Source organism: Bacillus sp. FSL R10-2201 (assembly GCF_038008665.1).
Taxonomy (GTDB): Bacteria; Bacillota; Bacilli; order Bacillales; family Bacillaceae_G; genus Bacillus_A; species Bacillus_A mycoides.
The window spans coordinates 4,314,097-4,371,767 of sequence record NZ_JBBOZP010000001.1; the positions used below are offsets into that span (position 1 = coordinate 4,314,097).

Consider the following 57,671-nt stretch of genomic DNA (forward strand, 5'->3'; position numbering starts at 1 on the left):
TGCATCAATTAACATTGCTGCTGTCGGTACAATTGCCTTTTTAGGTCTTGTTGCACCTCACTTAGCACGAATCGTCGTTGGTATGAATCATCAAAGACTATTCGTTTGTTCAGCACTGTTTGGAGCAATCCTTCTTTCCCTTGCTGATTTACTCGGACGAACGATTGCATATCCGAAAGAAATCCCCTCTGGTCTTGTCGTTGCTGTACTTGGAGCACCTTATTTCTTATGGTTGATGAGGAAGAGTGGGAAGAAGGTTGGTTAAAAAAAGAGGCTTCTTAATATGAGAAGCCTCTTTTTTATTCGTTCTGATAGGTTAAAAGGAAACTATCTTTTTTTCACGAATGTAACCTATGAACATAACTAGGAGGGATAAATATGTACCAAACTATTGAAGGTTTTCTACAATCATGGACATACGAGGCTGAGTCTACTCAGAAGATGCTCGATGCATTAACCGATGAATCTTTATCACAAGAAATTGCACCTGGGCACTGGACGTTAGGCAGAGTTGCTTGGCATATCGTGACTGCAATTCCTGTTATGCTATCTGGAACAGGACTTCAGTTTGAAGGAGAAACGAAAGATTATCCTGTACCAACTTCAGCAAAAACAATTGCAGATGGGTATCGCAAAGTGAATACGGCTTTTATTGAAGCACTTCAAAGTGAGTGGACTGATAAAGACTTAGCTACTATTAATAACTTCTTTGGTCGTCCTATGCCGAATTCTATATTTTTAATGACACTCATCAATCATCAAAATCACCACCGCGGACAGATGACTGTTTTAATGCGTCAAGCTGGCTTAACAGTCCCTGGCGTTTATGGTCCTGCAAAAGAAGAATGGGCTGCTACTGGAATGGAAGCTCCCCAAATGTAACGACAGAAAAAGACAAGGTGTTTTTGCACCTTGTCTTTTTCTGTAACTTGTTTCATGTGAAACTATTTTCTACCAAATGGTATTTTATGAGAAAATACGTTAAGATAAATTCATATTAATTGGAGGGAACTAAATTGAATACAAAAAACAAAAAAATAACAATAAGAACTCTCTTACTAACTTCTATCATTGGAGTTATCAGTGTATCTCTTTATTTCACAAGTTATGGTACCCCTTGGGGAAAACAAACAGCAGTTACGGAATCAAAAGAATATATTACAAAATACTTTGATCTAGATGCAGAAGTCAAAAATACTTCTTACGATGCTAAAATGAATAGCTATGCAATCGCCTTTGAAACAATTGAAGATGGAGAGTTTACTATCGAATATAAAGGTCCTAATAACTTTAACATTTCTCCAGGAGTGCAAGAGTATTTAAGCAAACACTATAAATTTACAGAGTAGTAACGAAGCATACATATACAAAAAAGAGTTGGTATAACGCCAACTCTTTTTTACGTATTCTTGTCATACTGTTATATCTTCCTTCTCTATATTTTTAATTCCGTAATATGCAATCGCAACTCCAATCGCTGCAAATGTGAATTGAAGAGGAAGAAACGTCGCTATAGGAAATATGGACGGGTTATTCATTGCGATTAATACAACGATAATAGAAGAAACGATTGTAGCTGGCACAGAACGTTTACGCATCCCGAAATATAGAGGAATTAAGCTTATTCCTGCCGTGGCAATGGCTAAAGGAATAAGATTTATCCCTTCTTGAATCAATTGATCTACTGTGAATGAATTAGGAAGAATTGAAAAATAACTATCTATCCCAAAGAAAATTCCTACTACTAAAATGTTCGATAAAATAACTGTTATAAATGTTAATGTCGCTGTAATAGCCAACTTACTAGCCATCATTTTCTTTCGGTTAATTGGATAAGAAAACATGAGTAGTATTGTTTTATTTTTATATTCACTAATTATTAACCTTGCGATTAACACACTACCAAAAATAATAAATGTTGCTCTTACTAATGTACTAACCGCTAACAAAATCATCTGCGGATCTCTTATTTCTGGATCTCCTTCTATTTGAGAAACGATGCTCATAGAGGTCAATAATGCCAGTATAGCGATATTTGCAATAATTACTCCCCTTACATACCATCCAAGCTTAAACTTCTTCATTTCTAGCTTCATAAGACGTAGCATGATAGTCCTCCTTTCATTTAAATTTTAATCGATATAAATTACCCCTGTTTCACTTAAAATCTCCACTTTGTTTTTTGCATCACCAATAGTTCCTTCTTTTATCTTTTCTGTATTTTTATCTTTCTTAAGTCCGTTTACATTCACCATTATGTCAGCCGAATTACTTTTAGCCGTAAGTTTCAATGAAGCCGGAACACCTTTATACCTTACGCCAATATCTCCTGATTTTGTTTCTACAAATAATGATTTTCCTTCTTTCATATCTTTCAGTAATACTTCCCCAGATGTTGAAGTGATGTTCATATTTGAGTTACTTACATTTGTTATATAGTTATCACCAGTCGTAGACTTTATATTTAACTCTTGTACTGAACTATCTTTTAGAACTAACTCTCCACTTTGCGATATGAATTCACCTTTCTCTGCGGATAGTCCTACAATCATTTCATCTCCAGACTTGCTTTTTGTGACGATATGTTTCACTGCTATATCGCTTATTTTCACATCACCAGATTTATTATTTAATACAATTTTATCTATTTCTTTCTTCGGAATAAATATAGAAATGATATTCTTCTTCCTAAACGTAAAACCATTAACGAATCCGTTCATCTTCTGTTCTTGCTTAATCATCATTTTATTTCCGTCATTTTCTATTTTAACGGGATCTATCTCTTTATCTAATCGTTGACCTTGAGCGGAAATTACTATTTTATTAGAGTCTGTACTTTTAAATTCAATATCCCAGTTTTCATTGTCCACTTCTATTTCTTTTATATTATTTATCTCAAAAGAATTTTCTTTCTTAAAATCTTTCCTATGAAATGTCTTAAAACCAAAAACCATACTAGCAATTGTAATCAATAAAATTGCAATTACTATTATTTTTTTCACTATTCATACCCCAGTTCGTTATTGTTTTAAGCTTGCTTTACTACGCCACATCAATCTTGTCGATTTTACGATACGAAAGATAACTAATGAAAATTCCTAATAAACAAAACACCATTGGGATAGCTATGAAATTAAACATACTTACTTGACCGTTTCCAGTACCAACGTTACCGTTAATTATCATCGCGATTATTACTGCAGAAGTAATCGTTGTCGGTGCCGATTTCTTTCTCATACCAAAAAATAAAGGAATTAAACTTATACCAGATATCATAAATGCATTTATAAAAGTAGCCGGAACAGTAGATATTATTTCGCCCATCGTAACAGGTGTTTCAAGTAGGCCCATCATTGGATTCATACAGAATAGAAGCAAACTAATAATGAAAGTAGCGATAATCGTGCTCACAAAGCAAAAACTAAAAACAATTGCTAATTTCGCTCCCATTACCACTTTTCTTTGCAGTGGGTACATAAACAATAATTGCATTGTTTTATTCTTGTACTCATCAATTACTAAACGTGATAAAATGACCGAACTAAAAATAATGAATGTTATCCTAATAATAAGATTTGCTAAAATCATATATTTTGTGAAGTCAGTGATTGCCGCGTCTCCTTCACCTTTCATTCCCAATGCCATAAGGCTCACCGCAGCAAAAATTGCTATAATGCAAATGGCTACCCCTTTAAAGTAACTAGATAATTTATGTTTCTTCCATTCAAGTTTCATTAATTTAAACATATAAACCACGCCTCCATTACTGACATAACTTCCTCTATGCTACTAACATTCTAATTCCAGCCGTAACTACGCTTACTATCCCTATCACTAGTAAAATTAAACTCCACTTTCGTTCTGGCTTTTTATAATATAAAATTCCACTTATGAGCATTACGATAAATCCCGCTATAAGGTTCACTATTAATGCATTCATCATCATATCCCCCTCGCTGAAATTACATTAAGCGTGAATGCCTTCCCCATCCATTACATTTAAGAAATACTCCTCTAAAGAGCTATGTTTCTTATTAATACTTTCAATTTCTACATCGTTCATAATAAGTGCTTTTGAAATGGCTTGCTGAGACGCTACCGTATCATACACACGAATCATATTTCCGCTCATTATTTTGTAATTTTTTATACCGAGTTTATCTTCTAAAATATAAGCTGCACGCTTCACATCAGGAACAGTGATTTCAATGTACTCTGTTTGTTTCCCATTAATACTCTTCATTGAAACTTCTTTTATTAGTTTTCCGTTTTGAATCACACCAATTGTATCTGCCATTTGTTCCATCTCGCCTAAAATATGACTAGAAACTAATAAAGTAATTCCATATTCCTTACACAGCATTTTAAATAAGTCTCTTAATTCTTTAATACCAATTGGATCTAAACCATTAATCGGTTCATCTAAAATGAGTAGTTCTGGCTTTGTCATGATCGCCCTTGCAATACCAAGTCGTTGCTTCATCCCTAATGAAAAATCTTTTACTTTTTTATCATCTATACCGTGCAGTTTTACTAAATTTAAAGCATGATCAATTGCGTTTTTATCGTAATATCCCATATATTCACAATGTAATTCTAAGTTTTCCTTCGCCGTTAATTTATCATAAAAGATTGGATATTCAATAATTGTCCCCATTCTTTTTAATACTTCATAAGATGTGTCTGTTAACTTCTCACCGAAAATTTCAATATCACCGCTCGTCGGTTTTATTAAATTTGTAATCATTTTCATAATCGTTGTTTTACCTGCACCATTCGGCCCTAAGAAACCGTATATCTCTCCTTTTTTCACATGCATGTTAACGCTAGAAATAACTTCTTTCCCTTTAAACACTTTCGTTAACTGATTCGTTTTTAATATATATGTCATGTCACTGTCTCCTTTCGCACTACTTTATATTTCTATAATAGACAACGGAAATCTCTTTTTTCTTACCCGTTCCTTACAAATTCCTTACGCTGAAAAAAAAGCTTGTAGAATCTACTTCTCTACAAGCTAAAACAGCATCTTTGTTAATACAACTGTAAAAATTGTTTTTTCATACGGCTTACTAGAAAGATGTATTTCTCCGTCCATCGCTTCCACAAGCCTTTTCGTAATCGTTAACCCTAAACCGCTTCCTTGGTACAATCTATTTCTGGAATCTTCAAGCGTGTACATACGCTCAAACACTTTATCAATATGAGATTCATCAATTCCTTTTCCTGTATCCCATACATCTATATACACACTCGTTTCATCATCTCTTAACGTCATACCAAGTGTCTTTCCATCGTCACCATATGTAATCGCATTTGATATTAAATTATTCAATACTCTACCTAATACTTCTACATTTCCAAGTGCATATATATTTCTTTCTGGTATATCAATATGAACTTGAAACCCTTTCGTCGTCACTAAATCATAAAAAGATAAAATCTTCTCGCGACAAACTTCATTCATATTTACTTTTGTCATCTCGATTGCTTTGTCACCGGATTCTAATTTTGCTAAATCAAAAAACTTATGAATCAGTTCCATCACTTCTAGTGTTTTTACATGCACCTTTTCGAGTAATATTTGCTGCTCTTCCTCACTTATCGTTTTATCCTTATTTAACATTTCGGTATATCCCAGAATAACTGTTAGTGGTGTTTTCAAATCATGTGAAATATTTGAAAGCATTTTTCTCATCGAAATTTCCACTTTCGCATGATCTGCATTCGTTTTCTGTTTTGCATCTAATAAATGATTAATTGCCACTAATAACTTTTGCAATTCTAGATCATCTGTCATAACGAGTAACTTCTCACCTGTTTTTTCATTTACAATACCTTCTAATTTTTCATATGTGTACCGTAAATTTTTGCTGCTAGTTTTTCTCATTTTATACTGTATGTAAATGACACATAACAATATAAAAATAATACCAATTAACAGATTGACCATATTACATCCCTTCCAACTTATAGCCGATGCCCCATAACGTTTTAATGTATTCTGGATTAGATGGATCACTTTCAATTTTCTCACGTAATCTTCTCATATGAACATTTATAACGTTATCGTCACCGTAATACTCTTCATTCCAAACTAACGTATATATTTGCGCTTTTGTAAATACACGATTTTGATTCTTTACGAACAGTTTTAAAATCTCAAATTCTTTTAAAGTAAGTTTGAGCGACTTTCCGTTTTTTTCTACAGTGAAATTAATTGGATCGATTGTTAAATCACCAATCTGGATCATCTTTTCTGTTGTTTCTGTAACCGAATATTTCGTAGACCTCCGAATACCTGCTTTTACACGTGCTGCCAATTCAATCATAGAAAATGGCTTACAAATGTAATCATCTGCTCCAAGGCCTAATCCAACCGCTTTATCAACATCTGTATCTTTCGCTGACATCATTAAAATCGGAACTGCACTTTTTTCTCGAATGATTCTAACGACCTCTAACCCATCTAACTTCGGCATCATAATATCGAGAATTATCAAATCAAATGAACCTTTTAAATATGTGTTCACGCCTTCTTCTCCGTCAGATGCGATTGTAACTTGAAAACCTTCTTTTACTAAATATGTTTCAACCATCTCTTGAATTGAGATGTCATCTTCAACTAATAAAATATGATGTGACATATTTCTATCCCCTTTTTTTAACAAACATTAACAATTCAATTGTATCGTAACTGCAAATTAGTTGGTACAATTATATGAATTTTCAAACCAACTTCCCTTCCTTCCTTAACAATGATATGATGAAATTCACTACGATTGTTCATAATTAACTTTATATAAAGGAGACTTATCATGTCAGAAAACAAAAAAGTAAGCTTAGCTGATTTAATGCGCGAACAACTTGCGAAGAAAAAGCAAGGAAATGGAAACGGCTCAAATAATGGAAATCAAAGTCAAGAAACGAAAAAATTACAAAACCAACAAACGAAGAAAACAAACAACCAACGTAGACGTACAGGTGTATAAATGAACGGGCAAAAACGATCTAACATTTCATCAGGTCTTGAAGTTGATATTGTATTAAAACAAGATCAACGTACAGGCAAGCTAACAAGAGGAATTGTAAAAGATATTTTAACTAACTCACCCTCTCATCCGCACGGCATTAAAGTACGATTGCAGGACGGACAAGTTGGCAGAGTCCAAAATATCATTCAATAAGAAAAGGAGCTCATTTAAACTTGAGCTCCTTTTCTTATTTTCATTAACCTTTAATTTTTTCGATGAAAACTACTTTTAAATAGTCTCCCTCTTTAAATTGATCAATTGTACGGAAATCTTCTGGTAAAGAATGTTCTTCTAATATTTTATATTTACCGTTCATTTCTTTAAATGCTGTATCGATAAAGCCATTAAACTTTTTCATATCGAATGCGCTACAATTTGTAGAAGCAACGATAATACCGTTATTTTCTGTAATGGCAATTGTTTCTTTTAATAAGTTTTTATAATCTTTCGCCGCACTGAACGTATATTTTTTCGAGCGTGCAAAGCTTGGGGGATCAAGTACAACCATATCAAATTTCATCTTTTTCTTAGCTGCATATTTGAAATACAGAAATACATCTTCTACAATAATATCTTGTGCTTCATAATCAATTTCATTTACACTAAACTGCTCAATCGTTTTACTTAAACTACGATTTGCAAGGTCCACACTTGTTGTTTTACTTGCACCGCCAAGCGCTGCAAATACAGAGAAAGCCCCAGTATAAGAGAACATATTTAAAACCGTTCTTCCTTTTGCATATTTATCACGAATTTGTTTTCGAACGTTACGCTGATCTAAAAACACACCAACCATCGCCCCGTCATTTAAATATACAGCAAAGTTTACACCGTTCTCTTTTACGATAAGTGGGAACTCACCGCGCTCTCCTGCGACGAAATCATCACCTTCAATGTATTTCCCTTTCGTATCAAAACGCTTTTTCTCATAAATCCCTTTGAAATTTGCTACTTTTTGAAGTGCTGCTATAATCTCATCGCGGAAAGTATAAACCCCTTCACTATACCAACTTATTACGTAATAGCCGTCATAATAATCGATGATTAAACCACCAAGGCCATCGCCCTCACCATTCAGGGCACGGAATGCTGTTGTATCATTTGATTTATAAAAATGTTTTCGTTTATGTAAAGCAGATTTGATTTTACTTTCAAAGAAAGATTGATTCACTTCCTCCTTCTCTTTTCTCGTTAAAATCCAACCATACCCTTTATTTTGTTTTCCATAATAGCCTTTTCCAATGAATTGGTTCTTCTCATCCACTACGTTGATGATTGTCCCTTCTTCACGTACATCATTTAAATTTTGAATTGCATCTTTTAAAATAAGTGGATATCCACCTTTAATTTCTTTTATAAACTTCGGTTTTATTTTTATAGTTACTTCAGATCGCATGTAATGTCTTCCTTTCCATTTGAATGCTTTCTATTAGTAGGAAGCATTTAAAAAACGAGACTGAAAAAAGCCTCGTTTCACTATACCATATTATTGCTTTGCTAGTACAACTAGCTCATCCTCTCGCTTAATCGAAAAAAAACTTATATATTTTATCATTATCATTGACAACGATAATGATTTTCATTATCATTTAATACATATGAAACGATGAACATAATGATAGATTTATAGGAGGAATAAAGAAATGATTATTGTTACAAATACATCTAAAATTACGAAGGGTGACGCACATAAATTAATTGAGCGCTTTAATAAAGTAGGTAAAGTTGAAACGATGCCCGGTTTCTTAGGATTAGAAGTTCTTCTAACTGAAAATACAGTTGATTATGACGAAGTGACGATCAGCACTCGTTGGAATGCAAAAGAAGATTTCCAAGGTTGGACGAAGAGCACTGCCTTTAAAGATGCGCATTCACACCGCGGTGGATTACCAGACTTTATTATCGATAATAAAATCTCATTCTATGACGTTAAAATTGTTCGTATGCCAATAGCTGCGGCTCAATAACTTCGGTTTTAATAATTGGTATAGAAGTATGAGAAGTGATACATCTTCTCTACTTCTATACCTTTTCTTTTTTCAATTTCTTTTCACCAATTTCGCATGCACGACTAGTCTACCAGCCTCTGAATCCAGTGCATAATCACACGTTGAAAGTGTTACAATTTGATCATCCGCTGTCACTTTTGTATCTGTTTTATAGAGTGACCTTCCCTTAATTTTTTCTAGAAAAGATACATAGTCCTCATCGCTTCCAAAATCCGTTTCAATATAATAGAAATCAGTTGTCGTTGTATATACTGAAAATACTTCTACATCGTATCCTTCAAACAAAGTATCGTAATACAATTTGCGATGAGACATAAAGAAATCTTCTTCTAACATTTTTTTTAGACTCCCAAACATAGAACCGTCTTTCATACGATGTCCGTATAGAATCGTATTTCGATTTTGAGATTTCACATCGTTACGATGATCCATAAAGATACTTCCTGCTCTCATATCCTCGCCTTTATAATTACGATACAAATAGTAATCATTATCTTTCGCTTGAACAATCGGATAATTAATTTGCGTATCATCCATCGTAATCCAACCAACTATTTCTGGATTAATTTTTTGTAAGGCTTGGAACTGTGCACGTACTGCTCCATCTGATGATTTTTCTTCCATCGGACTCCTTTGATAAATATCTTGTGCTTCAGCCATTACTTTGCGATTTTCATAGTAATCTATGAACATCCCGCCTAATTCATACACAGAGTAGAAAAAGATGCCTAAAAAAACAACTGTAAGTATTCTTTGAAAAAAGGAATTCTTTTTCTTTTCTTTCTTGCTGCTCAAAATATCACCTCAAAACGAATTGCCAAAGGGATTTAGCCGCCTGTCAAATCCCCATTGGTACCATATACAATCCTGTATCTTCATCGTGTTTCACAACGACCTCTACGCCATATATGCTCTTAATCATATCTTCTGTTACAACATCATGTGGCGTACCTTTCATAACTATTTCTCCATCCTTCATCACGATAATATGATCGCTATAACGGATTGCTTGATTAATGTCATGTAATACCATAACAATCGTTAAACCATGTACTTCATTTAACTCTTTCACTAACTCTAATATTTCAAGCTGATAGTAAATATCTAAATACGTCGTTGGTTCGTCTAAAAACAGCATGGGCGTATTTTGCGCTAAAGTCATCGCAATCCAAACACGTTGCCTTTCTCCACCAGATAATGCGTGTATTGGCTTATCACGCTTATCTTGTAGTCTCGTACACGTCAATGCTCTTTCGATTGCTTCGCTATCCTCATCCGTTTGTGTAGAAAAAATATTTTTATATGGCATACGCCCAAAACTCGTCAATTTTTCAACTGTAATATCTGCTGGCGCCTCATTTTGCTGATGAACGACCGCTAGCTTTCTAGCAAACTCTTTCGGCTTATACTGACTAATAGCTTTACCATCTAGCATTACTTCTCCACTACGGGGATCATGATTTCGCGACATAACACCTAGTAATGTTGATTTCCCACAACCGTTTGGACCAATAATTGTTGTAATTTTACCAATTTCTATTTCACTACTAACCGACTTTAATCGATCCGTTACATTATCATACGAAAAGGTTACATTTTTAATTTCCATGAACTTTATCACTCTTTCTAAGCAAGAATATTAAGAATGGGCCACCAATCACTGCCATAATCGTCGCTGCTGGAATTTCGTTAGGTGGCACAATTAACCTTCCGATCGTATCCGCCGTCAAAATTAATAACGCTCCTGCAAGAGCAGAAAATGGAATTAATACTTTATGATCCGAACCGACTAGTTGTCTTGAAATGTGCGGAACGAGTAATCCTACGAAAGCAATAACACCTGCAATCGCTGTTGATACTGCTGCTAAAAGTACTGCAATAGCAGAAATAATAAGACGAACTCTCGTCACGTGCAAACCTAAGTTTTTCGCAGTCTTATCTTGTAGCGATAATAAGTTACACCAAGCTCCTACAAACAGAGCAAGAATAAGACCAATTGTTCCATATGTAACCATTATTTCTACATCGCCCCACGTCTTCATCGTTATGTTAGAAGTCGTCGTTTGCTTAATACTCTTAATGAAGTATCCGCAAATCGTAATGAACGATTCATTTAATCCAGTGAACATTGCATTAATAGCTATACCAACTAAAATAATGCGAAGCGGACTTAACCCTGACTTCCATGAAAATGCATAAACGAGATAACATGCAAACGCACCACCTAAAAAGGCGAATACTGGTGTCCAGAAAAAGAATTGCGGGAATAACGTAATAATAACAAGTGTCATAAAACTTGCTCCTGAAGATATCCCGATTACCCCAGCATCAGCGAGTGGGTTTTTCATAACAGCTTGAAAAAGCACACCCGAAACAGCAAGAGCTGCTCCAGTAAATAGTGCAATAATAATACGTGGGAAACGTAAATCTTTAATCACTTCAACATCTTCATTTCCCCCTGTAAATATCCCTTGTACAAGCTCAACAATACCTACTTCTAAACTCCCTTTCGTTGCTGACAATGATGTCATAACAATAAGCAATACAGTAACAATGAAGAAACTCCAAAATTTTTTATTCATGCTAATCTTCCTTTATATTAAAATGCATCACGGATACATCATTTTTTTCAATTCATCTAGCGCTTCAGTCGCTGCTAAATTTCCTGTCGTTCCAAATAAACGCTCTTCTAAATCGTAAACACGATTATTTTTAACTGCAGCGAAGTGTTTCCAAATATCATTTGTTTTAAATTCTTTATCAAACATTTTTACAACTTCATCAGGCATACCATGTGCCGCTCGTAAAATAATGTCTGGATCAGCTTTTTTTAAATACTCTGTATTAGAAGCTAAATACTCTACTTGTTCACCTTGTACAATGTTTTTACCACCTAATTGTTTCACTAAATCTCCAATATAAGAATGCTCTGTTGCTACTAAATAACTCCCCGGTACACCTAATAAAATAAGCACTGTCGGTTCTTTCTTTCCCTTTACTGCTTTTTGAATCTCTGCAACCTTGTTATCTAACTTAGTTACAACTGCTTCAGCCTGCTTTTCACGTCCATATTGCTTACCTAAATTACTAATGGAATTTTGCATATTTTTTAAACTTGTTAGATCTAAAAAGTTTGCTTTCATACCTACACCATCAAAAACTGGCTTTAATTCGTATTCAAGTGTTGTCACGGATAATACTTCTGACGGCTTTAATGATTTTACCTTTTCCATATCAGGACTCATTGGATTCCCAACTTCAGGTAAACCTTTATATCTCTTTGGTAAATCTTTAGTACTTGTTGGTACACCAATTAAATCTACTTCTAACGCATCCATAATTTCAGTAACAGCAACTGTCGTTGCGACAATCCTCTCTTTACCCTCACTCTTTACCTGCTTCGCTGTTTCTTTTTTGGGCGCCTGGCATCCAGCTATACTCACTAATAAAATGATAGCCATTAGTACACTTGCAATTTTCTTCACTCTTAATCACCACTCCTTTCCAAACAATATGAAACAAGTCTTGATGCATGCAAACATGCATCAAGACTCCAAAAATTACAATCTACCTGCTCTATATTTGCGAACTAGTAAAGCAAGTGAACCGAGCAGTAGCACCATGTATAAACCAAGTTGTGCTGTATCTGCTGTTTTTGAGTTTTTCTCTTTTTTCGGATCATTCTTTGTATCTTCTTTTTTCTTCTTATCATCTGCATTTCGGTTAAAATCAGGAGTACCTACTGTTTTTACATTATCTACTTTCGGTGTAGTCACTGGATTTTTCGGATCATTTTTTGGATCCTCTTTAATAGTTCCTACCGCGCCGATATTATTTGTATCAAATTGAATTTGTACATCGTAGAAGTGGTGGTAGTTCATCTCATCAATGTCTACTTTCACTTTTGCATTTAATTTTTTAAATAAATCTTCTACTTCAAATTGTACTACTCGCGTATTTGCATTTTTATCTTCACTTACTACTTTTGCATCAGCAAAAAGACTATTGCTTTCAGTTTGGAATTTCGTAATCCACGCACTATTTTTCAACGTCATTTCAATGTACTTTTTACCATCTTTTACGATCAATTTCGCTGGATTTACAGTATAGTCATGCATCTTCGAAAGCTCATCTGTCTTGTCTTTTAACACTTTAAATGTAATGTCATATTGACCATCTATTAAATTTTTTGGATCAATTATTACTCTCGGTTTGTTAGTTCCCTCTTTGTTATCATTTCCGCCTTGGTTATTGTTTCCACCTTGGTTATCGTTTCCGCCTTGGTTATCGTTTTCGCCTTGGTTATCGTTTCCGCCTTGGTTATCGTTTCCGCCTTGGTTACCTAAAGCTTTAATACTATCTTGATCAAATACAAATTGAACATCGTAGAGATGGTGATAATTCATTGAATCAATATCTACTTTTACTTTTGCATTTAATTTTTTCGATAAATCGTTTACTTCTACTTCTACTACTCTTGTATTTTGCTCTTTATTTTCACTTAATACTTTTGCATTAACGAACGAGCCATTCTTCTCAAAATCAAACTTTGTAATCCATGTACTATTTGTTAATGTAAACGATACATATTTCTTACCATCTTTTACTTTCAATACACCTGGGCTTTTTGTGTATGTATTCATCATTGATATTTCATCTGTTTGATCTTTTAATACTTTAAAGCCAATGCTGTATTCACCGTCTTTAAGAGTGTTTGGATCAATTGTTGTATTATTGCCTTGGTTGTCATTTCCGCCTTGGTTGTTGTTTCCACCTTGGTTGTTGTTTCCGCCTTGGTTGTTGTTTCCGCCTTGGTTGTTGTTTCCACCTTGGTTGTTGTTTCCACCTTGGTTGTTATTTCCGCCTTGGTTATCATTTCCACCTTGGTTGTTGTTTCCGCCTTGGTTATCTAACGGTTTAATGCTATCTTTATCAAAGGCAAATTGAATGTCGTAGAAATGGTGATAATTCATTGAATCGATATCTACTTTTACTTTTGCATTTAATTTTTTCGATAAATCTGCCACTTCTACTTCTACTACTCGTGTGTCAGCTTTCGTATCTTCACTTAATACATTCGCATCAACAAACGAACCATTTTTATCAACTTCAAACTTTGTAATCCATGCACTATTCGTTAATGTAAATGATACATATTTCTTGCCATCTTTTACTTTTAACACACCTGGACTTTTCGTATATGTGTTCATCATTGAAAGTTCATCTGTTTGATCTTTTAAAGCTTTGAAATTGATGCTGTATTCACCATCTTTAATTGTTTCAGCATCTGGATTTTTGTTTCCATCTGGTTTTTCTACTTCCGGTTTCTCTACTTCTGGTTGTTTCTCTTCGTTTTTAATTTGTTCAAGCTTATCTTGTTCAAATAAAAGTTGCACATCATGTGTTTGCTTATAGTTTCTTGATGCCATTTCGATAAATACTTTTGTATTTAGTTTTTTAGATAAATCGTTTACTTCAAACTCTACTACTCTTGTATCTTTTTCTTTATCTTCACTTACGACTTTTGCATCAACAAATGCACCATCTTTTTCCGTTTGGAAATTTTTAATTAATGAGCTACTTTTTAGTGTTACAATTGCTTTTTTCTTACCATTTTCTACTTTTAATACTCCTGGATTTACCATGTAAGTATTCATCTTAGATTCTTCATCTGTTTGATCTTTTAACACTTTAAATGGAATGCTGTACTCTCCATCTTTAATTGTTTCAGCATCTGGTTTTTCTACTTCCGGCTTTTTATCTTCATCCGGTTGTTTCTCTTCATTTTTAATTTGTTCAAGTTTATCTTGCTCAAATAAAAGTTGTACATTATGTGTTTGCTTGTAACCTTGTGATGCCACTTCAATAAATACTTTTGTATTTAGTTTTTTAGATAAATCGTTTACTTCAAACTCTACTACTCTTGTATCTTTTTCTTTATCTTCACTCACTACTTTTGCATCAACAAATGTACCATCTTTTTCCGTTTGGAAATTTTTAATTAATGAGCTATTTTTTAACGTTACAATTGCTTTTTTCTTACCATTTTCTACTTTTAATACTCCTGGATTTACCATGTAAGTATTCATCTTAGATTCTTCATCTGTTTGATCTTTTAACACTTTAAATGGAATGCTGTACTCTCCATCTTTAATTGTGTTAGAATTTGGTTGTTGATCTGGGTCAGGCTTTTGGTCGGGCTTCTGACTCGGATCCGGATTTTCATTTGGATCTGGCTTATTAGCTGGGTCCTCTTTTTCATTTGGTTGTTCTACATGAATCGGTGTAATACTATTTTGAACAAATGCAATACGCACATCATAGTCATGATGATAATTTAAAGAGTCAATGTCTACTTTTACTTTCGCATTTAATACATTCTCTACATCGTCCACATCAAATTCTACGACTCTTGTATCTTTTTCTTTATCTTCACTAATTACATTTGTCGCAACAAACTGACCACTTTTTTCGGTTTCAAACTTTGTAATCCATGAACTATGTTCTAACGTAAAGGATACTTTCTTTTTCCCATTCTTCACTTTTAAAGTTCCTGGACTTACAGAGTATTGATTCATCATAGATTCTTCATCTGATGTGTCTTTAAGAACTTTGAAACCGATTGAGTATTCACCGTCAGCTAGTTGACTAGCAGCTTGAACTGCAAGTGGTTGTAGCGTTGATACGAATGTGAAAATCGTTAGAAACATTGCAACAACAATTTTAAAATACCTGTTCAATAGAATGACTCTCCTTTTTTAAAAATTTCCAATTATTTAATGCTGTTCCCATCAAATACAAAACGAATATCATATGAAGCGTTATAATTAATAATTGGGATATTAATTTTCACCTTGCCATTTAGTTTTTTTGACAAGTCAGCAACTTCAAATTCTACAACTCTAGTATTCTCTTTTGTATTTTCACTTAACACAGTAGCTTCTACGAATTGACCATTTTTTTCTACTTGTAAACTTTTAATAGAAGTACTATCTTTCACTTTGAATGAAACATATTGTTTTCCATCTTTAACTGTTAATGTTGCCGGACTTTCAAAATAACTATTCATTCTAGATGATTCATCTTTATCGCCTTTCCATACAGTAAAAGCAATATTATATTTTCCATCAGCTAGTTGTGTAGCAGCTTTTGCATCTTGTAACCCTAGTGTTGCTATAAACGTAAATAAGACAGCAAATACGGCAATAATCATTTTAAATTGTTTAAACATATATTCATCGCCCTTCCAAAGATTTATTTACCTAACTTCACTTTACGAACTAAGAAAACACCTGAAATAAGAAGTAATGCTGCAAATAATCCGATACGTGCTTCATCACTTGTTTTTGGGTTATCTGTTTTTTCAGCTTTCCCACTTTCATTTGTTCCTTTATTTACATCTTTGTTTGTTTCTTTGCTTGTTTCTTTGTTTGTTTCTTTGTTTGTTTCTTTGCTCTCTTCTTTCTTCACTTCTTCTTTTACTTGTGTATTTTTTTGAGTTTGATCTTCATTTTTTGTTGCAGCAGTTTCCTTATTCTCTCCACCTACTGCTTTTACATTTGCATCAAACGCAAAGCGAATTGTGTAGTTATGGTCATAATTTACGTTCGGTACAACAACATGAATTTTTACAGCTGCTGGTTTAGATAAGTCGTCTATTTTAAACTCTACAGTTCTTTTATCTGCAGATTCATCTTTACTAACAACTTTTGCATCAACAAAGTTTCCGTTCTCTGGTGCTTTAAATTCTGTAATCCAAGCACTATGATTCATAGGAATTTGTACTCTCATCTCACCATTTTTTACAATTAACTTAGCTGGTTTTTCAAAATAATCATTTGCCATTGAAGCTGAATCATTTTCTGCTTTTTGTATGACATAGTTAATATCGTAAGTACCGTCAGCTACATTTGCCGAAGCTTGTCCGAATGGCACTACGAGAAAAGCTAGCATACATACGAATGTCATAATAAAAGCGGGTAATACCGAAAACTTTCTCATTTACCTTACTGCCTCCTTGTTTTTCTTTTTTTGAAAATGATAATTATTCTCAATATATAAGAAAAAAAATAATCTTTCTATCTCTATTTTATAACGAGTAACACTATGTAGTTAGAAATATATTGATTATCATTCTCATTGATAGATAAAAAAATAATCCCACCAATTTTTCCTATAAGAATAAACATAAAACTCTTTCATCATTTTATTGATTATCATTCTCAACGAATTTCAAAAAAAATAAACCGCCTAATTCTATCGTTCTATCACCTCTTCTTACAAAAATGATATAGTCATAGAAAACCTCTTGCCTTCCAATATTTCCACAACTAAGTCAATCTTAGCCTACTGGTAATTTTTTTGTCAACTATATTACGTATAAAATTTTTAATATCTGAATTCTTCTATATATAATTTTTCTACAAAAAAAGAGGCTTTCTTTTAAAGAAAGCCTCTTTCCCTTATTTTTCTACAGCAATTTCTTGCTTTTGAAATAAAGAAACTACATATCCAATTGCAATTCCAATGATACCCGGAACTAGCCAACCAATCCCTACACTATATAATGGAATTTTATCTAAGATAGGAGCAAGGGCCGCTACTTGAAGATTTGCATTATGCAATCCATCAAAGAAGCTAATTGCAAATGCGCCTACAATACCGCCTACATACATAGCTAATGGAAGACGAATATAGTTTTCAACAAGTGATAATACGATCAGTACGATACCAATTGGGTAAATTGCAATTAAAATCGGCAATGCTAATGCGTTTAACTGAGTTAAACCAAGATTTGCTACCATAAATGCTAATACAGAGAAAATAAAAATGACTTTTTGATAAGAAAGCTTTGGTAATAACGAAGAAAAATATTCTCCACAAGCTGCTACAATACCGACAGAAGTTGTTAAGCATGCTGCTGTAATTGCGATACCTAGTAATAATGTTCCGTAGCTACCAAATAAATGATTCACGACGTTTGTTAAAATAATTCCGCCGTTTGCTCCCATTCCAAGTGAAACACTTGAAGCTCCAAGGTAAGCAAGTGCTAAATAAACAAGAAGTAAGCCAAGTGCTGCAATAAATCCTGCAAAGATTGTTACTTTCGCAATACTGTTCTTATTTGTAATGCCTTTTGCTTTTAAAGCATTGATCACAACATTTCCGAAAACAAGTGCTGCAAGTCCATCTAAAGTTAAATATCCATCAATAAAACCTTTAAAGAGCGGGGCACTATACGCTTCTGTAGGGGCACCAAACTCTCCCATTGGAGTCATAATTGCTTTCGCTACAATAATTGCAATAACAGCTAATAAAATTGGAGTTAACACTTTACCAATGCGCCCCACTAATTTCGATGGGTTTAATGCTAAATAGAAAGTTACTGCAAAGAAAATAAATGTAAAGATAACAAGTGGATAGGATTGACCAGCTATCTCACTTGGTAAAAACGGTGCAACACTCATTTCATAAGCAACAGTCCCTGTACGTGGCACACTAACAAATACGCCTAAACATAAATAAATTGCAGTAATGAAAATTAGCGCGAATACAGGATGTACACGTCTTGCTAATTCATTAATATCTCCCTTTAGAGCTATAACAATAACTCCTAATAAAGGCAGTCCTACACCTGTTACGATAAAGCCAAATAACGCGATCCATACATCTGTTCCAGCACCTTGCCCTAACGCTGGTGGGAAAATCATATTACCGGCACCGAAAAACAGTGCAAATAACATTAAGCTTATTGCAAACATCTCAGAAAACTTTAAAGATGACTTCATTTCTACTACCTCCTAATTATTTTATTGACAAAATATTCTGAATTAAAATCCGTCACATATCCTCTTTCAAGCATACTTCCCCGTAAAAGAACGCAAAAAACACCCGTCCCTAACAAAGGGACGAGTGTTGAAATCGTGGTTCCACCCTTATTCTAATAAAATGAATTTATAACGAAATAAGCTCATTTTATAGCTCGTGTAAATTGATAACGGTTTTATCCGCCAAGAATTACAATGCATCTGCAGTTCACTCTTGAAGTTTAGAGGTGGTAAGTTTGTCTTTCCGTATTAGGAAGCTCACAGCCTAAGGCTTCCCTCTCTGAGAATCGTCAAAAACAACTCATGTCCTCATCATTACTTTTATAAAATATGTTGTCGAAACTTGTTGTTTTTTATTATATGGGCTATTTTTTAAAAAATCAATAGTTTTATTTTTTCTGACAAAAAAATATAGGGAGAAAACTTTCCTCCCTATAACTGCCCTATTAATATTTCTAATTCCTTAGGTGTAATGTCTCGCCATTTTCCAGCTTCAAGCTCATTTAGCTCTATATTCATAATGCGTACTCGCTTTAGCTTTGTTACAGTAAATCCGAAAGCACGACTCATTCTACGAATTTGCCTATTCATTCCTTGCGTTAAAACGATGCGGAATGTAGACTGATTAACTCTCGTCACTTTACATGGCTTCGTCATTCCATCTTTAATCTTTACACCGCTGGACATCTCATCAATAAACCAATCTGTAAACGGCTTATCAACAGTGACAACATATTCTTTCTCATGCTCATGATCACCGTGCAAAATTTGATTCGCAATCGCACCGTCATTCGTTAATAAGATGAGTCCTTCCGATGCTTTATCTAATCGTCCAACAGGAAAGATTCGTTCTGGATAATCGATATAATCAATAATATTATCTTCAATATGTTCAGCTGCTGTACAAGTAATTCCGACTGGTTTATGGAAGGCAATATACACCTTTTCTTTCTCTTCTTTTACAATAACTTGCCCATCAATCGTTACAATATCACCTTCATTAACGAGTGCACCGTGCGTACATACTTCACCGTTAATACAGGCACGTCCTGCTTTAATGAGACGGTCTGTTTCACGTCTTGAGCAGGATTTTGCTTCGCTTATGTATTGGTTGATTTTCATGTTTTGTTCCTTTTCTTATAGATTAAAAGCGTCAATCCATGGCGATATCATTATGCCAAGATTGACGCTCCTTTACTTCGCAAAAACAACTAAATAAATAACCCCAATTACCAAAAATATTCCGCAACAAGCTAACAATACTTTTGCAAGTTTGTCCATAAACATATAATGGTTTCCCCTTTTGTTTGGTTGTTTGCTATTTTAATTCGACAACTGTTACGCCTAGGCCTCCCTCGCCCATGTCACCGTAGCGGTAGGTTTTCACACCGCGATGTTTCTTCAAGTAATCTTGTACACCTTGGCGAAGCGCTCCTGTTCCTTTGCCGTGAATAATTGATACACGAGGATAGCTTGCAAGCTGTGCATCGTCTAAATATTTTTCAACGCGCATCATTGCATCTTCATAACGTTCGCCGCGAAGGTCTAGCTCTAACGACACGTGATAATCTCTACCCTTCACACTTGCGACTGCTTTTTTCTCAGTTTGCTTCGGTGTATTAATGTATTCCATATTGGATTCTTTCACTTTCATCTTCAGAATACCAATTTGTACGCTCCACTCTGTATCACTTACTTTTTTAAGCAATTGACCTTTTTGACCGAACGTTAACACTTTTACTTCATCACCTGCGCGTAATTGTTGTTTTGGCGCTGTGTTTTTCACGTTTACTTTTTGTTTCTTCACAAGCTCTGGCGCCGCACCTTCTAGACGGCTCTTCGCTTCAATAAGCTCATGGTCTTTCACGTTTATAAGCTGTGCTTTACGCAATTGACGAAGTTCTTGAATAATGCCTTCTGCTTCTTGCTTTGCAGCTTCGACTTTTTCTTCCCCTTCTTTTTGCGCTTTTAATAATTTTTCATCGCGCTCATCGTTAAATTCAATAATTTGACGTTGTAATTCACGATGAAGTTTTTCAGATTGCTTACGATGCTCTTCCGCTTCTTTTCGTTCGCGCTCTGCATTTTTTTGGCTTTCTTCTAGCTTTGCAATCATATTTTCGATTTTGTTCGTATCTGTACTAATATGGTTACGAGCGCGATCAATAACGCGATCAGACAAACCAAGACGCTTCGAAATTTCAAAGGCGTTACTACGTCCTGGTACACCGATTAATAATTTGTACGTTGGGCTTAATGTATTCACATCGAACTCAACGCTCGCATTAATAACTTGCTCACGATTGTATCCATATGCTTTTAATTCTGGGTAATGCGTCGTTGCAACAACGCGAGCACCACGGTTACATACTTCATCTAAAATAGAAATCGCTAGTGCAGCCCCTTCTTGCGGATCTGTCCCAGCACCTAATTCATCAAATAGGACTAAACTTTCAAAATCAGCTTTTTCTAAAATATCTACAATGTTTACCATATGAGAAGAGAATGTACTTAAATTTTGTTCAATCGATTGCTCATCACCGATATCAGCAAAGATGTTTTTAAATACACATATCTCTGATTCATCCATTACTGGAATATGAAGACCAGATTGCGCCATTAAGACACAAATACCGACTGTTTTCAGTGTAACTGTTTTACCACCTGTATTCGGTCCTGTAATAACGATTGTTGTAAAGTCTTTACCAAGCATAATGTTATTTGGCACGATAATTTCCGGATCAATAAGCGGATGGCGTGCTTGTTTTAAATCCATGTAGCGTTCATTATTTACGATTGGCTTCGTCGCTTTAATTCGCTTCGCATAAAGAGCTTTCGCAAAAATAAAATCAAGATTTGCAACTACTTCTACGTTTGATAAAACAATATCAGCTTCCACTGCCACTTCTTCCGTTAACATCATTAAAATGCGTTCTACTTCTTGTTTTTCTTTCACACGTGCTTCTTGAAGTGCGTTATTTAATTCCACGATTACTTGCGGTTCGATAAATAATGTTTGTCCAGAAGCAGATTGATCGTGAACAATACCACCATATACGCCGCGGTATTCTTGTTTTACCGGGATTACGTAGCGTTCGTTACGAATCGTTACAATTGCATCTGATAACATTTTTTGCGCGTTTGAAGAACGCGTCATGTTTTCTAATTTCTCACGAATACGGCTTTCCGCAGTACGAATTTGATTACGAATACCACGCAATTTGTCACTTGCGCTATCGACTACTTCACCGCCGTCACCAATACAATTTGTAATCTTCTTTTCTAAATCATATAAAGACACAATTTGCGCGACATGTGTTTCTAAAATTGGAAGCTCAACACCGTTGTCAATCATATCGTCAATGAAACGTTTCATTTGGCGACTACCGTACATCGTACTTGCGATTTCAATTAATTCATAAGGACTTAACATACTTCCAATTTTCGCACGCTTAATATTTGAACGAATATCAGAAATCCCTCCAAGTGGTACATGTCCTTTTAAACGGATGACTTTCGCTGCCTCATCCGTTGTTTCTTGCAATTCCACAATTTCTTCAAAATCTGTACTTGGCACTAAATTCTTCACTTTATCACGACCAAGTGAAGATGCTGTATGTTCAAGTAATTGTTCTTTTACTTTATTGTATTCTAATACACGCAACGTTCGTTCTAACATGTTGCAGGTCCCCCCTGTATTACTTATTACGTTTAATATAGTCTAATAAACGTTCAATATCCCATGTGTTAATCACGTTATCTTTTTGAATCCAACCTTTACGCGCTGCTGCTACACCTGTTTCCATATCTTCTAACATTTCAAGTGTATGGGCATCCGTATTAATCGCTACTTTTACACCAGCATCTTGTGCTTGTTTTAATAATTTCGCGCTTAAATCTAGACGGTTTGGATTTGCATTTAATTCTAAAACTGTATTTGTTTCTTTTGCGAGCTGGATTAATAAATCTGTATCTACATCGTAACCCTCACGGCGCCCAAGAAGACGTCCTGTCGGATGGGCAATCATTGTGACATGCTTATTCTCAAGTGCAGTGCGAAGACGCTTCATAATCGTTTCACGGTCTTGTGAGAAGCTTGAGTGAATAGCTCCAATGACATAATCTAGTTCTGCTAATACTTCATCGTCAAAATCAAGTGTCGCATCTGGTAAAATGTCCATTTCAATCCCGCGCAAAATTGTAATGTCTGGATACTTTTCATTCATACGTTCAATTTCTTTCGCTTGTTCACGAAGACGCTCTTTCGTTAAACCGTTCGCTACTTTCAAGTATTGCGAGTGATCAGTAATTGCCATAAATTTATATCCATGAGCGCGGCACGCTTGTACCATTTCTTCAATTGAAAAAGCACCGTCACTCCACGTTGTATGCATATGTAAATCACCCTGTATATCAGAGAACTGAATTAAGTTCGGATACTCTTTAATTAATTCAATTTCTTTTCCATCTTCACGCACTTCTGGTGGGATGAATGGAAGGCCAAAGTGGGCGAAGAATGCTTCTTCTGTTTCGAATGTTTTCACTTCACCTGTGTCTAAGATTTCCACACCGTATTCACTAATTTTCTCGCCTCTATCTTTCGCAATTTGGCGCATTTTTACGTTATGGTCTTTTGATCCGGTGAAATGGTGAAGAGTTGTAATAAATTCTTCTGGTTTTACTAAGCGGAAGTCAATTGAAATATCATATTCATATTGAAGACGAACAGATACTTTCGTATCTCCACTTGCAATCACTTCAATCATATTATCAAATTGTAGTAAATGTTCACGCACTACTGCTGGCTCTGTCGTTGCAATGATGAAATCTAAGTCCTTCACTGTCTCACGAACACGGCGTAAACTACCAGCGCGTGAGAAGCGAATTATTTCAGCAACATTCGACAATTTCTCCTCTATTTCCCCGGCAATAGGCAATACCATCGCAATTGGTAAACGCTCTGGACGAGAGCCTACTTGATCAATTGCTTCTAATATTTTCTCTTCTGTTTTCTTACCGAATCCAGCTAAAGCTTGTACTTTATTTTCTTCACAAACAGCTTTTAACGTTTCCATATCAACAACACCAAGTTCTTTGTATAACTTGGCCACCTTCTTACCACCAAGGCCTGGTAGTTTTAATAGTGGTAATAAACTGCTTGGTACTTCTTTTTCAAGTTCTTGTAGTACTTCAGATGTTCCCGATTCTATATATTCTTGAATAACTGCTGCCGTTCCTTTTCCGATACCTGGAATCTTTGTGAAATCTTCAATTTCAGAAAGACTACGGTCATCACTTTCTAGTGCTGCCGCCGCTTTACGGAATGCAGATATTTTAAATGGATTCGCGCCCTTTAGTTCCATAAATAGGCCGATTGTCTCTAGTAATTTGATAACTTGTTTTTTATTCACTTTCATCATTGCCCCGCCTTTCTTTCATAGAAAAAAACTTCTCTTTCCGAAAAAAGAGAAGTTACACTCTGCTACCTGTCTGCCATAGTTCCTTCACCTTTTCAGAAAGAATCGGTGTATCGTCTACAATTATTTTGCTAATTGATGATTTTTGTAATGGTGTTTGTATTTGTTCAATTGGAAGAATTGTTCCAACAATAATTAAGACAAACAGAATGATATACACTTCTAAAAAGCCAAGAAGTGCCCCAGCAACCGCATTGACTTGCTTTAAAACTGGGATTTCTGCAAACATATTCAGTAAATTACCAAGTAGTGAAAGTGCGATTTTTGTAATAATAAATAATACGATAAACGCAATTGCTTGATAGAAGACACCCTCAATATTATTCGCATCTATCCATTCTGGAACAGAAACATTCTTATCAAATGGATACGGAATAATTTTCGCAAGTGCTGGCGCTAAATCTTTACAATACCAGTATGCAACGAGGTATGCGATAATAAAGCTTGTTAACTTTACAAGTTGCAAAATAAATCCTCTGCGTAAACCGAGGAAGAATCCCATAACAAGCAATAAAATGATAATAATATCAATCATGTTTATTCAATTCCTTTTTGTGTCATACTTTCTTTCAATTTCTCATGTTCTTCTTTTAATTTTATGTAATCGTGTATGACGTTTACCGCCGTCAATACCGCTAGTCTACTCGTATCAAGCGAAGGATTCTTGGCATTGAGTTCGCGCATTTTATCATCCACAATCGCTGCTACCATGCGGATATGACTTGTACTTTCATCGCCAACAACTGAATACTGTTGGCCATATATTTCTACATTAATTCGACTTTTATTTCCCTTTTGTTGTGACAACTCACCGGCCTCCAATCACGTACAGAATCCTAAAGTTTATCATACCATGAACCATCATAATATGGAAACAGAAAGAACAATCCGATATGATAAAAATAACAACATAAAAAAGGAGCGACCATTTTGTCAAATTCTATCGTAATACAAACAAGTTCTACAGTAATTGAAGACATGAAACAACAATACAAACAAGCACTTAGCCCCAAAATTCCGCAAGGCGGTATCTTTATGGCAAAAGTTCAATCTTGCACAATTACAGCTTATAAATCAGGAAAAGTGATGTTTCAGGGTGGACGTGCTGAAGCAGAAGCTTCTCGTTGGCAAACTGTCTCTCAAACACCAAAATCAGCTGTAAAAAAATCGGTCAATTCACATCGTTATGCGCCGCCCGCTTCCATCGGCACAATGTCTATTCTAGGATCAGACGAAGTAGGTACTGGTGATTACTTCGGACCGATGACAGTAGTTGCTGTATATGTGGATGCAAAGCAAATTCCACTTTTAAAAGAACTTGGTGTAAAAGACTCCAAAAACTTAAATGATGCTCAAATTGCTGAGATTGCAAAACAACTCCTTCACGTTGTTCCTTACAGCTCCCTCGTTCTTCATAATGAAAAATATAACGAGCTATTTGATAAAGGAAACAACCAAGGTAAACTAAAAGCTTTACTGCATAACAAAGCCATCACAAACTTATTGGCTAAAATTGCACCTACAACACCTGAGGGTATCTTAATCGACCAATTTACACAGCCTGATACATACTATAAATATTTAGCGAAACAAAAACAGGTACAGCGTGAAAATGTTTACTTCGCTACAAAAGGTGAAAGTGTCCATTTAGCAGTAGCCGCCGCTTCCATTTTAGCTCGTTACTCATTCGTAAAACAATTTGACGAACTAAGCAAAAAAGCTGGTATGCAACTTCCGAAAGGTGCTGGTAAACAAGTTGATATTGCCGCTGCTAAATTAATTCAAAAAGTCGGTAAAGAAAGACTACCTGAATTTGTGAAAGTGCATTTTGCTAATACAGAGAAGGCGTTTCGGTTACTGAAAAAATAACTACTTTTTAGTATCGACAGGATATGGATGAACTAAACAAGGCGAAAAGAATTGAATTCTTTTCGCCTTTTATGAATGAAAAATGGATAAATAGGATCTCACACGTTCCTATTTTCGCCGCACTCATTCTGTATATCTATATATTTAAATTTAGACTGATATATATTCATTTACTATTCACCTAAAAAAGAGAGTCTCCATGACTCCCTTTTTATGTTTAACTTCGTTTCTGCTTCTTATTTGATGAAGGTACTTTATAAGAACCCGTTTCATGCGTAGTCGTTCCTTGTCCTTCCACTTCCGGAGAACCTAAGCTTGATCTAGAATGGTCTGTTTTCACTTTCTTACTCATTACAATCACCCCCAAGATTACTTTTCACTTAAGAGTAAAAAACTATTCAGCATAACCATCTGAACATATACTGGCTACTCTTTTATCCTCCTGTCTGTTTTTCACTAATGTCCCATAGACGTTTTGCGGCATCCTTATCCAAGGCAGCTTCAGACATTTTTCCTATTTGCTTATCGGCATAGTAATAACCACTATGATCAGTAAATTCAGTTGATTCTGCTAGCCATATTAGAGTTTCAGCACCTTTCTCGGGTGTACGAGAGAAAGGTTTCATTGCTGCCATAGTTAAGCGAGCAACTAGACCATTGTCCTGGTTGAAATTCGTAGCCACTAGCCCTGGATCGAAGCTGTATGCACTAACACCCGTCCCCTCCAACCTCTTTGCCAATTCAGCGGTAAATAAAATATTTGCTAGTTTTGATTGAGCATAACGCATTGTAGGACCACCCATAAATTTCTTAACACCACGATAAAGTTGTTCTGCATCTAAATCACCGAAATCAATTCCCTTTTTAGCCATTTTGTGACCGTGAGATGCGGTGGTGATAACACGAGCAGGAGCACTTTCTTTTAAACGCTCCAACAGCAAATTAGTGATTAGGAATGGACCTAAATGGTTAACCGCCCAAGTCATCTCCAAATCGTCCTCTGTAAGCTGCCTTGTTTGAAATAAAGCACCAGCATTATTCACTAATATATCTATTCTCGGACACCTTTCCAAAATATCAGTAGCTACCCGGCGTATAGATTGTTGGGAAGCCATATCAGCTAAAAATAGATCTATCATCACATCCCCATTCGTTACATCCTTAATTTGAGCAATAGCAGCATTCGCTTTTTCCTCGTTACGTGCAATGATTCCTAGTTTGGCACCGCGCTCTGCAAATGTCTTAGCTGCCGCTAATCCAATACCACTTGTTGCACCAGTAATCACCACATACTTGTCATGCAGTGTCCACTTTGTATGACTTGGAATCTCCCCCATTGTACAAAAACCCCTTCCCTTGCCCATAAATATTTCATTCGTTTTACTATATGTGAGATATGAACGAACCTATGAACAACATTTTTCCAAACAAAAAAAGCGAGAGCAGTTGCTCTCGCTTTTTTCATCTTAAAACTCAGAAGAACCTGGAGTTCTTGGGAATGGAATTACGTCACGGATGTTAGCCATGCCAGTGATGTACATTAGGAAGCGCTCGAAACCTAGACCGAATCCAGCGTGTTTTGTACCGCCGTATTTTCTAAGTTCTAAGTACCACCAGTAGTCCTCTTCGTTCATACCTAATTCTTTAATTCTGTCTACTAAAACGTCCATTCTTTCTTCACGTTGACTTCCGCCGATTAATTCGCCGATGCCAGGAACTAGAAGATCAGTAGCTGCTACTGTTTTACCATCTTCGTTCATACGCATGTAGAATGCTTTAATGTCTTTCGGATAGTCAGTTACGAATACAGGGCGTTTGAAGATTTCTTCTGATAAGTATCTTTCGTGCTCTGTTTGTAAGTCAATACCCCATTCTACTGGGTATTTGAATTCAGCACCTGATTCTTGAAGTACTTTAATTGCTTCTGTATAAGTGATGCGACCGAAGTCAGAGTTGATTACGTTGTTCATGCGCTCTAGAACTGTTTTATCAACGAAGCTGTTGAAGAAGTCCATTTCTTCTGGTGCATGCTCTAGTACGTATTTCATTGCATATTTCAGCATATCTTCTGTAAGATCCATTACATCGCCTAACTCAGCGAATGCAATCTCAGGCTCAACCATCCAGAACTCCGCTGCGTGACGAGTTGTGTTTGAGTTTTCCGCACGGAATGTAGGTCCGAATGTGTACACATCACGGAATGCTAATGCATAAGCTTCAGCGTTCAGCTGTCCACTTACTGTTAAGTTTGTTTCTTTAGCGAAGAAGTCTTTTGATTCGTCAACTTGTCCGTCTTCACCTTTTGCTACGTTGTTTAAATCTTGCGTTGTTACGCGGAACATTTCGCCTGCACCTTCTGTATCACTACCAGTAATAATTGGTGTGTGAACATGTACGAATCCACGCTCTTGGAAGAATTGGTGAATTGCAAATGCTGCGATAGAACGCACGCGGAATGTTGCTGAGAATGCATTTGTTCTTGGACGTAAGTGAGCGATTGTACGTAAGTATTCAAACGTATGACGCTTCTTTTGAAGTGGGTAATCAGAATCTGATAAGCCCTCGATATCAATTTTTTCTGCTTTAATTTCAAATGGTTGCTTCGCTCCAGGTGTTGCAATTACTTTACCTTCTACTTTAACTGAAGAGCTTAGTGGAAGCTTTGCAATTTCTTTGAAGTTCTCTAATTCTGTATCGAAAACGATTTGAACACCTTTGAAGAAGCTACCGTCGTTTAATTCGATGAAACCAAATGCTTTTGAATCACGTAAGTTACGAATCCAACCCGATACTTGTACTGTTTGATCTGCGTATTTATCTGTATCTCTATACAGACTTTTTACTAATGTGTTTTCCATAGTAAAATTCTCCTTTACTCATATATTTAAATACAAAAAAACCTTTCATCCATAAAGGGACGAAAGGTTAAACTTCGCGGTACCACCCAATTTGTCATAAAGACCAACTTTAACTCGTATGTAATACATACTTCCCGGTTTGTAACAGGCCGGATTCCCGTCTAAGTCTACTCTTGAATACAAGCTTCAATTTCGGTTAGCAACTCCAAGGTGTTCTTCACATATACCGCCTCATCAGGCTCTCACCGTCCCTGACTCGCTTTGGATTATAGTATATACTACTTTTCCTTATCATCGTCTTTCGTTTTGTTAAACTAAAATTAATGTACTACATTCGAGAGAAAGATGCAAGATGCCAGAAAATATATCAGCGATTTTTATAATATATCGACTTACCGACATTTTCCGACAATCGTGCCATAAAAAAATTGCCGGACTTAATCCGGCAATTTTTTATTACTTACGTAACTCCGCACCAAATTTCTCTTCTACCGCTGTTAATACACGGTTATGTGCTTCTGTTACTTCTTCGTCTGTTAATGTACGTTCTGCATCGAAGTAGTTCATAGAGAATGCAAGTGATTTCTTGCCTTCTTCCATTTTTTCACCTTCGTATAAGTCGAATAGTGCTACGTCTTTCAGAAGTTCTCCGCCAGCTTCAGCAATGACTTGCTTCATTTCACCAGCTTTTGTTTCTGTTGTTACTACAACAGCCATATCACGTGTCATAGATGGGAAACGTGGAATTGCTAAGTAGTAAGTTTCCTCAGCGTCTGCACCGAATACTTTTGCAAGAGATAATTCGAATACGAATGTATTTTTCACATCTAATTGTTTTTCTGTTTCCGGGTGCAATTGACCGATGAATCCGATTGCTTCACCATCTAATACGATGTCAGCTGTACGGCCTGGGTGCATACCTTCACGTTTTGCTGGTGCATAAGTGATTTGATTTGCCACGCCAAGTACGTCGAATAATCCTTCTAATACACCTTTAACAACGAAGAAGTCTACAACTTTCTTTTCACCTTGCCATGCATGGTGAAGAGCAAGACCTGTCATAACACCTGCAAGATGTTGTTCTTCTTTCGGAAGTTCTCCTGCTTCTGTTGGTAAGAAGATAGAACCTACTTCATATAATGCAACGCTGTCGTTTTTACGTGCAACATTGTATGAAACTGCTTCTAACAATTGTGGCACTAAGCTTAAACGAAGTTGGCTACGCTCTTCGCTCATTGGAAGCGCAAGATTTACAGGAGCTTTTTCGTTCGGCTCAACCATATATTGTTTCGCTTTGTCAGCGCTTGTTAATGAATATGTGATTGCTTCATATAAACCAGCACCTTCTAGGAAGCGGCGTACTTTACGACGTTTCGTTTGTGCTGATGTTAATTTACCACGTGTCATTGTTCCAGATGGTAATGTAACTGGAATGTGATCATAACCATACAGACGACCTACTTCTTCTACTAAGTCTTCTGAAATTGTAATGTCAGGACGACGTGCTGGTACATTTACATGGAATGTTCCTTCTACTTCTGTGAATGGGAATTTCAGGTTTGTGAACATTGTACCCATTTCACTCGCAGAAATATCTGTACCTAATACACGGTTTACTTTTTCAGCTGTAACAGATACTGTACGTTCTTGTACTTGTAAGTTATCAGCTTCTACTACACCTTCAAGTGCTTCTCCACCAGCGTATTTTGCCATTAAAGCAGCTGCGTGTTGAATTGCTTCAAATGTACGTGTTGGGTCGATTCCCTTTTCAAAACGTGCACTTGATTCGCTACGAAGACCTAAGTCTTTTGATGTACGGCGCACTGTTTGACCTGCAAAGTATGCAGACTCAATTAGAACGTTTACTGTCTCGCTATCAACTTCAGAATCCGCTCCGCCCATTACACCAGCAACAGCTAACGCTTTTGTGCCATTTGTAATTACAAGATGGTGGCTTTGTAACGTACGTTCTTGAGCATCTAATGTTTGAATCTTTTCGCCTTCTTTTGCAAGACGAACAACGATTTCTTTTGAACCTAATTTATCGTAATCGAATGCATGTAACGGTTGACCGTATTCCATTAAAATGTAGTTTGTAATATCAACTACATTACTAATTGGACGAATGCCAGCTGCCATAAGACGAGTTTGCATCCACATTGGTGATGGACCAATCTTTACGTTTTTAACCATTTTTGCAATATATAATGGGTTTTCTTCTTTCGCTTCTACACTTACAGAAATGTAATCAGAAGTTTTTTCTGCTGTTTCTTGTAAGTCGATAGCTGGAAGTTTTACTTCACGGCCGTAAATAGCAGCTACTTCATATGCAACACCTAACATGTTTAAGCAATCTGCACGGTTTGGTGTTAAACCAAGCTCAAGTACTTCATCATTTAAATTTAAAATTTCAAGTGCATCTGCACCAACTTCAGCATCACTCGGGAAGATGAAGATACCGTCTGCATATTCTTTCGCAACGAATTTCCCATCAATACCAAGCTCTTGAAGAGCACAAACCATACCGTGAGAAGCTTCCCCGCGTAGTTTTGCTTTTTTAATTTTGAAGTTACCAGGAAGTACAGCGCCAACTTTTGCAACTGGTACTTTTAAACCTTTTGCAATGTTAGCAGCTCCACAAATAATTTGAACCGGCTCTTCTTCACCGATATCGATTAAGCATTTGCTTAATTTATCAGCTTCTGGGTGTTTTTCACATTCTAATACGTGACCAACTACAACACCTTTTACACCTTTATTTAATACTTCAACACCTTCTACTTCAATACCACTTTTCGTGATTTTGTCTGCTAGTTCTTGTGCTGTTACATCTTTAATATCTACATACTCTTGTAACCAACGATATGATACGAACATATTTATCCTCTCCTTCCCTTACGCTCGTTTGAATTGTTGTAAGAAACGTACATCATTTGTATAGAAATGACGAATGTCATCTACGCCGTATTTCAACATTGCGATACGCTCTGCGCCCATACCGAATGCGAAACCTTGATATTCTTTTGAATCATAACCAGCCATTTCAAGTACGTTCGGGTGAACCATACCTGCTCCTAAAATTTCGATCCAGCCAGTCCCTTTACAAGTGCCACAACCTTTACCGTGACACATCATACAAGAAATATCCATCTCTACAGACGGCTCTGTGAATGGGAAGAAACTTGGACGAAGACGGATTTCACGATCTTCACCGAACATCTTTTTCACGAATACTTGCAGTGTACCTTTTAAGTCACTCATGCGAATGTTTTTATCAATTACAAGACCTTCAATTTGCATGAATTGGTGTGAATGCGTCGCATCATCGTCATCGCGGCGATACACTTTACCAGGACAAATAATTTTAATCGGTCCTTTTTCTTTATTCTTTTCCATCGTACGTGCTTGCACAGAAGATGTATGTGTACGTAGTAACGTTTCTTCTGTAATGTAGAATGTATCTTGCATATCACGCGCTGGGTGATCTTTCGGTAAGTTTAATGCTTCGAAGTTGTAGTAGTCTTTTTCTACTTCCGTCCCTTCAGCTACTTCATAACCCATACCGATGAATACATCTTCAATTTGTTCAACAACTGCTGTTAACGGATGGTGACAACCTGTTTCAACAGGACGACCTGGCAGTGTAACATCAATTGTTTCAGTAGCTAATTTCGCCTCAATTACTGCTTTTTCTAAGTTGCCAATTTTGTCTTCTAGACGCGTTTGAATCGCTTCACGTACTTCATTTACTAATGCTCCCATACGTGGACGCTCTTCTGCTGATAATTTTCCCATGCCGCGTAATACTTCTGTAATTGGACCTTTTTTCCCTAAATACGCTACGCGTACGTCGTTTAAGCCCTTTAGCTCTTTCGCTTCTTCAATAAGCTCTAACGCTTTTTGCTTTAGCTCTTTTAAACGTGCTTCCATTTGGAACCCTCCTAATTTTAAAAATAAAAAAACCCCGCTCCCAAAAAGGGACGAGGTAAATTCGCGGTACCACCCTAAATTGACAGAACAAGTCTGCCCACTCATTAGTTATAACGATCAATTCTGACCGGAACGCCTTTACATATAAATGGTCCTGGCGCCAACTCCAGAGGTGAATTCACTTCCATCTACCATAAGAATGCTTTCAGTCTACGGCACTCTCTCCCTATATGGCGATTTTGTAAGCTACTCTTCTCTATCAACGTTTTTCATTAATATACTTTTATTATATGTTCAAAAAAGTTCGATACTCATTTCACCACTTTTTTATGAACATGTACTTCAACTTATTATAAGAAGTTTTTTATCGATTCGCAACTGGGCTTTGTAAATAATACGTTAAAATCCCTGCTGCAACCGCAACATTTAATGATTCTGCCCCGCCGTAAATCGGAATATACAAGTTTTGATCACTTTTCGCCAGAATTTCTTGGCGTACGCCGCTTCCTTCATTCCCTACAATTAATGCAAAACTTCCAGCCGGGGTTACTTCACCAAATGGAACTCCATTTTCAAGAGCTGTTCCATATACAGGGACGTTATTTTCTTTTAACTTGTCTACCCATTCTTCTAAGTTCCCTTTTACAACCGGTAAGTGGAAAATAGAACCTTGTGTAGATCGTAGTACTTTACTATTATAAACATCAACGCACCCTTCTCCAAGCACAACGGCATGAATACCAGCTGCATCCGCTGTACGAATAATCGTTCCCAAATTACCTGGGTCTTGAAGGCCGTCTAATAAAAGAAATTTCCCATCAGTAAGAGCTACTTCTTTCTCATGTTTCTCACAAACAGCAAATACACCTTGCGTTGTTTCTGTTTCGCGAAGTACTTTTACAATTGCTTCAGGCACAATATACATTTCAACATCATTAACTGTCCAATCTTTCGGAAGATCTGTCTGATCTGAAACGATAAGTTCTGTTACAACTCCTGCCTTTAACGCTTCCTCTACTAAATGGAATCCTTCTACAAAAAATAAAGCTTTGTTATCGCGCTCTTTTTTCGTCTGCAGCTTTTTCCACTGCTTCACACGCGGGTTTTGTACTGAATCAATGTTTTTCATAATATGTATTTCCCTCTCTTCTTGTCTTATCATTATAGCCTATTTTTCATACATATTTACATAAAAAAGAACAAAAACTAACGTCAGTTTCAATTCTGAAGAAGAGGTGAAGATAATGAGTTTTAATTTACGCGGCGCGGTATTAGCGAATGTATCTGGAAATTCACAAGACCAATTACAAGAAACGATTGTCGATGCAATTCAAAGCGGTGAAGAAAAAATGCTTCCAGGTCTTGGCGTTTTATTCGAAGTCATTTGGAAAAATGCTGATGAAAATGAAAAACACGAAATGTTAGGAACACTGGAGCAAGGATTAAAAAAATAAGCAATAAAAGGTCACCTTAGAAAAAAAACTAAGGTGACCTTTTATGTCTATAAAATTTTTCTTCTCCTAAACATTTCTACTTTACTAACGCTACCCCGATGGAGTACAATGTTCAAAATACATTTAAACCGATCGATTTTTCTTCATATACATCATTGGATAAAAGGAGTGAATGTTTTATGCACCGTATTACGCTTGAACAAATTTTTAAACATCACATTACGCAAAAATATGTAAACCGTTCTGGAATGGTCCACGCGATTGCTGTCGCTTATCATGCGTTTCACTTAGCCAAAAAGCATCACGCCTCAGTCGATGCTGCGACAAAGGCTGGCTTCCTTCATGATATCGGACATCATACGTGGTACACGGGCGGCGAATGGGACTATGACTTGTATAAAAAGAATGATATACATGCGATTAAAGGGGCAGAAAGATCTCATAAATTGCTTATTAGATTAGGAGAACATCCTAAACTAGCAAAAGAAATTTCTATTGCGATTCTTCTTCATACAGATTCTTTCTTAGTACAGCAAGAAATTGAAAGAACATCTCTTCAAAACATTATTAAATGGGCAGACGAAGCAGATGAAGAACCGGGCGGAGCGCATCATTATAGAACGATTTCTTATGAAAAAGCATTGAAAGCAATTCAGCAATTAGACCGATTGGTAGAGCGTGAATTACAAATAGAGCAAAAGAAATTGAATGACAAGGCAGAACATAGTTATCAATGAGAAAGAGGCATCACTATAGGGTGATACCTCTTTTATTATTTTGCGAAAAATACACCTTTGTATGTAATATTTAAATGTTACACTCAAAAGCAAAATACTTTATAATTAAATATACAAATATAAAGAGGTGGTTTTACAAATGCAACCCGCTACACAACTTTCTAATGAACAGAAATACTCTATGTCATGGGGACAATTTATTAGCTCCGTTTTATTCGCTTTTTTCGGAACCGGACTTATTACTGTGTTCCTCGCAATGCCCTTAACAATTTATACAGCCGGCCTTACAGATAAAAAACAAATTGCCCTGTATGAATCTATTGCAAATACTGCAAGTATCATATTACAACTAGCCGTGTTGTTATTCTTCATTTTCAAATTCGAACCCGCAAAAAAATTACTACTAAAATCTTTTAACTTTAAAGTACTTAAAGAATGGCGTACATACGTATACTTACTTCTTTTCTTGGCTATAAACATTATACTCAATTACATCTTGTTAAATTATGTGTTCCAAGACGCAACGAAGCAGCAATCTTCCGCACTAAACTTAGACGTTTTTAAGCAGTATCAAATATTATTACTTCTCGGCTTCGCTATACTCACACCAATTTTTGAAGAGCTTATTTTCCGTGGTTTTATACTTCGCTTCTTCTCAGAACGCTTTCCATTTTGGATTGCAGCCATCATAACAAGCTTCTTCTTCGGTATCGCTCATACATACTCACTTGGAGTAATGGTAATTACTTTCTTCATGGGATTATTAATGGCTATTTTATGTAAAAAAACAAAATCCATTATTCCAGCTATGTTATTTCATATTATGAATAATATGTTGGCATTCTTGAGTTAAAAAGAGGTATCATCGCGATACCTCTTTCACTCTTTTATCACAACTTCAAACTCTTCTTCCGTTAACAATTTTCGGTAATTCGTTTTCTTTTCTCCCTCTTCACCAGAAGTTAGAACAGGCGTCAGAATAATTTTCGTTACACTATCTTCTAGTTTTTCAAATCGCCAATAACTATTTTTCGATAATGTAAGACCTGAGTCGGGTATTAACTCGTTTCCATCTTGATCTTTCGCGATAAATTTCACCTCTAATTTCGTTCCATTCAACATTTTATAATTCAACTTCGTAGATATAGGAGAAACTTTTAAATCTTCCACTTCTATTTTTTGACCATTTTCTAATTTAAAATGTTTATGGATTGGGATTGTTTTCGTTTCAGCTTTTAATTTGTCTCCAGATGCTTTGAAGGAAAAGCCCCATTCTCCTTTTATTGAGGTTTTATCTTTTAACGGCATAAGTCTTCTATATATAATTTGTATATCTAGTTCCCCATCCAATTCCATTGGCTTCATTTGTGAATCTTTCAAATTTTTAGTAGTAAAAAATGTGTATGTATAATCATTTACTCTTTGTTTACCTCCACCACCACTACCATTTAACTCTTTTCCATTTATATAAACATCTGGGTACGGTAAAAAAATATCTCCCAGATTAACACTGTTAGACTTAAACGTACTATTAACAATAATCTGCCCTTCATCTATCATCACTTCATCTAACCTTACTTCTACACCGTTATCATAAACTGTTTGTCCTATTGTCGTTTTATATTCTTTTAAAGGTTCCCCTCTACTGTTTACGTAGTCTTCCATTTCACTTCCGATTAACGGTATATCCGCAATCATCCTTCTCATATCTACAGTCATCATCATAATAAATAATGCCGCAGCCGATGTTACAATAGCTATATTACGTTTCGTATGACCTTTGTTCTTTCTTATCTTTTTGCTAATTCGCTTTTGTATTTTCTTTTTCTCTATATGAGTTAAGTTAACTTCTTTATATTCATTTTCATCAATTTTTAGATCATTTAACATTTCATACGGATCTTTCATTTCCTTCACCCCTTTTCTTATTTACTTCATTCGATTATGTAAAAATAATGTCCTTAGCTTCTTCCGGCCTCTCGACAGACGATTGTATATAAAAGAAGTTTTCATCCCCATTTTCTCTGCAATCTCTTCTACACTGTCTTCTTCAACGTAATGCTTCATAAAGATTTCTTTATCGTTCTTCTTTAAATGATCTAATATATGTTCCATATCATTACTAATTTCATTTTTAGTAGTATCGGTATGTACCGCTATTTCACCTATTTGATCTAATCCTTTTTCATTTACTGTCTTCGCATATTTCCTCGCATAATCGATAGATTTATATTTTGTAATAGCTGCAATCCAATTTTTTAAAGTATTTTTCTCCTCATCATACTTTTCAATATGATTCCAAATTGCCAATAACACATCATCCATGCATTCCTCTTGTACATCTTGAAAAGAGGCTAAATGCTTCTGAATAATACTTTTTATAAGTCCGCCGTACCGGTCGATAATAAAATATAATGCTTTTTCGTTCCTTTTCCGTAGTTGCATTGCAACGTTCTCTTCTTTAATTTTCATATGTCCCCTCCTCTCTAACGTTCTCTACATCTATTAATTCGTATCGTTGCTTCTCATTTCTATCAATTTATACATATTTATTAATAATATCCAAAATAAACCTCATGTAGTAAAATATAACTTAATTCACTTAAAGGAGTTTACATATGTTCAGTATTATTTGGATACTTTTTACGCCACTTCTCTTACTATGCGGGATTGCTGGTGGTATTTTTTTAATGGTAACAGGAATTAAATATCGGAAATTACTTGTTATCTTAATGGGGATTATTTGCTTTTCATTCGTTATAATGCCTTTTATTTTTTTGAACAAAGGGATCAATGGAGAGACCGTTCTCCACATTCCACCTGTCCTATATTGGATACTTTTCTCTCTAGCTGGTTTATTAGCAGGATTGAATGGGGTACGTTCAAAAATTAAGAGTATACGCAACATGGGATTCATTATTTTCTCAATAGGACTGTTTGCAGCTATTTGCTATCAACTCATGTCCATGCCTGATTCATCTTTTATTCGTTAAGGGGTTATTACATATGGAATCTACCAACTTATTTATTTGGCTTATCTTAGCCCCTATTTTGTTATTATGTGAAGGCATCGTTGGCATTTTTTTAATTGCTGCCGGAATGAAATATCGAAAATCATTTATCGTTATAGCTGGTTTAATTAGCATATCGCTTATCGTTGTTCCTATCATTTGTATAGGTTTTGGAATAGATTTAGAGGGGATGGTTCCAATTTCAGGAACTTTATATTGGTGTTTCTTCTCTTTAGCTGGACTATTAGCTATTATAAGCGGAGGGCAAATATCGAGTATTCGTTCTATGGGGACAATTTTGTTTATAACAGGGCTGTGCTCCGTAACTGGTTATCATTTTTTATATCTCACTCTTTAAAAAGACAAAAAAGCAGGGGAATTAATTCCCTGCTTTTCTATTTGGTTTATTGCCTGATGGTAAGAAGAACGATAACACCCAAGCAATACCGGCTAATATTGTTGCAATTAAGAAGGCATCGTTAATACCGTTAATTGCAGATAGCTTTGAAATTTGTCCGAATAATAGTTGTGTACTCATCGCATCTCCTGCTTGAGCTGATCCGGCTAATGCCGCTAAGCTTTGGCCCATACCGTGTACTTTATCAACTAAAATCGGGTTTGACGTTGTTAACATATTGCCGTAATCCGCTACGTGAGCAGTAGTTTGTTGCGTCATAAGCGTGATTAATATCGCTGTTCCAATTGAACCAGCTACTTGTCTTGACGTATTTTGCGTTGCTGTACCGTGAGAAATTAATTTCATCGGCAGTGCATTCATACCAGCTGTCATAATTGGCATCATAATGAATGACATACCAATTGAGCGTATAATATAATCCGTCATAATAACGCTATACGGTGTATCCATCGATAACGTTGTAAATTTATATGTCGCAAATGTTGTAATGGCTAATCCGACAATTGCTAACGGACGAATACCATACTTATCAAATAGTTTACCTGCAACTGGTCCCATGATCCCCATAATTAATGATCCTGGAAGTAATAATAAACCAGATTCCATCGGTGTAAAACCGCGAATGTTTTGCAAGTATACTGGAAGTAATAACATACCTCCGAATAAGGCCATCGTTACAATCGCGTTAATTACTAATGTGAAAGTGAACGTCGGATATTTAAACACTTGTAAATCAAGCATTTTATTGTCTGTTGTTAACTCTCTCCAAATAAATACAGCTAAACCAATGACACCGATGATAAGTGTTATAACAACTTCTGCACTAGTCCAGCCATTATTTCCAGCTTCACTAAATCCGTACAGTAAGCTACCTAGTCCAATACTTGAACTAATAACACCGAATACATCTAACTTTGTTTTAGACACTGGCTGAGCTAGTGTAAAGAATTTAAAAGATAAGAACGTAATAATTAAACCGATAACAAACATCCCATAGAACATTAAGTTCCAGCTATAGTTTTCAATTACCCAACCTGTTACAGTTGGTCCGATAGCTGGTGCTAAAATCATCGCTACCCCAAGTAACCCCATAGCTGCTCCGCGTTTATTAGGCGGGAATAATGTCATGAAGATATTCATACCAACTGGCATTAAAATACCCGCACCAACCGCTTGAATAACGCGGCCCGTCATCATCATTGTAAAGTTTCCTGATGTAGCACAAATGATAGATCCTACAGTGAAGAATAACATTGCTGCTATGAATAATTTACGATACGTAAATCGTGAAACTAAAAATGCACTGATTGGTACTAAAATTCCGTTTACAAGCATGAAGCCTGTAATTAACCATTGTGCTGTTGAAGTTGATACGTTAAATTCGTTCATTAATGGAGGCAATGCAACATTAATGATCGTTTGGTTTAAAATAGAAACGAACATACCGAGAATTAGTACAGCTACAACTGCCTTTACATTCACATTCTCTACCGGCAATTGTCTCTTCAGCATTTCTTTTTCCTGTTTTACTTGCTCTTGCTTCCCTGTTTCTAATTCCACTACGTTAGAAGCTTCTGTTTCTTGTTTTTGTTCAAGTTCTTTCTCTACTGTTTCTGCTTGACTTACTTCTATCTTACTTACGGCTGGGACTTGTTCTTCTCCCACATTCGTTTTTTTCTTTCGTAAAAGACGATTTATAAGGAAGAAGACGATTATACAAAATAGTGCATATCCTACAATTGCAATTGAGGACATCTCATCTCCCCCTTACTTATGAATACGAACTGACACATTCATTCCAGGAACAATATTTACTGATTTACTATGATCTAAAGAAATTTTAACTGGTACAACTTGCTTTACTTTCGTATAGTTCGCTGTTGAGTTACTTGATGGTAACATCGAGAATGTATTCGCCGTTGTTAATCCAACTTGTTCTACTTTTCCTGTTAACGTTGTATCTGGGTATGCATCTACATACACATCTACTGTTTGGCCTTTTTGAACATCATCAATATTTGTTTCTTCAATATTTGCTGTTACCCATAAATTGTTCATATCAAATGCGTAAGCAATTGGGCTTCCTGCTCCAACGAACGCATTAGTTGTTGCGTTTGATTGTACAACTGTTGCATTTTGTGGAATTGTTACATCTACTGTTTGCTCACCATTTGCTCCTGCTACAGTAACCGCACCTAATTTATCGTTCTCATTGTAGTTTTTTCCTACTTCAGCTTTCCAGTCTGTTAATTTACCTGCTGCTGGTGATGCAATTGGGATTACTTTCCCGTCAATCTTTGCATTTTCTGTTTTTAAATAGTTTTCTGTTTGATTGTAATAGTAATAACCGCCAATACCGCCGCCAACTAATACAATTAATGTGATAATGTTGATAATTACCATTCTTCGAAACTGATTCATTGCATTCCTCTCCTTATATCGCATATAATTTTTTTCTAAACTATTTATATCCTTAGTGTTTATATTGTTTAATTGTTAATTATATTAACCTTTAAACAAAAAAAGCACACCTTTTACGACGCAAACTATGTTTTGTCTGCATCCTAGCGGTGCTGATTTCTAAAGGACTATCGTTTATAATTATAAATAATTATCCCGAATCTACAACCAACAATTTAAACCTATATGTTGTTTAAACAACATTACACTATACATGTGTTGTTTAAGGTTAAAAAATTAAACGAGGTGAAGTAAAAATGTCTATTAAAAATACAAATGATCCACGTGTAAAACGAACGAGACAACTCATACAGGATGCTTTTGTCGCTTTAGTAGGCGAAAAGGGCTTCGAAAATGTAACTGTGCAACATATCGCGGAACGCGCTCCTGTAAATCGTGCTACATTTTATAGCCATTACCATGATAAATATGATTTATTAGAAAAAAGCATAGAAGAAATGTTAGAAAAACTAGCTGCAGTAATTAAACCACAAAATCGAAATAAAGAAGATTTTCAGCTCACTTTTGATTCACCGCATCCAACTTTTTTAGCTTTGTTTGAGCATATCGCAGACAATACTAATTTCTATAACGTTATGCTCGGCGATAAGGCAGCTGGAAACTATTCTTATAAAATGATGAAAACAATTCAAACACATTTAACATTAAGCCTATCTATTTCCCAGCCAGATGATGAAGACCTTATGGTCCCTCGTGATATTCTTATTAGTTATGTTACAGGCGCTCATATCGGAATGATTATGTCATGGTTAAAAAGAGGCATGATTTATACCCCACATTTCATGGCAATGCAATTAACTCGCTTAATTATTTTAGGAGCTCATACTGCAGCAGGATTAGAAAGACCATTTTAAAAATGAAAAAAGCGAAGGAGGTTATCCTTCGCTTTTTTCTATTAATTAAATGTAATGTTATGTACAGCCTCTTTATCAAGACGTTTAATAACTTCTACAATTAACTTCACTGCGTTTTCATAATCATCACGATGTAACATCGCTGCATGAGAATGAATGTAGCGTGTCGCAATCGTAATTGCCATAGACGGAATACCGTTTACAGAAATGTGAATTGCTCCTGCATCCGTTCCCCCGCCCGCTACAGAATCATATTGGTATGGAATTTGTAATTCATCAGCAACATCAACTACGAAATCACGTAAACCTGTATGACCAATAACAGAAGCATCATATAAAATGATCTGCGGTCCATCGCCCATTTTACTTTGCGCTTCTTTTGCCGTTACACCTGGTGTATCCCCAGCAATACCTACATCTACTGCGAATGCGATATCGGGCTTAATATAGTTTGCAGATGTTTTCGCACCACGAAGACCAACTTCTTCTTGTACAGTACCAACGCCGTATACAACGTTTGGATGCTTTTCATCTTTTAATTGTTTTAATACGTCAATTGCAATTGCACAACCAATTCGGTTATCCCATGCTTTTGCAAGTAACATCTTTTCATTCTTCATCACTTGGAATTCGAAGTACGGTACAACTTGATCTCCTGGTCGTATGCCCCACTCCATCGCTTCTTCTTGGCTAGAAGCACCAATATCGATGAACATGTCTTTAATTTCAACTGGCTTTTTACGAGCTTCTGGAGGTAAAATGTGCGGTGGTTTTGAACCAATTACACCTGTTACATCTCCTTTACGCGTTACAATCGTTACGCGCTGTGCAAGCATAACTTGCGACCACCAGCCACCCACCGTTTGAAAACGAAGGAAGCCTTTGTCATCAATTTGCGTAATCATAAAGCCAACTTCATCTAAATGACCTGCAACCATAATTTTCGGGCCGTTTTCTTCCCCAACTTTTTTCGCAACTAAACTTCCTAAATTGTCAGTAGAAAGTTCATCTGCAAACGGCTCAATATATTTCTTCATTACTTCACGTGGTTCGCGCTCGTTACCCGCAATACCGCGTGCGTCTGTTAATTCTTTTAGCATTGTCAATGTCTCGTCTAATTTTATCATTGCCAACACCCTCCTTTTTCTTCAGTCACTTTATTATACAAAAGGAAATTGAAATATTCAAAAATTAAATTAGTATCCTTGTGTTTGACGCTGATGATTTACTTCATTTTTATCTAAATATGCTTTTTCAATTTCATCTTGTTCAAATTCAAGCGCTTGTCCAAGGCGAAGATAGCTTGTAAATAGTTCAATATAGTTCGTAATAGAAGGTTGATCTGTAAAACGAATTACTTTCGCATATGTGTCTAAGAAAATTTCCACTTGTGTTTTATTCGTTTGCGCACATTTATAGAATAAGAAGTTTTTATCAATTCCTAAATCGATTCCGATTGATAAAATAAAATGTAAACCATCTACGTATTCTTCTAATATTACTTCACGTTCTGAAGCTGGTTTATTGCTCCAATATTTAAAACAACGTGTTTCATTTGCAAGTTCTCCAATTTCTACAAGAAGAGCTAACATTTTTTCTTTTAACAATTTTTTCGGTTGTAAGTCATGTTCTTTCACAATACGGTCATCTAATTCTTTTTGTAATTTAAATAGTTGTAGTAAGTCCATTCTATTGTCCTCCTCCAACATCGCATTTTCCGCAACAATGTTGTTTCATCTCAAAGTTCATTATTATTTTTCGTTTCTTATTAACAAGTCAGCTACCTACATCTTTATAAAGATAGCTTGTCCTTAATTTGCAAATACGTTTCAATCATCACTCATATATTGTTCACTTGATGAAAGTTCCATATCATCTTTCCATTATAGCAGTGTCGTTTCTGCTAGGAAAGATGCACTTCTCACGAATGAGTTCAAATAAAAAAAGTCAGGAGGATTCTCCTGACTTTATATATATATTCTTTTATATCGCTATAGCTTTTATATTGATTTTGTCATATCGATAACGACACATCCGTTAATCTTTCCTACTTTCATGTAAAAGTCTCCTCGTTATCGTTACAAAAATTCTTACAAGCACATCTTAATATACTTGAGCAAGAAATAACGATAATAAGTGGAGGATTTTACAATAAATGCAAACAAAAAAACCTTAGAAGAAAATCTTCTAAGGTTTTAAACAATTAGTTAATGTTGTTTTTTGCAACTGTTGCTAATTCAGCGAAAGCTTTTTCGTCATGAACAGCTAAGTCAGCAAGCATCTTGCGGTTAACTTCGATGCCAGCATTTTTTAAACCGTGCATTAAGCGGCTGTAAGAAAGACCATTCATACGAGCTGCTGCGTTGATACGTGTAATCCATAATTTACGGAAGTCACGTTTCTTTTGACGACGGTCACGGAATGCATACATTAGAGATTTCATAACCTGTTGGTTAGCAACCTTAAATAATGTACTCTTAGAACCGTAGTAACCTTTTGCTAATTTTATAACTTTTTTACGACGTTGACGAGTAACTGTACCACCTTTTACTCTTGGCATAATATTACCTCCTAGTTTGTTCTATATATCAGCCGAACTTATTTTAAGTTGTCAAGCATTTGACGAATGCGTTTGAAGTCACCAGCGCTAACTACACCAGCTTTACGTAGTTTACGTTTAGCTTTTGTAGATTTGTTAGCGAATAAATGGCTTGTGTAAGCGTGAGAACGCTTCAGTTTACCAGATCCAGTCTTTTTGAAACGCTTTGCAGCGCCGCGATGAGTTTTTTGTTTAGGCATAGGTATTTCCTCCTCTATCTATTACTTATCGTTTTTCGGTGCTAAAACTAAGAACATACTACGTCCTTCCATTTTAGGCTTAGATTCAATTGTACTAACTTCAGCACAAGCTTCTGAGAAGCGATCTAAAACACGTTGACCGATTTCTTTATGAGTAATGGCACGTCCTTTAAAGCGAATTGACGCTTTAACCTTGTCGCCTTTCTCTAAAAACTTGACAGCATTACGAAGTTTTGTGTTAAAGTCATGTTCATCAATTGTTGGACTTAAACGAACTTCTTTCATGCTAATTACTTTTTGATTTTTGCGCTGTTCTTTTTCTTTCTTCTGTTGCTCAAAGCGGAATTTACCGTAGTCCATAATGCGGCATACTGGTGGTTTCGCATTTGGAGCAACCAATACTAAATCAAGATTAAGACCTGCAGCTAAGTCTAAAGCGTCATTACGAGACTTGATTCCAAGTTGATCGCCGTTTGCGCCAACTAAGCGTACTTCACGTGCACGAATTTGCTCGTTAATCATCATATCCTTGCTAATAGTAAGCCACCTCCAAGGTTTTCTTAGAATACGTTTTGCAATTGTAGAACCCGAACAAAAAAAGTGCGGGCACACGGCACCCACACTTGTAATATCTTTAGTAAGAAATACATTTACCTGCTAACTGCGAATGCGTCCATCAGGTGAGAAGCGGGTGCTTCTACTTGTCAAAACCATATTCTATTATCCTTGATGAGTTTATCATAGGACATGACGTCTGTCAAGAAGACGCGATGTGTTTTACTAACAACAAGAAATATTGTAACAAACAACCAGCATACTTGCAATACTTTTTTATGATAAGTATTGTTTGGTTATTTTTTCTAGATTTTCTTTTTTATAATACATAAAAAAGCCGCGGTATACCGCGGCTCTTTCTTATCGTTTTCCTTCTACCTTAATCATGTCAACAAACGCATCTAATGCGATTGTTTCTGATTTTTGTTCACCATATTTACGTACGTTAACGCCATTTTCAGTAACTTCATTGTCACCTACTACAAGCATGTACGGAATCTTTTGCATTTGTGCTTCACGGATTTTGTAACCAATTTTCTCTTCACGAGTGTCTAATTCAACACGGATACCAGCACGTCGTAATTCATCTTGTACTTTCTTCGCATAGTCTAAATGTACTTGCGGAGAAACTGGAATTACTTGCGCCTGAACTGGAGCTAACCAAGTTGGGAATGCACCTTTGTATTCTTCAATTAAGAAGGCTACGAAACGTTCCATAGTTGATACAACACCACGGTGAATTACAACTGGACGATGTTGTTTACCGTCTTCACCAACGTAAGTTAATTCAAAGCGTTCTGGAAGTAAGAAGTCTAATTGTACAGTTGAAAGTGTTTCGTCTTTTCCAAGAGCAGTACGAACTTGAACGTCAAGTTTCGGACCATAGAATGCCGCTTCACCTTCAGCTTCATAGTAATCAAGACCCATTTCATCCATAGCTTCTTTTAACATACCTTGTGCTTTTTCCCACATCTCATCATCAGCATAATACTTTTTAGTATCTGCTGGGTCACGATAAGATAGACGGAATGAATAGTTTTCTAAACCGAAATCTTTGTACACTTCTAACGTTAAGTTTACAACACGTTTTAATTCTTCTTTAATTTGATCTGGACGAACGAAAATGTGCGCATCATTTAAAGTCATTCCGCGTACACGTTGTAATCCAGATAATGCTCCAGACATTTCATAGCGGTGCATTGTTCCAAGTTCCGCAATACGGATTGGTAATTCACGGTAGCTGTGAATATCATTTTTATAAACCATCATATGGTGAGGGCAGTTCATTGGACGAAGAACTAACTCTTCATTATCCATTTCCATTGATGGGAACATGCCATCACGGTAATGGTTCCAGTGACCAGAAGTTTCATAAAGCTCTCTACTTCCTAATACTGGAGTGTATACGTGATCATAGCCTAAGCTTGCTTCTTTATCAACGATGTAACGCTCGATAATACGGCGAATTGTTGCACCTTTTGGTAACCAAAGTGGTAAACCTTGTCCTACTTTTTGGCTATTAGTAAATAGTTTTAACTCTTTACCTAATTTACGGTGATCGCGCTCTTTCGCTTCTTCAAGCATACGTAAGTGCTCATCTAATTCTGCTTTCTTAACGAATCCAGTACCGTAAATACGTTGTAACATTTTATTATTGCTATCGCCGCGCCAGTAAGCACCAGCAACACTTAATAATTTAAACACTTTAATCTTCCCTGTAGATGGAAGGTGAACACCACGGCAAAGGTCGAAGAATTCGCCTTGCTCATAGATTGAAATAACTGCATCTTCTGGAAGATCGTTAATTAAATCTAATTTTAACTCATCGCCGATTTCTTCAAAGCGACGAAGTGCTTCTGCACGTGGCACTTCATGACGAACGATTTCTAAGTTTTCGTTCACGATTTTTTGCATTTCTTTTTCGATTTTTTTGAAGTCTTCAACTGTAATTGCTTCTTCCATATCAATATCGTAGTAGAAGCCATTTTCGATTACTGGACCAATGCCAAGCTCAAGCTTAACATCTTTATATAAACGTTTTAACGCTTGTGCTAAAAGGTGAGCTGTTGAGTGGCGTAAAATATATAAGCCATCTTCAGAATCTAATGTAATAATAGAAACTGCACCATCTTCTTCGATTGGTGTAACAAGATCGATCATCTCATCGTTTAATTTTCCAGCCACAGCTTTTTTCTTTAAGCCTGGGCTAATAGAAGCTGCGATTTCTTCAGTTGTTACTCCTTTTGGAAACTCCTTCACAGCTCCATCAGGGAAAGTAATTTTAACTACATCTGCCATCACTGGTCACTCCTCTTTTTTTTCAAAATAAAAAACACTCATCCCATAAAAAGGGACGAGTGTTGAATTCGTGGTTCCACCCTTGTTCCAATTAACCTTATTGTTAATTGCTCAAGTTCAACATAACGGTGTTGTCCGTTAGCAATTACTAGAAAAACGTTCACTGCTAAAGTTTAGAGGTGGTAAGTAATTATCCCGTACTAGGAAGCTCACACCCTAAGGCTTCCCTCTCTGAAAATCGTAGAAAACTACCCATGTCCTCATCATGACATTTCAATATATTTCATTTATGTAGGTAATTATATGCTCAAAAACTTAGAAAATCAAGGGCGTTACCTTTATTTTTTAAATTTTTCACATTGCGCTCAAATTCATGTAATCCATGTAGTTGCACTCGTTCCTGAAATACATTTCGCAAAGTAATAATCATATTATGATCTTGTTCTTTCGTATATAAATAAATCTTTTTCGGCGAAATAGAAAGAAGTGGTGCAATTACTTTCGTATCGATATATACATCCTGTTTCTTTAATAATTCTTCATCTATATATTGAACCAATTTCTCCTGTTTTAAACGCCTACCTTTATCATCATAGAAAATAAAACTTTCATCAAAAATAAGATGTACACAGGACAAACGTGATTTCCGGCTACTTACTTGTTGGCGAAGTGTCTCAATGAATATTTGGTATTCCTGCTCCATCTTATACTCATCAATTGCAACTTCAGCAAGCTTAGTTACCATTTCCCTATATGTACGAAGACGAAAACGAACGTATGATGAAAACGAGAATGAGAGCGGATCACAAAGCCAATCATTCAAAGACGACGCAATATAAGATTCAAATTTTTGACGTGTTAAATCACTAGCTACTCCTTTTCTTCTTTCCTTTAAAATCTCATGTGCCATATGCAATATTTGATGACACTCTTCTTGTTCTTCATAAAAAAACTTTTCCTTTAAAATGGTATGAATCCATTCATTTTGTTTCACATTCATAATGAAATATAGTAATACTGGCAATAAAATCTTTTCAATATAATTTGATTCACATAATGGTATATGAATAACAACCTTTTGTTCATTTAAATATACACTTGTTTCCTTATATAAGGATTCTGTTCTTTTCGTTAGTTGTCTGTATACGTACACAGCATCATTTTTTTCTTCGAAGCAAATTTCAATCACTTTTGTCCCCCCTTTTATCCCCGCTCTAAAGGATTGCATCTATACGTTACAAATCCTATAAGAGTCCGATCTATGGAAGTTCACTCTTAGTAGAAACCTATCTCCCATCGTTAGAACATCCACTCGATATGGCTTGCTAATTTTATATATATTAAGGGAGGGAGAAAAAAATGATACAAGCTACTCTGAAAAAATGATTAAAATAAAGTGAAACTTTAATCAGTGGAGGTTTTGTCCATCCTCCACTGATTATTAGCCCGCACCAATCGGGCTTTTACGGGCAGCAGGGCTCCCACCTAACTTCTTTGCTTTACAGCCGAATTTTGAGGTGGGAGTCTTACTGCCCGCCAATAGCGGGATAAAAAAGAGCAAGCTTCTCAGCTCGCTCTTTACTTATTACGACGATTTTTCCCGCCAATTGGGATTGGCTTCGCTAAATATTTAATTCGTTCCATAATACGGGCCGCTTTCATCTCTTCTGCTTCACCGCGCTGTGTATACGTTAAATGATGTTCCAACTGTTTGAAATCAAAGTTAGATGTAAAGAACGTCGGTAAGTTTTCCAACATACGGAATTGCAAGATTGCACCGAGTACATCATCACGTACAAAACTTGACATCGCTTCTGCCCCGATATCATCTAACATTAATACTTGTACACGTTTGACAGCATCAATCTTTCCGCTAATCGAATTATCTTGAATCGAACTTTTGATTTCACGTAAAAATTCAGGGAAGTATACGAGCATCGAACTAATTTTCTTTCGCGCAAGCTCATTTGCAATTGCCCCTAAAAGATACGTTTTCCCTACACCAAATTTACCGTACAAATATAAACCTTGTGCTTTTTTACCTGGTTCGTATGTGTTTAAAAATTCATTCGTTGCACCTATTGCATCAATACGTGCATCTAAATCTGAAGGGTCTAAATTTTCCATAGTTGCCTGCAAAATGTCAACCGGCATATATACACTTTGAACGAGTTTTTCATATTTTTTTCTCTCATCATATGCTACTTTTCTAATACAACGATCGTATTGAATATCAATCATCTTACCTTGAATGACGAGCTTCGGCTCATATCCTTGTAGCATATTTTTACATGACCCTAAATCTGGACAATCCGCACACCCTACACTTTGTCCAATATATTCATATAACTTCACAAGACTTCGTTCAATCATAGAAGTCGTTACTTCACCTTTATGTTCGTCTATAAATTCTTTCACACGAGGGTGCGCCATCACTTCTGCCTTTAAGACTTCATATCTATTTTTAAAGTTTTTATTTTCCATTAATTTCGTAAATGAATTTTGAATATGCTCCATTTTCTCACCTCAAAGAGCGTTCATTTTCTTTTATTAATCACGCTTATATTTTTTCAATACTTCTTCTAATCGTTTCCGTTCATCTTCTAACGTACTTGCATCTTTTTTCGCACTTACGTCATTTTTTACAGGTTCTTTCTCTTCTTCTTTCGACTCTTCTTTAAGCCAATCTGGTACCATTTCTTTTCGCACTGTTTTCTTCGCTGTACGACCTTTTTTCTTCGTCTCAGCCCACTCTTGATATTGACGATTCTCTTCTTTCGCTAGCGCCATCGCCTCGCCTACTGTACCGACCTTTTTTCGCGCCCAATGTCCAGCAATCTTCTCGACATACGTTTTAGCAAGCTTCATATCTGAGCGTAGCATAACGTAATAAATAAGTACATTCACAACCCCTGGCGTTAACTTTTGATTTGTCATTACATCCTCAACGATTTGCAAGTCCGCTTTCGTCGCCTCTGCACCGCCTGAAATCTCTTTCAATAGTTGTTTTGGCGAGATTTCCTCTAACTGTTTCATTAGCATCTCTTCTTGCGTAGATGGCTCTTTCTCTTTCATTGTACGAGCAGCATGAGGTTGCACTCTTTCACTTAATACAGGTAACGCTTGACCATTTTCGAATTGATACCAATCGCGTGCTCCCTTCCGAAGCCTTTCGATATCAATTGTTTGCACTTCTGTCACTGCGCCAAGAACGATATTTTGCATCGATAACACATCCACACCGTACACATAAGCGAGTGTAATAACACATTCTCTCACTTGATCTGTAATCGCCTTTTTAGGAACAAGGGCTGATAGTCCGTCTACAAATAACGAGAAATCAAAGAAATCGTTCCAAACTTTCGGAGCATCCCCATTCTCGTTACTTGGCATAATTGTCGTTTTCGGGATACGCAGTTCTTCTTGCGCATATTCAAACTGACCTGGGTTAAACGAATCAAATATATCGTTGAAGGAGCGCGTAACATTTTCATAAGAAGCAAAATCGAATTCTTCTTCTAAGAAATATTGCTTTACTTGGTTGTATTTTGTCCGACTCAAGCGATTATATAAAAAGATACTTAAAACAATATCATCAAAAAACTGCTTCGGAGATAAAGGTGGTTGCAATTCATATATAAACATCCGAATATCTTTTTCTTTCTTAATATATACATTTAAAAGACCAATCGCTTCTAACTTTACTCGTTCCCCATATATTTCAGGAAGTTGCATTTGCATAGTCACCATAAGGGAGTGATGTGTATTCTCTTTTCCAAACACACGATCTTGCTCTAACTCTCCCCATAGTGTCATGTATAAGCTAAAAGCTCTACTACCTATTAACGGCTGATACAACATCGTTAATACTTTCCGGTCGTAATTATGTAACAACCCTTTCGCACTTACTTTATAACGATCAATCGGCAATAGCTCCATCCATGACTGTTTTTCCATTCTTGCTTTTCCTTTCTCTCATCCAATCTAGCCTACATTTCACTCGTTCTATCTTTATTATATAATTTATTAGCGAAAAAGAGCTATTAGCTTCCGCTTCTAGCTCTCTTATCTCGTTTACTTACAGTATATAAAGAGATTCCTTCTACTCTCTCTCTTTTTGCAGTATATCTTTTAATTCTTCAATAAATACATTTAAATCTTTAAATTGACGATACACAGAAGCAAAACGTACGTACGCAACATCATCAATATCACGAAGTTCTTCCATAACAATTTCACCAATCATATCACTTTTCACTTCTGATATACCTAAGTTACGAAGTTCACGCTCCACACTTTGTGTTACTTCCTCTAACTGCCTTAAAGATACAGGTCTTTTTTCACACGCTTTAATTAAACCGCGTAAAATTTTCTCTTTATTAAACTCTTCTCGTGTTCCTTCTTTTTTAACAACGATAAGAGGTGATTCTTCTACTCTTTCAAATGTCGTAAAGCGACTTAAACAACTTTCACACTCTCTTCTTCTTCGAATAGAGCGCCCCTCGTCTACCGGACGCGAATCTAACACTCTTGTTCCATTATGAAAACAGGATGGACAACGCAATTCATTCACTCCTTTACACTATAATCTTTATTCTTTCGCTACTCACCTACATGTGAAAATATATATACAATATTATATAACTCATTCTTCTATAATGACCACTCTAAGTTATTACATATCGTGATCCTATTTTATATAAACTAAAAAAGAGGTGCATTATACACCTCTTTACATTTTAAATCAATTATGTTCTTTTTTAAAGAGCTTTTGTTTCTCTCTGCTTAATTTCGAAGCTACCAGTGCCTCGAGGAAGCTCGATGCTCTCACGCGTTTTCGCGTTTAAACCTTCTGCAATATATTCTGCAGCAACATTTGGATCAATACGATCCCCACAAGTATAAACATCAATACTTGCGTAACCGTGCTCCGGAAAGCTATGAATTGTTAAATGTGATTCCGAGATAATTACTACTCCACTTACACCTTGTGGTGCAAATTTATGAAAAGCAACCTCACGTACTTCAGCACCAGCTCTTAGTGCTGCATCCACAAATAATTGTTCAATATACGGCATGTCATTAAGCTTGTCGAAATCGCAATCCCAAAGTTCAGCAATCACGTGACGACCCATCGTATCCATAGTATCCATTCTACAGTTCCCCCTTGTAAATTTATTCTAACTGTTCGAATTGAAAACTAATTTGCAATTTGGCTTGCTCCACTACCACGGGGGAAAGTTAGTCCAGAGAGGTCCTAACCCTTTAAGTAGTGACTACGTACCTCAGCTCTTAAGTTTACGAGTGTTAGTATACTTTGTTTATTTTCATTTTGCAACAACAGTTTTTTCGATTTTCTGTCATATTTTCCTCTTTACTTTTCCCTAAAAAAAATTAATGATTCACGAATACAGTAATCCCAACGTTTCGTGGTATGTCCACTATTTAAAAATATACTTATATAATTTTTTTCCTTTTCAGAAAAAAATAAAAAAGAGGGCAAATTTTCACTTGCCCTCTCTCGTTCACTTAAATATGTTGCACATTTTTTTGTTTCGCTAATTCATCAACAACTAACGTTACAAGATCTACAACACGACGAGAGTAGCCCCACTCGTTATCATACCAAGCAAGTACTTTCACTTTACGATCACCCATTACCATTGTAGACAAACCATCAATAATAGCTGAGTGTGTATTTGTATTAAAATCGATAGACACTAAAGGCTCTTCGCTGAATTCTACAATTCCTTTTAATGCACCGTTTGCAACAGTTTTGAATGCTTCATTAATATCTTCAACTGTTACATCACGTTTTACGTCTACTACTAAATCAACAAGAGACACGTTTGGTGTTGGTACACGAAGTGCCATACCATGAAGTTTTCCGTTTAAGTGTGGAAGAACTTTTGCTAGCGCTTTTGCAGCACCCGTCGTTGTTGGAATGATGGACTGTCCGCAAGCACGCGCTCTTCTTAAATCTTTATGTGGGTTATCAATATTTTTTTGGTCATTTGTATAAGCGTGAACAGTTGTCATTAAACCGTTTTCAATTCCGAACTGCTCATCTAACACCTTTACAACAGGCGCTAAACAGTTTGTTGTACAAGATGCATTTGAAATAACAGTATGCTTTGTGATATCTAATTGGTCTTCGTTCACACCAACTACGATTGTTACATCTTCATTTTTACCAGGTGCTGTTAAAATAACTTTTTTCGCTCCAGCTTCAACATGAAGAATTGCTTTTTCTTTAGAGTTAAATTTACCAGTTGCTTCAATTACAACTTCAACACCTAGATCTTTCCAAGGCAACTCCTTTGGATCGCGGTTGTTTAAAAGGCGAATCATTTTCCCATCAACTAGTAAGTGATCTTCAAATGCTTCCACTGTTCCGTCAAACTTTCCATGAACTGTATCATATTTAATTAAATGCGCTAACGTTTCTGATGGATAGCTTGCATTTATTGCTACAATTTTGAATGCGCTTTCTTTTATTGCTTGACGAAATACCATTCTCCCGATACGTCCAAATCCATTAATTGCCACACGAGTCATAATATGTTATCCCCCTTGAATGCGTTATACTATTTATCTCCAATCCCAATAATAGTATAACACAAAAAGGAGATATGTCACTAAGCATTTTCATTAATTTCACAATTTTTTAATCAATAATGTTCCATTCTTTCAAAATAGAAGCTAATTGTGTTTTCGTTCCAGTAATTGTGCCATCATTATAAATTACCTCATCTGCCTTCTTTACTTTTTCTTCTAATGGCATTTGAGATTGAATACGAGCCGTTGCTTCTTCTTCTGAAAAGTTATTTCGTTTCATTAAACGTTCCAATTGCGTATTCGGTGTGACTGCTACAACTAAAACACGATCAACGAGATTTGTTAATTTACTTTCAAACAAAAGAGGGATATCTAACACAACCGCTTGCATACTTTCTTTTATGTACATCTCCTTTTGTGCATTCATTTCTTCACGCACCGCAGGATGAACAATTTCGTTTAACTGCAATCGTTTTTCTTCATTATAAAAAACGACACTCCCAAGCTTTGGTCGATCAAGCTCTCCATCTTTTTGTAACACTTCCGTTCCGAACACCTCTACAATTTTGTTATATGCCGGTTTTCCTCGTTCTACAACTTCTCGCGCAATAATATCTGCATCAATAACCGGTATACTCATTTCACGAAACATTTCTGATACCGTACTTTTTCCGCTTGCAATGCCTCCTGTTAATCCAATTACTACTGTCATAATAATCCTCCTCACAATATTAAAGGCGCGAAACTAATGTTCCACGCCCATACTTACATTTTCCAAATTCCAATAATAATGAGTAATACCCCAGGCAGGAATGTAAATTTTTGTAACCATTTCATATTTGATAAAATCGTACCGAGCTTCATTCCAATAAATAAAAATAAAGAACTCATAACCGCGACTAATACCGCCATCATCGCGGGTGCATAACCTAATAAAGATGCACCAATTCCAGCACCAAACGAATCTATAGAAAGAGCGATACCGAGAAGTAGCGCTTCTCCTGCAGAGATAGTTCCTGATTTATCAAAATCTGCAACAGTCGGCTTCCGCAAAATTTGAATCACTAACCCTAGCGAAGCAATTTCTAGTTTCCAAACCTTTTCCTCTTGCTTCGGTTCTTCTTTTTTATCACTTCGAAAAAATTGATATAATACCCAAATACCTATTCCAATAAGAACAAATCCGCCGATACGCGTTGCGATAACAGGTGAAAATATTTTCGCGATCATATGTCCAATTCCCATGGAAACGAGCATTACAGCTGCTGAACAGATCCCGATAATTATAATTGATCTTAGTGGAATTCTTACGCTCCTTAACCCGTATGTTAGCCCTACACTACAGCTATCTAAGCTTAATGTAAAAGCTAATAAAATAAGAGATAAATAAAGGTACATCGGTAAGCTCCTCCCTTATACATAGCTCTGCTCTATGTATATGACAAATGCCTATCCGATGTTATCCCTTTTCTATATTCTAGGTTGGCAAATTGGGCAGTAATGTGTTCCCCTTCCGCCAACAACTGTTTTTTCTAATAGCGTACCGCAAGTCACACACGGTTCTCCTTTTTTCCCATATACATTTAGAAGTTCCTGGAACGAACCAATTTGTCCTTGTGAATTAATATACGTTCTAATTGTACTTCCGCCTCGCTTAACAGCTTCGCCCAGCGTTGTAACAATCGCCTCGTAAATTCTTTCTATTTCTTCTTCTGTTAAAGATGCAGCTTCTCGTTCTGGGTGAATTTGAGAACGGAATAACACTTCATCTACATATATATTTCCAAGCCCTACTAAAAGACGCTGATCTAATAATACGACTTTTATTTTACGATTTGTTTTTTGCAATCTTTCTTGTAAATACTGCGGTGTCAATTCAGCATCAAATGGCTCCGGGCCTAAGTCAGCAAGAGGCATTTGATTCAACTCTTCACCTTTCTTAAAGAGATGCATCGTACCAAACTTTCTCACATCTTTATAATGTAATTCAGTTCCATCTGTAAATAAGAAACGGACGTGCGTATGTTTATCAATCGGCTCATCCTCTTGATGAAGTAAAAACTTACCTTCCATGCGCAAATGTGAAACAATTACATAGTTCGTTACATACAAAAGCAAAAACTTACCTCTTCGCTTTATATTTTCAATTGTCTCGCCTCTTAGCATTTCTTTAAAAATTTCTGCATCATCCGGTCGTTTTACTATTTTGGGATAAGTAATAACGACATCTTCAATCGTTTTTCCTGTTACAAGATTTTCAAGCGTCCGTCTAACGTTTTCAACCTCTGGTAATTCCGGCATTTCATCACGTCCTTATTTCGCATCGTACCAAGTTGGACCGTAAGAATAATCAACTTTCAATGGAACGGCTAGTTCAATTGCATGCTCCATTACTTCAGGTACAAGCTTCTCTAATTTTTCAATTTCTTCTTTTGGTGCTTCAAATATCAATTCATCGTGTACTTGCAGAAGAAGACGCGCTTGTAATCCTTCTTCTTCTAGACGATCTGCCATAATAATCATCGCTTTTTTAATAATATCAGCCGCACTACCTTGAATTGGTGTATTCATAGCTGTACGCTCAGCAAAGCTACGTAAATTGAAATTACGACTCGTAATTTCCGGAATATAACGGCGACGATTTAATAATGTAACCACATATCCTTTTTGTTTCGCATCTTTTACGATTTCATCCATGTATTCTTGTACACCAGGGAAACTTTCTAAATACTTTTCAATAAATTCCGCTGCTGCTTTTCTTGTAATTCCTAAGTTTTGCGAAAGACCATAATCACTAATACCATACACAATTCCGAAGTTAACAGCTTTTGCTTGTCGTCTCATGTTAGATGTTACTTCGTCTTTCCCAACACCAAATACATCCATAGCTGTTTTCGTATGAATATCCATGTCATGTCGGAACGCTTCAACTAACCCTGGATCATTTGCAATGTGAGCAAGCACACGAAGTTCGATTTGTGAATAATCAGCCGCGTACATGATCCATCCTTCTTCTGATGGAACGAATGCCTGACGAATCTTTCTTCCTTCTTCTAAGCGAATCGGGATATTTTGTAAGTTCGGATCTGTTGAACTTAATCGACCTGTTTGCGTTAACACTTGATTAAAACGAGTATGGATTTTAGATGAATCTTCATGTACGACTTTCAATAAACCTTCAATGTAAGTTGAATTTAGCTTTCCTAATTGACGGTAATGTAAAATATTTGGAATAATTTCATGACGATCCATAAGTTTATCTAATACATCCGCCGACGTAGAATAACCTGTTTTCGTCTTTTTAATAACTGGTAAGTTTAAATTCTCAAACAGAATAACCCCAAGTTGCTTCGGTGAATTAATATTAAATTCTGTTCCCGCAAGCTTATAAATTTCCTGTTCCATTTCCTTTAATCTACCTGCAAGTTCTTCTCCCATATTACGAAGACGCTCCGTATCAACTTTTACACCTTTCACTTCCATATCAGCTAATACACGTGCA

Annotated in this window: 60 protein-coding genes and 5 other annotated features (2 of these 65 only partly in view); of the genes, 13 read left to right on the forward strand and 47 right to left on the reverse strand. The window is 36.0% G+C overall.

The window, feature by feature from the left end:
- The 3 genes from fhuB to NSQ69_RS22295 all read left to right on the forward strand — a co-directional run.
- Positions 1-265, forward strand: partial view of a Fe(3+)-hydroxamate ABC transporter permease FhuB gene (fhuB, locus tag NSQ69_RS22285; protein ID WP_002129312.1) — the 3' portion only. The gene continues 1,772 nt to the left of window position 1, outside the view; only the last 265 of its 2,037 coding nucleotides appear in the window; the start codon falls outside the window, past its left edge; it ends in the stop codon at positions 263-265.
- A 113-nt stretch (positions 266-378) separates the two neighbouring features.
- Positions 379-882 (forward strand): DinB family protein, encoded by a 504-nt coding sequence (locus tag NSQ69_RS22290; protein WP_002192435.1) that lies wholly within the window; start codon positions 379-381, stop codon positions 880-882.
- Positions 883-1,016: 134 nt separating this feature from the next.
- Positions 1,017-1,349 (forward strand): YfjL-like protein, encoded by a 333-nt coding sequence (locus NSQ69_RS22295; RefSeq protein WP_341099675.1) that lies wholly within the window; start codon positions 1,017-1,019, stop codon positions 1,347-1,349.
- Between the two features lie 63 nt (positions 1,350-1,412).
- Here the strand turns inward: NSQ69_RS22295 and NSQ69_RS22300 are convergent, their stop codons facing one another.
- From NSQ69_RS22300 to NSQ69_RS22330, 7 genes are all read right to left on the reverse strand, one after another.
- Positions 1,413-2,108 (reverse strand): ABC transporter permease, encoded by a 696-nt coding sequence (locus NSQ69_RS22300; RefSeq protein ID WP_341099676.1) that lies wholly within the window; start codon positions 2,106-2,108, stop codon positions 1,413-1,415.
- Positions 2,109-2,132: 24 nt separating this feature from the next.
- A complete protein-coding gene (locus NSQ69_RS22305) occupies positions 2,133-3,002 on the reverse strand; it encodes a DUF4097 family beta strand repeat-containing protein (RefSeq protein WP_002034267.1) in 870 nt (289 codons plus the stop codon).
- A gap of 40 nt (positions 3,003-3,042) precedes the next feature.
- Positions 3,043-3,747: an ABC transporter permease gene (locus tag NSQ69_RS22310; RefSeq protein ID WP_002034266.1), complete on the reverse strand. Its 705-nt coding sequence runs from the start codon at positions 3,745-3,747 to the stop codon at positions 3,043-3,045.
- Between the two features lie 34 nt (positions 3,748-3,781).
- Positions 3,782-3,940 carry a hypothetical protein gene (locus NSQ69_RS22315; protein ID WP_162181133.1) on the reverse strand — a complete coding sequence of 53 codons (159 nt, stop codon included), beginning with the start codon at positions 3,938-3,940 and terminating at the stop codon, positions 3,782-3,784.
- Positions 3,941-3,967: 27 nt separating this feature from the next.
- Positions 3,968-4,891 carry an ABC transporter ATP-binding protein gene (locus NSQ69_RS22320; RefSeq protein WP_003191672.1) on the reverse strand — a complete coding sequence of 308 codons (924 nt, stop codon included), beginning with the start codon at positions 4,889-4,891 and terminating at the stop codon, positions 3,968-3,970.
- A gap of 126 nt (positions 4,892-5,017) precedes the next feature.
- Complete coding sequence (locus tag NSQ69_RS22325; RefSeq protein ID WP_201056950.1) at positions 5,018-5,953, reverse strand: HAMP domain-containing histidine kinase; 936 nt, start codon at positions 5,951-5,953, stop codon at positions 5,018-5,020.
- Position 5,954: 1 nt separating this feature from the next.
- Entirely contained in the window at positions 5,955-6,647 is a 693-nt protein-coding gene (locus NSQ69_RS22330) for a response regulator transcription factor (RefSeq protein ID WP_002190826.1), read from the reverse strand.
- A gap of 171 nt (positions 6,648-6,818) precedes the next feature.
- On the opposite strand from NSQ69_RS22330, the gene NSQ69_RS22335 reads away from it, so the two are divergent.
- Together NSQ69_RS22335 and NSQ69_RS22340 are read left to right on the forward strand one after the other, a co-directional pair.
- A complete protein-coding gene (locus NSQ69_RS22335) occupies positions 6,819-6,992 on the forward strand; it encodes a hypothetical protein (RefSeq protein WP_002112138.1) in 174 nt (57 codons plus the stop codon).
- Positions 6,993-7,187, forward strand: coding sequence for a YwbE family protein (locus NSQ69_RS22340; protein WP_001014315.1), 195 nt, complete (start codon positions 6,993-6,995; stop codon positions 7,185-7,187).
- Positions 7,188-7,230: 43 nt separating this feature from the next.
- Here the strand turns inward: NSQ69_RS22340 and NSQ69_RS22345 are convergent, their stop codons facing one another.
- A complete protein-coding gene (locus NSQ69_RS22345) occupies positions 7,231-8,430 on the reverse strand; it encodes a class I SAM-dependent rRNA methyltransferase (RefSeq protein WP_199627442.1) in 1,200 nt (399 codons plus the stop codon).
- A gap of 247 nt (positions 8,431-8,677) precedes the next feature.
- Here NSQ69_RS22345 and isdG point away from each other — a divergent pair, with 247 nt between their 5' ends.
- Positions 8,678-9,001, forward strand: coding sequence for a heme oxygenase (gene isdG, locus NSQ69_RS22350; protein WP_002112144.1), 324 nt, complete (start codon positions 8,678-8,680; stop codon positions 8,999-9,001).
- A 72-nt stretch (positions 9,002-9,073) separates the two neighbouring features.
- Here the strand turns inward: isdG and srtB are convergent, their stop codons facing one another.
- The 13 genes from srtB to zapA all read right to left on the reverse strand — a co-directional run bounded on the left by srtB (position 9,074) and on the right by zapA (position 25,154).
- Complete coding sequence (gene srtB, locus NSQ69_RS22355; RefSeq protein WP_002184869.1) at positions 9,074-9,838, reverse strand: class B sortase; 765 nt, start codon at positions 9,836-9,838, stop codon at positions 9,074-9,076.
- Between the two features lie 43 nt (positions 9,839-9,881).
- Positions 9,882-10,652 (reverse strand): ABC transporter ATP-binding protein, encoded by a 771-nt coding sequence (locus tag NSQ69_RS22360; protein WP_002184868.1) that lies wholly within the window; start codon positions 10,650-10,652, stop codon positions 9,882-9,884.
- A complete protein-coding gene (locus NSQ69_RS22365) occupies positions 10,642-11,625 on the reverse strand; it encodes a FecCD family ABC transporter permease (RefSeq protein ID WP_050001077.1) in 984 nt (327 codons plus the stop codon). Before NSQ69_RS22365 ends, NSQ69_RS22360 begins: the two co-directional genes overlap by 11 nt.
- A 27-nt stretch (positions 11,626-11,652) precedes the next feature.
- Positions 11,653-12,528, reverse strand: a complete 876-nt coding sequence (gene isdE / locus NSQ69_RS22370; RefSeq protein ID WP_002184866.1) for a heme ABC transporter substrate-binding protein IsdE — start codon at positions 12,526-12,528, stop codon at positions 11,653-11,655.
- 75 nt (positions 12,529-12,603) lie between these two features.
- The gene (locus tag NSQ69_RS22375; protein WP_341099678.1) at positions 12,604-15,783 is read right to left on the reverse strand and encodes an NEAT domain-containing protein; all 3,180 of its coding nucleotides are present in this window, start codon (positions 15,781-15,783) and stop codon (positions 12,604-12,606) included.
- A gap of 32 nt (positions 15,784-15,815) precedes the next feature.
- Positions 15,816-16,274, reverse strand: coding sequence for an NEAT domain-containing protein (locus tag NSQ69_RS22380; RefSeq protein WP_002167601.1), 459 nt, complete (start codon positions 16,272-16,274; stop codon positions 15,816-15,818).
- 23 nt (positions 16,275-16,297) lie between these two features.
- Complete coding sequence (isdC, locus tag NSQ69_RS22385) at positions 16,298-17,044, reverse strand: heme uptake protein IsdC (protein WP_002167600.1); 747 nt, start codon at positions 17,042-17,044, stop codon at positions 16,298-16,300.
- A gap of 461 nt (positions 17,045-17,505) precedes the next feature.
- Positions 17,506-18,831: a branched-chain amino acid transport system II carrier protein BrnQ6 gene (gene brnQ6, locus NSQ69_RS22390; protein ID WP_002184862.1), complete on the reverse strand. Its 1,326-nt coding sequence runs from the start codon at positions 18,829-18,831 to the stop codon at positions 17,506-17,508.
- Between the two features lie 113 nt (positions 18,832-18,944).
- Positions 18,945-19,195 (reverse strand) — a binding site (T-box leader).
- A 107-nt stretch (positions 19,196-19,302) separates the two neighbouring features.
- Complete coding sequence (locus tag NSQ69_RS22395; RefSeq protein ID WP_033731387.1) at positions 19,303-19,992, reverse strand: 23S rRNA pseudouridine(2604) synthase RluF; 690 nt, start codon at positions 19,990-19,992, stop codon at positions 19,303-19,305.
- 196 nt (positions 19,993-20,188) lie between these two features.
- A complete protein-coding gene (locus tag NSQ69_RS22400) occupies positions 20,189-22,549 on the reverse strand; it encodes an endonuclease MutS2 (RefSeq protein WP_078213675.1) in 2,361 nt (786 codons plus the stop codon).
- A gap of 19 nt (positions 22,550-22,568) precedes the next feature.
- Positions 22,569-24,287 (reverse strand): DNA polymerase/3'-5' exonuclease PolX, encoded by a 1,719-nt coding sequence (gene polX / locus NSQ69_RS22405; protein WP_002129332.1) that lies wholly within the window; start codon positions 24,285-24,287, stop codon positions 22,569-22,571.
- Between the two features lie 55 nt (positions 24,288-24,342).
- Complete coding sequence (locus NSQ69_RS22410) at positions 24,343-24,882, reverse strand: CvpA family protein (RefSeq protein WP_002129333.1); 540 nt, start codon at positions 24,880-24,882, stop codon at positions 24,343-24,345.
- A 2-nt stretch (positions 24,883-24,884) separates the two neighbouring features.
- Positions 24,885-25,154, reverse strand: a complete 270-nt coding sequence (gene zapA / locus NSQ69_RS22415; protein WP_002112165.1) for a cell division protein ZapA — start codon at positions 25,152-25,154, stop codon at positions 24,885-24,887.
- A gap of 123 nt (positions 25,155-25,277) precedes the next feature.
- On the opposite strand from zapA, the gene rnhC reads away from it, so the two are divergent.
- Positions 25,278-26,216, forward strand: coding sequence for a ribonuclease HIII (rnhC, locus tag NSQ69_RS22420; RefSeq protein ID WP_002167597.1), 939 nt, complete (start codon positions 25,278-25,280; stop codon positions 26,214-26,216).
- A gap of 217 nt (positions 26,217-26,433) precedes the next feature.
- Here the strand turns inward: rnhC and NSQ69_RS22425 are convergent, their stop codons facing one another.
- From NSQ69_RS22425 to NSQ69_RS22450, 6 genes are all read right to left on the reverse strand, one after another.
- The gene (locus NSQ69_RS22425; protein ID WP_002112167.1) at positions 26,434-26,568 is read right to left on the reverse strand and encodes a YuzL family protein; all 135 of its coding nucleotides are present in this window, start codon (positions 26,566-26,568) and stop codon (positions 26,434-26,436) included.
- A gap of 82 nt (positions 26,569-26,650) precedes the next feature.
- Positions 26,651-27,553 carry an SDR family oxidoreductase gene (locus NSQ69_RS22430; protein WP_002129335.1) on the reverse strand — a complete coding sequence of 301 codons (903 nt, stop codon included), beginning with the start codon at positions 27,551-27,553 and terminating at the stop codon, positions 26,651-26,653.
- 129 nt (positions 27,554-27,682) lie between these two features.
- A complete protein-coding gene (gene asnS / locus NSQ69_RS22435; RefSeq protein WP_002167595.1) occupies positions 27,683-29,074 on the reverse strand; it encodes an asparagine--tRNA ligase in 1,392 nt (463 codons plus the stop codon).
- Between the two features lie 52 nt (positions 29,075-29,126).
- Positions 29,127-29,378: a binding site (T-box leader), on the reverse strand.
- A 152-nt stretch (positions 29,379-29,530) separates the two neighbouring features.
- Positions 29,531-31,951, reverse strand: coding sequence for a phenylalanine--tRNA ligase subunit beta (gene pheT / locus NSQ69_RS22440; RefSeq protein WP_002129337.1), 2,421 nt, complete (start codon positions 31,949-31,951; stop codon positions 29,531-29,533).
- 18 nt (positions 31,952-31,969) lie between these two features.
- On the reverse strand, positions 31,970-33,004 hold the full coding sequence (gene pheS / locus NSQ69_RS22445) for a phenylalanine--tRNA ligase subunit alpha (protein ID WP_002015457.1): 1,035 nt from the start codon (positions 33,002-33,004) through the stop codon (positions 31,970-31,972).
- 43 nt (positions 33,005-33,047) lie between these two features.
- Positions 33,048-33,276: a binding site (T-box leader), on the reverse strand.
- Between the two features lie 92 nt (positions 33,277-33,368).
- Complete coding sequence (locus NSQ69_RS22450) at positions 33,369-34,166, reverse strand: TrmH family RNA methyltransferase (RefSeq protein ID WP_002015458.1); 798 nt, start codon at positions 34,164-34,166, stop codon at positions 33,369-33,371.
- An 82-nt stretch (positions 34,167-34,248) separates the two neighbouring features.
- On the opposite strand from NSQ69_RS22450, the gene sspI reads away from it, so the two are divergent.
- The 3 genes from sspI to NSQ69_RS22465 all read left to right on the forward strand — a co-directional run bounded on the left by sspI (position 34,249) and on the right by NSQ69_RS22465 (position 36,048).
- Complete coding sequence (gene sspI / locus NSQ69_RS22455) at positions 34,249-34,458, forward strand: small acid-soluble spore protein SspI (protein ID WP_000009511.1); 210 nt, start codon at positions 34,249-34,251, stop codon at positions 34,456-34,458.
- 179 nt (positions 34,459-34,637) lie between these two features.
- Entirely contained in the window at positions 34,638-35,195 is a 558-nt protein-coding gene (locus tag NSQ69_RS22460) for an HD domain-containing protein (protein ID WP_002129339.1), read from the forward strand.
- A gap of 139 nt (positions 35,196-35,334) precedes the next feature.
- Positions 35,335-36,048, forward strand: coding sequence for a CPBP family intramembrane glutamic endopeptidase (locus NSQ69_RS22465; RefSeq protein WP_341099680.1), 714 nt, complete (start codon positions 35,335-35,337; stop codon positions 36,046-36,048).
- Between the two features lie 26 nt (positions 36,049-36,074).
- Here NSQ69_RS22465 and NSQ69_RS22470 read toward each other — a convergent pair whose 3' ends face one another.
- Both NSQ69_RS22470 and NSQ69_RS22475 read right to left on the reverse strand, forming a co-directional pair.
- A complete protein-coding gene (locus NSQ69_RS22470) occupies positions 36,075-37,103 on the reverse strand; it encodes a DUF4179 domain-containing protein (RefSeq protein WP_002184855.1) in 1,029 nt (342 codons plus the stop codon).
- Between the two features lie 21 nt (positions 37,104-37,124).
- A complete protein-coding gene (locus NSQ69_RS22475) occupies positions 37,125-37,667 on the reverse strand; it encodes a sigma-70 family RNA polymerase sigma factor (RefSeq protein ID WP_341099683.1) in 543 nt (180 codons plus the stop codon).
- 146 nt (positions 37,668-37,813) lie between these two features.
- Here NSQ69_RS22475 and NSQ69_RS22480 point away from each other — a divergent pair, with 146 nt between their 5' ends.
- Together NSQ69_RS22480 and NSQ69_RS22485 are read left to right on the forward strand one after the other, a co-directional pair.
- On the forward strand, positions 37,814-38,188 hold the full coding sequence (locus tag NSQ69_RS22480; protein ID WP_002034233.1) for a hypothetical protein: 375 nt from the start codon (positions 37,814-37,816) through the stop codon (positions 38,186-38,188).
- 13 nt (positions 38,189-38,201) lie between these two features.
- A complete protein-coding gene (locus NSQ69_RS22485; protein WP_002167592.1) occupies positions 38,202-38,564 on the forward strand; it encodes a hypothetical protein in 363 nt (120 codons plus the stop codon).
- Positions 38,565-38,585: 21 nt separating this feature from the next.
- Here the strand turns inward: NSQ69_RS22485 and NSQ69_RS22490 are convergent, their stop codons facing one another.
- On the reverse strand, positions 38,586-40,379 hold the full coding sequence (locus tag NSQ69_RS22490) for a DHA2 family efflux MFS transporter permease subunit (protein ID WP_002129344.1): 1,794 nt from the start codon (positions 40,377-40,379) through the stop codon (positions 38,586-38,588).
- 12 nt (positions 40,380-40,391) lie between these two features.
- Complete coding sequence (locus NSQ69_RS22495) at positions 40,392-41,045, reverse strand: HlyD family secretion protein (protein WP_002129345.1); 654 nt, start codon at positions 41,043-41,045, stop codon at positions 40,392-40,394.
- Positions 41,046-41,341: 296 nt separating this feature from the next.
- Between NSQ69_RS22495 and NSQ69_RS22500 the strand changes: the two genes are divergently transcribed.
- Positions 41,342-41,959 carry a TetR/AcrR family transcriptional regulator gene (locus NSQ69_RS22500; protein WP_002015467.1) on the forward strand — a complete coding sequence of 206 codons (618 nt, stop codon included), beginning with the start codon at positions 41,342-41,344 and terminating at the stop codon, positions 41,957-41,959.
- Between the two features lie 41 nt (positions 41,960-42,000).
- Here the strand turns inward: NSQ69_RS22500 and NSQ69_RS22505 are convergent, their stop codons facing one another.
- The 16 genes from NSQ69_RS22505 to polA form a co-directional block, all read right to left on the reverse strand.
- On the reverse strand, positions 42,001-43,086 hold the full coding sequence (locus tag NSQ69_RS22505) for a M42 family metallopeptidase (protein WP_002088917.1): 1,086 nt from the start codon (positions 43,084-43,086) through the stop codon (positions 42,001-42,003).
- A 69-nt stretch (positions 43,087-43,155) separates the two neighbouring features.
- Positions 43,156-43,647 carry a dUTP diphosphatase gene (locus tag NSQ69_RS22510; RefSeq protein ID WP_002015469.1) on the reverse strand — a complete coding sequence of 164 codons (492 nt, stop codon included), beginning with the start codon at positions 43,645-43,647 and terminating at the stop codon, positions 43,156-43,158.
- A 515-nt stretch (positions 43,648-44,162) separates the two neighbouring features.
- Positions 44,163-44,519, reverse strand: a complete 357-nt coding sequence (rplT, locus tag NSQ69_RS22515) for a 50S ribosomal protein L20 (protein WP_001138364.1) — start codon at positions 44,517-44,519, stop codon at positions 44,163-44,165.
- A 38-nt stretch (positions 44,520-44,557) separates the two neighbouring features.
- Positions 44,558-44,758 (reverse strand): 50S ribosomal protein L35, encoded by a 201-nt coding sequence (rpmI, locus tag NSQ69_RS22520; protein WP_001125945.1) that lies wholly within the window; start codon positions 44,756-44,758, stop codon positions 44,558-44,560.
- Positions 44,759-44,779: 21 nt separating this feature from the next.
- The gene (gene infC, locus NSQ69_RS22525) at positions 44,780-45,283 is read right to left on the reverse strand and encodes a translation initiation factor IF-3 (RefSeq protein ID WP_002015470.1); all 504 of its coding nucleotides are present in this window, start codon (positions 45,281-45,283) and stop codon (positions 44,780-44,782) included.
- A gap of 63 nt (positions 45,284-45,346) precedes the next feature.
- Positions 45,347-45,467, reverse strand: a sequence feature (ribosomal protein L20 leader region).
- A 206-nt stretch (positions 45,468-45,673) separates the two neighbouring features.
- Complete coding sequence (thrS, locus tag NSQ69_RS22530) at positions 45,674-47,611, reverse strand: threonine--tRNA ligase (protein ID WP_002034275.1); 1,938 nt, start codon at positions 47,609-47,611, stop codon at positions 45,674-45,676.
- Between the two features lie 48 nt (positions 47,612-47,659).
- Positions 47,660-47,887 (reverse strand) — a binding site (T-box leader).
- A gap of 31 nt (positions 47,888-47,918) precedes the next feature.
- A complete protein-coding gene (gene ytxC / locus NSQ69_RS22535; protein WP_002088921.1) occupies positions 47,919-48,800 on the reverse strand; it encodes a putative sporulation protein YtxC in 882 nt (293 codons plus the stop codon).
- A 389-nt stretch (positions 48,801-49,189) separates the two neighbouring features.
- Positions 49,190-50,128 (reverse strand): primosomal protein DnaI, encoded by a 939-nt coding sequence (gene dnaI, locus NSQ69_RS22540; RefSeq protein ID WP_002015473.1) that lies wholly within the window; start codon positions 50,126-50,128, stop codon positions 49,190-49,192.
- Positions 50,129-50,161: 33 nt separating this feature from the next.
- On the reverse strand, positions 50,162-51,568 hold the full coding sequence (locus tag NSQ69_RS22545; protein ID WP_002184851.1) for a replication initiation and membrane attachment family protein: 1,407 nt from the start codon (positions 51,566-51,568) through the stop codon (positions 50,162-50,164).
- A gap of 145 nt (positions 51,569-51,713) precedes the next feature.
- Entirely contained in the window at positions 51,714-52,175 is a 462-nt protein-coding gene (gene nrdR, locus NSQ69_RS22550) for a transcriptional regulator NrdR (protein ID WP_001203686.1), read from the reverse strand.
- 196 nt (positions 52,176-52,371) lie between these two features.
- On the reverse strand, positions 52,372-52,755 hold the full coding sequence (gene speD / locus NSQ69_RS22555; protein ID WP_002003660.1) for an adenosylmethionine decarboxylase: 384 nt from the start codon (positions 52,753-52,755) through the stop codon (positions 52,372-52,374).
- A 385-nt stretch (positions 52,756-53,140) separates the two neighbouring features.
- The gene (locus NSQ69_RS22560; RefSeq protein ID WP_002129350.1) at positions 53,141-54,169 is read right to left on the reverse strand and encodes a glyceraldehyde-3-phosphate dehydrogenase; all 1,029 of its coding nucleotides are present in this window, start codon (positions 54,167-54,169) and stop codon (positions 53,141-53,143) included.
- A 109-nt stretch (positions 54,170-54,278) separates the two neighbouring features.
- Entirely contained in the window at positions 54,279-54,881 is a 603-nt protein-coding gene (coaE, locus tag NSQ69_RS22565) for a dephospho-CoA kinase (RefSeq protein WP_002129351.1), read from the reverse strand.
- 53 nt (positions 54,882-54,934) lie between these two features.
- On the reverse strand, positions 54,935-55,567 hold the full coding sequence (gene ytaF / locus NSQ69_RS22570) for a sporulation membrane protein YtaF (RefSeq protein ID WP_002129352.1): 633 nt from the start codon (positions 55,565-55,567) through the stop codon (positions 54,935-54,937).
- A 72-nt stretch (positions 55,568-55,639) separates the two neighbouring features.
- Positions 55,640-56,470: a DNA-formamidopyrimidine glycosylase gene (gene mutM, locus NSQ69_RS22575; protein WP_002015480.1), complete on the reverse strand. Its 831-nt coding sequence runs from the start codon at positions 56,468-56,470 to the stop codon at positions 55,640-55,642.
- Between the two features lie 12 nt (positions 56,471-56,482).
- Positions 56,483-57,671: the 3' portion of a DNA polymerase I gene (gene polA / locus NSQ69_RS22580; RefSeq protein WP_033731402.1), read on the reverse strand. It continues 1,445 nt past the right edge of the window; the window shows 1,189 of its 2,634 coding nt (coding positions 1,446-2,634); the start codon falls outside the window, past its right edge; it ends in the stop codon at positions 56,483-56,485.

Excerpts from the sequence above, each read along its gene's own strand:
- NSQ69_RS22290 (WP_002192435.1), top strand. The coding sequence starts at position 379 with ATGTACCAAACTATTGAAGGTTTTCTACAATCATGGACATACGAGGCT.
- NSQ69_RS22300 (WP_341099676.1), bottom strand. The coding sequence starts at position 2,108 with ATGCTACGTCTTATGAAGCTAGAAATGAAGAAGTTTAAGCTTGGATGG.
- NSQ69_RS22310 (WP_002034266.1), bottom strand. The coding sequence starts at position 3,747 with ATGTTTAAATTAATGAAACTTGAATGGAAGAAACATAAATTATCTAGT.
- NSQ69_RS22315 (WP_162181133.1), bottom strand. The coding sequence starts at position 3,940 with ATGAATGCATTAATAGTGAACCTTATAGCGGGATTTATCGTAATGCTC.
- NSQ69_RS22320 (WP_003191672.1), bottom strand. The coding sequence starts at position 4,891 with ATGACATATATATTAAAAACGAATCAGTTAACGAAAGTGTTTAAAGGG.
- NSQ69_RS22325 (WP_201056950.1), bottom strand. The coding sequence starts at position 5,953 with ATGGTCAATCTGTTAATTGGTATTATTTTTATATTGTTATGTGTCATT.
- NSQ69_RS22330 (WP_002190826.1), bottom strand. The coding sequence starts at position 6,647 with ATGTCACATCATATTTTATTAGTTGAAGATGACATCTCAATTCAAGAG.
- NSQ69_RS22335 (WP_002112138.1), top strand. The coding sequence starts at position 6,819 with ATGTCAGAAAACAAAAAAGTAAGCTTAGCTGATTTAATGCGCGAACAA.
- NSQ69_RS22340 (WP_001014315.1), top strand. The coding sequence starts at position 6,993 with ATGAACGGGCAAAAACGATCTAACATTTCATCAGGTCTTGAAGTTGAT.
- NSQ69_RS22345 (WP_199627442.1), bottom strand. The coding sequence starts at position 8,430 with ATGCGATCTGAAGTAACTATAAAAATAAAACCGAAGTTTATAAAAGAA.
- isdG (WP_002112144.1), top strand. The coding sequence starts at position 8,678 with ATGATTATTGTTACAAATACATCTAAAATTACGAAGGGTGACGCACAT.
- NSQ69_RS22360 (WP_002184868.1), bottom strand. The coding sequence starts at position 10,652 with ATGGAAATTAAAAATGTAACCTTTTCGTATGATAATGTAACGGATCGA.
- NSQ69_RS22365 (WP_050001077.1), bottom strand. The coding sequence starts at position 11,625 with ATGAATAAAAAATTTTGGAGTTTCTTCATTGTTACTGTATTGCTTATT.
- NSQ69_RS22380 (WP_002167601.1), bottom strand. The coding sequence starts at position 16,274 with ATGTTTAAACAATTTAAAATGATTATTGCCGTATTTGCTGTCTTATTT.
- isdC (WP_002167600.1), bottom strand. The coding sequence starts at position 17,044 with ATGAGAAAGTTTTCGGTATTACCCGCTTTTATTATGACATTCGTATGT.
- brnQ6 (WP_002184862.1), bottom strand. The coding sequence starts at position 18,831 with ATGAAGTCATCTTTAAAGTTTTCTGAGATGTTTGCAATAAGCTTAATG.
- NSQ69_RS22395 (WP_033731387.1), bottom strand. The coding sequence starts at position 19,992 with ATGAAAATCAACCAATACATAAGCGAAGCAAAATCCTGCTCAAGACGT.
- NSQ69_RS22400 (WP_078213675.1), bottom strand. The coding sequence starts at position 22,549 with ATGTTAGAACGAACGTTGCGTGTATTAGAATACAATAAAGTAAAAGAA.
- polX (WP_002129332.1), bottom strand. The coding sequence starts at position 24,287 with ATGAAAGTGAATAAAAAACAAGTTATCAAATTACTAGAGACAATCGGC.
- NSQ69_RS22410 (WP_002129333.1), bottom strand. The coding sequence starts at position 24,882 with ATGATTGATATTATTATCATTTTATTGCTTGTTATGGGATTCTTCCTC.
- NSQ69_RS22425 (WP_002112167.1), bottom strand. The coding sequence starts at position 26,568 with ATGAGTAAGAAAGTGAAAACAGACCATTCTAGATCAAGCTTAGGTTCT.
- NSQ69_RS22430 (WP_002129335.1), bottom strand. The coding sequence starts at position 27,553 with ATGGGGGAGATTCCAAGTCATACAAAGTGGACACTGCATGACAAGTAT.
- asnS (WP_002167595.1), bottom strand. The coding sequence starts at position 29,074 with ATGGAAAACACATTAGTAAAAAGTCTGTATAGAGATACAGATAAATAC.
- pheT (WP_002129337.1), bottom strand. The coding sequence starts at position 31,951 with ATGTTCGTATCATATCGTTGGTTACAAGAGTATGTAGATATTAAAGAT.
- pheS (WP_002015457.1), bottom strand. The coding sequence starts at position 33,004 with ATGGAAGCACGTTTAAAAGAGCTAAAGCAAAAAGCGTTAGAGCTTATT.
- NSQ69_RS22450 (WP_002015458.1), bottom strand. The coding sequence starts at position 34,166 with ATGATAAGACAAGAAGAGAGGGAAATACATATTATGAAAAACATTGAT.
- sspI (WP_000009511.1), top strand. The coding sequence starts at position 34,249 with ATGAGTTTTAATTTACGCGGCGCGGTATTAGCGAATGTATCTGGAAAT.
- NSQ69_RS22460 (WP_002129339.1), top strand. The coding sequence starts at position 34,638 with ATGCACCGTATTACGCTTGAACAAATTTTTAAACATCACATTACGCAA.
- NSQ69_RS22465 (WP_341099680.1), top strand. The coding sequence starts at position 35,335 with ATGCAACCCGCTACACAACTTTCTAATGAACAGAAATACTCTATGTCA.
- NSQ69_RS22470 (WP_002184855.1), bottom strand. The coding sequence starts at position 37,103 with ATGAAAGATCCGTATGAAATGTTAAATGATCTAAAAATTGATGAAAAT.
- NSQ69_RS22475 (WP_341099683.1), bottom strand. The coding sequence starts at position 37,667 with ATGAAAATTAAAGAAGAGAACGTTGCAATGCAACTACGGAAAAGGAAC.
- NSQ69_RS22480 (WP_002034233.1), top strand. The coding sequence starts at position 37,814 with ATGTTCAGTATTATTTGGATACTTTTTACGCCACTTCTCTTACTATGC.
- NSQ69_RS22485 (WP_002167592.1), top strand. The coding sequence starts at position 38,202 with ATGGAATCTACCAACTTATTTATTTGGCTTATCTTAGCCCCTATTTTG.
- NSQ69_RS22490 (WP_002129344.1), bottom strand. The coding sequence starts at position 40,379 with ATGTCCTCAATTGCAATTGTAGGATATGCACTATTTTGTATAATCGTC.
- NSQ69_RS22495 (WP_002129345.1), bottom strand. The coding sequence starts at position 41,045 with ATGAATCAGTTTCGAAGAATGGTAATTATCAACATTATCACATTAATT.
- NSQ69_RS22500 (WP_002015467.1), top strand. The coding sequence starts at position 41,342 with ATGTCTATTAAAAATACAAATGATCCACGTGTAAAACGAACGAGACAA.
- NSQ69_RS22505 (WP_002088917.1), bottom strand. The coding sequence starts at position 43,086 with ATGATAAAATTAGACGAGACATTGACAATGCTAAAAGAATTAACAGAC.
- NSQ69_RS22510 (WP_002015469.1), bottom strand. The coding sequence starts at position 43,647 with ATGGACTTACTACAACTATTTAAATTACAAAAAGAATTAGATGACCGT.
- rplT (WP_001138364.1), bottom strand. The coding sequence starts at position 44,519 with ATGCCAAGAGTAAAAGGTGGTACAGTTACTCGTCAACGTCGTAAAAAA.
- rpmI (WP_001125945.1), bottom strand. The coding sequence starts at position 44,758 with ATGCCTAAACAAAAAACTCATCGCGGCGCTGCAAAGCGTTTCAAAAAG.
- infC (WP_002015470.1), bottom strand. The coding sequence starts at position 45,283 with ATGATGATTAACGAGCAAATTCGTGCACGTGAAGTACGCTTAGTTGGC.
- thrS (WP_002034275.1), bottom strand. The coding sequence starts at position 47,611 with ATGGCAGATGTAGTTAAAATTACTTTCCCTGATGGAGCTGTGAAGGAG.
- dnaI (WP_002015473.1), bottom strand. The coding sequence starts at position 50,128 with ATGGAGCATATTCAAAATTCATTTACGAAATTAATGGAAAATAAAAAC.
- NSQ69_RS22545 (WP_002184851.1), bottom strand. The coding sequence starts at position 51,568 with ATGGAAAAACAGTCATGGATGGAGCTATTGCCGATTGATCGTTATAAA.
- speD (WP_002003660.1), bottom strand. The coding sequence starts at position 52,755 with ATGGATACGATGGGTCGTCACGTGATTGCTGAACTTTGGGATTGCGAT.
- NSQ69_RS22560 (WP_002129350.1), bottom strand. The coding sequence starts at position 54,169 with ATGACTCGTGTGGCAATTAATGGATTTGGACGTATCGGGAGAATGGTA.
- coaE (WP_002129351.1), bottom strand. The coding sequence starts at position 54,881 with ATGACAGTAGTAATTGGATTAACAGGAGGCATTGCAAGCGGAAAAAGT.
- ytaF (WP_002129352.1), bottom strand. The coding sequence starts at position 55,567 with ATGTACCTTTATTTATCTCTTATTTTATTAGCTTTTACATTAAGCTTA.
- mutM (WP_002015480.1), bottom strand. The coding sequence starts at position 56,470 with ATGCCGGAATTACCAGAGGTTGAAAACGTTAGACGGACGCTTGAAAAT.